A 57,671-nucleotide genomic window follows, 5' to 3' on the forward strand; every position below is an offset into this window, starting at 1 on the left:
CCAAGGCGGACAACCATGGCCTGGCTGGAACGGCGCGTTGCAACAAATGTGGGAGCGGGCTTGCCCCGCGAAGCGCCGCGCGGGCGGCGCTCGATTTCAAAAACGCTGCAAAACGCACGACAAGCACCTGCCACCCAACACGCCCCCCAAGCCAAATCACCCAAACCGCAACCGCCACTCCCCCGCAAAACTCAGCTCAACCCGCGATAACGGCAACACATCGATAAACCGATACGCCGACATCGGGCAACCCAGCACCTGCACCAGCACCGCACGAATCACCATCGGGTGGGTCACTGCCAACCACTCACCCGGTGCCTCGAACGCCGCCAGCCAAACCGCCATGCGCTGGCACAGCGCGGCGAATGATTCACCACCATGCGGCGCGCTGTGCGGGTCCTGCAGCCACTGCGCCAACGCCTCGGGTTGTTCCGCCTGCAGCGCTTTGAGTGCGCGCCCCTGCCAATGCCCAAGGTCACAATCGGCCAGCGCCGGCTCGACTTGCACCTGCGTCGAAAACCACGCCGCTGTCTCACCCCCACGCCGCTCAGGCGCTGTCAGCACGCGCACTTCGGGCAACAGGGGCAATGGCTGGGCGTCCAGCGCCAGGATGCCATCGTCAGGACGGTGCAGGCGCCCGACCTTCTGGGCCTGGGTCAGGGCATGGCAGATCAACGTGAGGCGTACGGCTTTCACCAGAAGGCTCTTTGCAAGGGCGGGGGCGACTGGTTTAGCACGCCCTGGTTTTTTTCCGCAACATTGTCGCTGCCGATGAGGAACACTGCGCTACGATCGCCACTCCAATTTAGGCGAAATGCCACCAGAGCCCCCCCCGATGCCAGCCAGTTCCTCCTCTCCTAGCCCGTTGCTGCTCGCCCTGCGCGAAGGCACCCGTGACTGCCACAAGGCGCTCGAAGCACGCCTGCCATTCTTCGAAGCCAGCTTCGACGTCGCCGCCTATAGCCGACTGATCCAGGCTTACTACGGGTTTCATGCGCCGCTTGAGGCCCGCCTGGGGGCTTACCAGGAGCCCATGCGGACCAAGACGCCAACGCTCACGCTGGACCTGCAGGCCCTGCGCTTGAGCGCTGCCGACATCGACGCCCTGCCCTTGTGCCAGGCGCTGCCCGCCATCAGCAGCGAGGCCAGCGCGCTGGGTGTGATGTACGTGCTCGAAGGCTCGACCCTGGGCGGCCAGGTACTGAAGCGGGCCATGGCCGAACGCCTGGGGCTCGGCCCTGCCAACGGCACGGGCTTTTTCGACGTGTACGGCGCTCAGACTGGCAACTACTGGCGCAGCTTCCTCGACCGGCTGGGCCAGGCGTCGGCTACCCCTGCAGCGCAGGCCGCGACCGTGCAGGCCGCCATCGAGACGTTCCAGTGCTTCGAAAACTGGCTTGGGCAACGCCACGTGCTGAACTGAAACGCCCCACTCAGGCAAACACCTGCAGCCCGCCCCACGCTGGCAGCAGGCCCACCAACGCCACCGCTATCCGTGGCCAGTAGGGCAACAGCATCACCAGCACCAACCCCGCCAACGACATCACCGCGAACCAGGCCACAGGCCCCATGGCCCAGCCCCAGGCCTGGGCGCAGAGCACCAGGCTGAGCACCAGCGCCAACCAGCCTGCAGCGCGCAGCACGCGACGCACAGCCGGCGGGCAAGCCCTGTTCCAGACCTGCTTGTAATGCCGCTCCAGCCCTTGGCACAACGCGAGCATTCCGGCGTAGGCGAACAGCACGCCACCTGCGAACAGCATCATCATGCCCCGGCCTCCACGCTGCGCCCGGCTCTGCCTTTGAGCGGCGCTGGCGCGGCATGCTGCACGCGCCACGCCACCATGCCGAGCAGTACGCCCAACACCCCGGCGCACGCCACCAGTCCCTGGCGCAACCCATCAGCCAGCCCGCCGAACACGCCAAGGCCGACGCACAGCAGCGCCGTCAGCCCCAACTGCTCGACCCATGCCCGGCGCGCCGGCCGGATACCGGCATGCAATAGCGCCAGCAGCCAGATCCCGAAGAACGCGCGCACCTCCCAACCTTCGCGGTGCGCGAGTTCCACCGGCAGCAAGCGGCTGGCCCACAGCAACCCCACACACGCCAGCAGCAATCCGGCGACGAAGCCGATGTTGCACACCTCGGCAACCCGGTACCACCGCCGCGCCGAGGCATCAGCGCTGGCAGTGGCATACTTGCGCCCACGCTTGACGCAGAACAGCACCAGGCCACTGGCGATCATCACGCAGCTGATCGCCCCGCAAATGAAGTACAGCCAGCGCATCGGGTACCCGCCAAACTGGGCGAAATGCAGGCCGACCATCACCCGCTGGGTCAAAGGTGCCGCGCGCCACTCGGTCACGTCGCTGAGCAGTTTGCCGCTGACACCGTCAAAGACCATCGCCTGCCCCTTGGACAGCGCGATGCGGTTGCCCAGTTCGGGGCGGATCTCGATACGGGCGCCAGCGGTGTTGGGGTTGCGAATGTTGAAGCCGGATATCGGCCCCAGCGCTCCCTCGGCCTGGGCCAGCAGCGGCACCACATCGGTCAGCTGGCCCGGTTGTTTTGCCTGCCCGCGCGGCTGCTCCAGGCGGCCGTTACCCTGGGCCTGGAAGTACGCACGGCTATCACCGGCGAACAGCGCATCCACACCTGCTGGAATGTAGATGAGCATGAAGATCACCAGGCCGGTGTAAGTGATCATCAGATGGAACGGCAGCAGCAGCACCGCGCTGGCGTTGTGAAAGTCCAGCCAGGAGCGCTGGCCCTTGTTTGGCCGGAAGGTGAAGAACTCCTTGAAGAGCTTCTTGTGGATGACGATGCCGGTGACCAGCGCCGCGAGCATCACCAGCGCCAGTGCCCCGACCACGAAGATGCCCCAGTTGCGCGGCAGGTCGAGGGTGAAGTGGAAGCGAAAGAAGAAGTTGCCGCCCACGCTGTCACGCACGTCGATGGCCTCGCCGCTGTGTGGGTCGAGGTGGACCGCTGTGCCATGGCGGCGGTCGCCGGTGGACACCCGCAGCCCGGGCGAGCGCTCGGTGGGCAGGCTGACGCCCCAGTTGCCGGCCTGCGCTTCGTGGGTTTGCAGGTAGCCGATGGCACGCCGTGCGGCATCGGCCTGGGACACGCTACTGGCCGGGATTTCCGGTTGCATCCAGTGGTTAAGTTCCTTGTCGAACACCGCCAAGGTGCCGGTCACGAAGATGGCGAACAGCAGCCAGCCGAAGATCAACCCGCCCCAGGTGTGCAGCCAGGCCATCGATTGGGTGAAGGTGTTTTTCATGCCAGCCACTCCAGCGCCTGCGGCCAGAAGCCAACCAGCGCCAAGGGCACGGCCGCGGCCAGCGGCGCCCAGGCGCGCCAGGCGTCACGGCTGGCGAAGGCCCAGAGGATGGCGGCGGTGTAGAAAACGAACGCCGGCAGTGTTGCGACGATGACGGCGTCGGCAGGGGCCAGCGGCAGGAGGCGGGCCAGGCAGGCGCTGGCGGCATAGCTGAGGGCGTAGCCACCCAGCAGTGCGGCGCTGCTGCGGGAGAGGATCTGCAACCAGGCGGGGGCGTGGATCATCGGGTAGTCCTTTGCAGGGGGCAGTGGCTTCTGGGGCTGCTGCGCAGCCCTTTCGCGACGCAAGGCCGCTGCTACAGGGGAGCGCGTAATGCCTGTAGGGGCGGCCTTGCGTCGCGAAAGGGCCGCAGAGCGGCCCCTTGCAATCAAAACGAGATATTCAGCGAAGCGAACACCGCCCTGCCCGGCTGGTTGTAGGTGTTGGCGCCGGAACTGCTGGCATTGCCCCCACGCAGGATCTGCTTGTCGAACACGTTGTTCACCCCCACCCGCACGTCATAGTTGGCGTTGAATTTGTACCCGGCGCTTACGTCCACCAGCCCGTACGCCTCGACATCTTCCTGTGCCTCGACGTCGTAGTCCTCCTGGGTGCGGTAGTTGTAGGTCGGCGACTTCTGCTTGCCGTAATAGGTACCCGCCACCTGGAACGACAGCTTGTCGGTGGCGCGCCAGTCCAGGGTGCTGTTGACCGTGTATTCGGGGATCACCGACAGCGGCTCGCCCGTCTCGCGGTTGTCGTTGTCGAGCATCCAGGTCAGGTTGGTGTTCCAGTCCAGCGTCGGCGTCAGTTCGACGAAGAAGTTGCCCTCGATGCCTTCCACGCGCGCTTCGCCCGCGTTCTCCCACTGGGTCACACGGCGGCCGCTGTTGATGGTGTAGAGCACATCGGTATCACCGATGATCTTGTTCTTGTAATCGTTGCGGAAGTAGGTCGCGCTGGTGCGCCAGGTGCCACGGTCGTACAGCAGGCCTATCTCCTTGTTGACGCTGATTTCCGGCTTGAGGTCGGCGTTGCCCTGCAGGTAGCAGCCACCCGAGTTGGACTGCTGCACGCTGCAGCCGTTGCCACGGCTGTAAAGCAGGTAGTTGGGGTTGGACTGGTACAGGTTCGGCACCTTGTAGGCCCGGGCGATACCACCTTTGACCGACAGCGCGTCAGTCAGCTTGTGCGACAGGTTGAGGCTCGGGCTGAAGTTGTCGCCGAAGGTTTCGTGGTGGTCGAAGCGCAGGCCCGGGGTGACCGTGGTGTTGCCGAGGATGATGTTGTCCTCGACGAACAGCGCATAGCTCTTGGCGGTCATCTTCGAGTTGCTGCGGTCGAAACCGCTGATCACATCGCTGCCACCGCCACTCGGGTCGAAGCTCTGCGGGCGGAACGAGCCTTGGTCGTTGAGCGATTCGTACAGGTACTCGCCGCCCAGGGTCAGCACGTGTTCGCTACTGCCCATGGCGAACGGCAGGTTCACCTCGCTGCTCAGGCGGGTGTTGCGCAGCCGCGACATGGCCGCGCCACTGTCGTTGATCGCACCCTCCGGCCCACCGGCCAGGCCTTCGTTGAGGCGCCAGTTGCGCACGTACTCGTAGGCCAGGCTGGTCTTGCTGGTGCCCCAGCTGAAATCGCCCAAGTGGGTCAGGTCGTAGGTGTTGCGCTGCATGACGTTGGTTTCATGGCCATACAGGCTGTTGATCAGGTCGAGGTTGCCACCCCCGTTGCTGTTCATGGTGTCGCCGGCGTAGATGTTGCCTTGGCGGCCATAACCAGCGCTGGCTTCGAGGCGGTGCTCGTCGTTGAGTTTCCAGCTCAGCAGGCCGTTGATGTCTTTATTGCGCACGCCTTCACGCCCGGCGACCAGCGCGCTGTTGGCGTGGTCGGCGTTGATGTCGAGGTCGTCGGCATCGGTCTTGGCCAGGCCGCCATACACGCGCAAACCGAGGTTGTCGGTAAGCCCGCCGCTGACATTGAAGTTGGCACGGCGGCTGACGCCCTCGGCGCTGTCTTCAGGCATCTGCGTGTAAAGGTTGAGGTTGCCCTTGAACTGTTCGGAGGGGCGCTTGGTGATGATGTTGACCACCCCGCCCATCGCCCCCGAACCGTAGCGCGCCGCAGCCGGCCCGCGAAGGATCTCGATGCGCTCGACCGCCTCGGCCGGCACCCAGTTGGTGTCGCCACGGGTATCACGGTCGCCGTTCCAGCCATAGCGCACGGCATTGCGCGCGCTGGACGGTTTGCCATCGATGAGGATCAGGGTGTTCTCCGGGCCCATGCCGCGCAGGTCGATCTGCCGGTTGTTGCCGCGCGCGCCACTGGCGCTGTTGCCGGTCAGGTTGACCCCAGGTTCGCGGCGGATGATGTCGGACAGGTCGTTGGCCGGTGGCCGGCGCTTGATGTCTTCTTCGGTGATGACCGACGAGCCCAGCGCCTGCCGGGCTTCGCGCTCTGCGGTGACCAGGGTGTCCTGGATCACCAGCGCATTGTCGGCGACCGGCACCTCCAGCACCTCACCGGCGCGCCGCTGCTCGGCTTCGGCTGCGGTCGCCATCATGGCCGGCGACGCCAGCGCGACGAAGGCCAGGGCCAGGCTGTTGGGTGAGGTTCTGGACTGCATTGCTACATCTCCTGCGGTGGGTGAGCGAATGGGCACATCCCTGCCAGGAAGCCGGGGGCCCACGCCCACCGGCCTCGCAAACACTGCTTGGGGGCCAACAGGGGTGGTAAATATAGTGATTCTCAATTGAGGTGGAATCTTATTTACGAAACTTACATGTTTGTAACGGAACTTTTCAAAAGCCGAGATGGCCCGTGTACAGTCACACCACCCATCCTCCCTGTGCCGAGACAGCGTGTTCATGCTCCCAGCCGCCCTGATTTTCCTGTTCACCCTGACCCTGGTCATCTGGCAACCCAAAGGCCTCGGCGTTGGCTGGAGCGCCACCCTCGGCGCCGTGCTGGCGCTGGTATTCGGTGTGGTGTCGTTGCATGACATTCCTGCGGTGTGGGCGATCATCTGGAACGCCACCGCCACGTTCATCGCCCTCATCATCATCAGCCTGCTGCTGGACGAAGCGGGGTTCTTCGAGTGGGCGGCGCTGCATGTGGCACGTTGGGCGCGCGGTGACGGGCGCCGCCTGTTCGCCTTCATGGTGCTGCTGGGCGCGGCAGTGTCGGCGCTGTTCGCCAATGACGGCGCGGCACTGATCCTGACCCCGATCGTGATGTCGATGCTGCTGGCGCTGCGCTTCTCCCCGGCGGCGACCTTGGCGTTTGTCATGGGCGCAGGGTTCATTGCCGACACCGCCAGCCTGCCGCTGGTGGTGTCCAACCTGGTGAACATCGTTTCGGCGGATTACTTCAAGCTGGGTTTCAACGCCTACGCCGCGGTAATGGTGCCGGTGAACCTGGTGGCCGTGGCGGCCACGCTGCTGGTGCTGTGGCTGTACTTTCGCCGCGACATCCCGCTGCGCTACGCCACCGATGAGCTCAAGCTGCCGGCCATGGCCGTGCGCGACCGGGCGACCTTCCGCGTCGGCTGGGTAGTGCTGCTGGCGCTGCTGGCCAGCCTGTTCGTGCTCGAACCCATGGGCATCCCGGTAAGCGCCGTGGCCGCAGCGTGCGCTGCGGTGCTGTTCGCCGTCGCCGCCCGTGGCCATGTAATTTCCACCCGCCGCGTGCTGCGTGAGGCGCCGTGGCAGATCGTGGTGTTTTCGCTGGGGATGTACCTGGTGGTCTACGGCTTGCGCAACGCCGGCCTGACCGACTCGCTCGTCACCGCACTCAACTGGCTGGCCGGGCAGGGGCTGTGGGCTGCGTCGCTGGGTACCGGGCTGATTGCGGCGTTGCTGTCGTCGGTGATGAACAACCTGCCCAGCGTGCTGATCGGTGCACTGTCGATTCACGCCAGCGATGCCCAGGGCGTGGTGCGCGAGGCGATGATCTACGCCAACGTCATTGGCTGCGACCTGGGGCCGAAAATCACCCCGATTGGCAGCCTGGCCACGCTGCTGTGGTTGCATGTGCTGGCGCGTAAAGGGGTGTTTATCGGCTGGGGGTATTACTTCAAGGTTGGGCTGCTGTTGACCGTGCCTGTGTTGCTGGTGACGTTGGCGGCGCTGGCGCTGCGGCTGAGCTTTTGACGGCCCCTGTAGGCGCTGGCTTGCCTGCGATGGGCTGCAAAGGAGCCCCGGACGGCCTCACCCCACCCATCCCATTTGCATCCTGCGCACAGGCTCCTACAGTTTCGAACGTAGCTACCCTGCCGAGGCGCCCATGCGCAGCGTCGAAAAAACCACGCAAATGGCCACTTCCAAGGCCCTGGCGAAAATCCCGCGCAGCGTCTGGGCGCTGGGGTTCGTGTCGATGTTCATGGACATTTCCTCGGAGATGATCCACGCCCTGCTGCCGCTGTACATGGTCACCGTGCTCGGCACCTCGGTGGTGGCGGTGGGCGTGATCGAGGGTATCGCCGAGGCCACCGCGTCGATCACCAAGGTGTTCTCTGGTGCACTCAGCGACCGGCTGGGCAAGCGCAAGCTGCTGACGGTGCTTGGCTATGGCCTGGGCGCGCTGACCAAGCCGGTGTTCCCCATGGCGTCGGGGCTGGACTGGCTGATGGGTGCGCGTTTCGTCGACCGTATCGGCAAGGGTATCCGCGGGGCGCCGCGGGATGCGCTGGTGGCCGACGTGACCCCGCCCGAGTTACGCGGCGCAGCGTTTGGCCTGCGCCAGGCACTGGACACGGTCGGCGCATTTCTTGGGCCGTTGCTGGCGATCATGCTGATGTGGCTGACGGCGAGCCATTTCCAGACGGTGTTCTGGGTGGCCGTGATTCCGGCGTTCATCGCCGTGTACATCCTGGTAGCCTTCGTCCGCGAGCCTGAAGCCTCGCCCACTGCGCGCCCCGTACGTGCGCCGCTGGCATTGCACGAGCTCGCGCGCCTGGGCTCGGGCTACTGGCGGCTGATCGGCTTGGCCATGGTCTTTACCTTGGCCCGCTTCAGCGAGGCCTTTCTGCTGCTGCGCGCGCAGGACATGGGCCTGGCGCCGTTGTGGGCGCCAGCCGTGCTGGTGCTGATGGCGCTGGCCTATTCGTTGTCGGCCTACCCCGCCGGCGCACTGTCGGACCGCGTGGGCCGGCGTGGCGTGCTGGTGACCGGGCTCGGGCTGCTGATTGCCGCCGACCTGCTGCTGGCGCTGATGCCGGGCTGGGCCGGGCTGGTGCTGGGGGTGGCGGCCTGGGGGCTGCACCTGGGCTTCACCCAGGGCATCTTCGCCGCGCTGATTGCCGACACTGCGCCGGCCAACCTGCGGGGCACGGCGTTCGGCCTGTTCAACCTGCTGACCGGGGTGGCGCTGCTGGTGGCCAGTGTGGTGGCAGGGCTGCTGTGGGATGGGGTCGGGTTTCAGGCCACGTTCCTGGTCGGTGCCGGTTTTGCCGGCGCTGCCCTGGCGGGGGTGGCGTTGGGGGCTTCATGAGTCGGTTTTCGTCAAAGGGGGGTACATGAATGTTTGAGATGCGGGCGCATGCCTGCAGGTAGTTGTCGCCATTGAGATCGAGCGCCGCCCGCGCGGCGCATCGCGGGCAAGCCCGCTCCTACCGTCTACCTCCGGCCAATTATGCCAGTGGCATCTTCACTGTCCGCCTTGTGTGCCCGACTCGATATCAAGCATGCACCAAGGCTGGCAGTGGAGATGTAACTGACTGCACTGGCCGCAGGTAGACCGTAGGAGCGGGCTTGCCCGCGATGCGCCGCGCGGGCGGCGCTCGATCTCATGAACAACAATCCAACAACGGCGAGCGCTTGAAGCTCATGCCGCATCCGAGAAGCCCGCGAAGCGGCCGGGGCCGTCGACCTAGACCTGCAGCTCTACCTCCGGCCGCTGCTCCAGCAACGCCCAGCCACCCTGCCCGTCCACTTCCAGCCGATGGGTATGAAACGCACCCAGCGTGCTGCGGTGCCCGACACTCACCAGCAAGGTCTGCGGCAGTTCATTGCGCAACAGCGAATACAGCGCATGCTCCAACCCTTCGTCCATCGCCGAGGTGGACTCGTCGAGAAACACCACCTGCGGTCGGCTGAACAGCACACGGGCAAAGGCCAGGCGCTGCTGCTCGCCCACCGACAGTATGTGCGACCAGTCGCAACTCACCGCCAGGCGCTCGGCCAGGTGGGCCAGGTTCACCTGGCGCAGCGCCTGCTGCATGCGGGCCTCATCCTCGAGCGTTCCGCCTGCCGGGTAGGCAATGGCGGTACGCAGATCGCCCAGGGGTAGGTACGGGCGTTGCGAGAGGAACAGCGCCTGGCTGCCGGTGGGCCGCCTGACCTCGCCCTCGGCATAGGGCCACAAGCCCGCCAGTGCGCGCAGCAAGGTAGTCTTGCCGCTGCCCGAAGGCCCTTTGATCAGCAGCGCCTGGCCGGTGTGAAGGCGCAAGTCGAGGTCAGCGATCAGCGCGTGGCCGTCGGGGCGCATCACCTGCAGGCCAGTGATATCCAGGGCCTGTGCCTGCTCTCGGGTGCTGACCCGGGGCAGCGCACTGGCCTGCTGGTTGGCATCGAGAAACCCGGTCAGACGGTCGAGGGTGGCGCGGTACTGGGCAAACGTGTCGTAGGACTCACGGAAGAACGACAGCGCATCCTGCACTTGGCCAAAAGCCTGGGAGGTCTGCATCACATCGCCAAGCTTGATGGCGCCACTGAAGAACCGCGGCGCCTGGAGAATGAACGGGAATACCACGGCAACCTGGCTGACACCCAGGTTGAAACCGCTAAACTTCAGGTTCCGGAACACCAACGCCCAGGCGTTGACGATCAGCGCGCCAAAGCGGCCCAGCAAGGTACCCCGCTCTACCTGCGCGCCCTGGTAGAACGCGATGTTCTCGGCGTTTTCACGCAGGCGCATCAACGCGTAACGGAAGTTGGCGGTGAGTTTTTCGTTGAGGAAATTCAAGCGGATCAACGGGCGCCCAAGGCGGAAGGCAATCCACGTGGCGATCAGTACATACACGTAAACGGCAAACACCATCGCCCGCGGGATCTCCACCCCCGCCACTGCCAGCGGCGCCGACAGCCCCCAGAGTATGCCGGTGAAAGCCACCAGCGACACCAGCGCGCTGACCGCGCCCAGGGCCAGCGACACCGAATTGGTCACATAGGCATTGACGTCCAGTTCGATACGCTGGTCCGGGTTGTCCACCGGCTCGGCGAGGAATTGCCCACGGTAGTAGGCATCGCCGTGCATCCAGTCGCGGGTCAAGCGTTCGGTCAGCCAGACGCGCCACTGGATGCTGAAGGCCTGGGTCACATAGAAGGTCAGCAATGCGCGCAGTACATGGAGGGTCGCCAGCACCGCGAACACCCCGAGCAGGTACCAGAACGCCGCCTGGTCAAGCGCTTGCAGGGCGCTGTAGAAGCCGTTGTACCAGAACGAGAACAGCACGTTCATGCGTACCGAGAACAGCGTCAGCACCAGCAGCACTGCAAATACCAGCAGTGGCCGCCAACTGCGCCTGAAGGTGAAATACGGGCCGGCGAGCTGCCAGAACTGGCTGCCCCAACGCGTGTAGCGTATGGCCAGGGTAGCGGCGGCGGTGAAGCCGATCAGGGTGATGAACGAGGCGATTGCAAGCCAGCTCAGGCTCTCTTGCAAGGCCTGGTGCCAGTTCATGTCCATGGTGGGTATCCGTGACGAGTGTTTCGGCGAGCGTAGCATTGCGCAGCGGCTGGCCTGGCATTCATGACGGACATTTCATGTTGGCTGTACCGGCCCTATCGCCGGCAAGCCGGCTCCCACAGGTACGGTCATTGTGCAATCCCTGTAGGAGCGGGCTTGCCCGCGATAGCGCCGGTACAGCCAATGGTTAACCCAAAGCCTCCACCACCTTGGGGTCCAACCCCTCCCCTGCATGGGCCGCCACCCACTCCCCCAACTGCCTGCGCATCGCCGGTGTCCAGAAGCTCTGCAAATGCTGGCGCACCCCTTTTACCGCCAGCGCATGGTCCGGCTCGCTGTCGAAATAATGGGCAATCTGGTTGGCCATCTTGACCAGGTTGTCGCTGCTCATCGGCGCACCTCGGCTTTCTCCGGTTTTTCGGCCGCACGGCGCTCCTTGAGCAGGCGCCGCTGTTCATCACTGAAGTCCTGGTAGCGCTTCTGCCATTCCGACGGGTGGAACACCTTCACCACCTCCACCGCCGTGACTTTGTACTCAGGGCAGTTGGTGGCCCAGTCGGAGTTGTCGGTGGTAATCACGTTGGCGCCGGACTCGGGGAAGTGGAACGTGGTGTACACCACCCCGGGTGCTACGCGGCCGCTGACCTTGGCGCGCAGTACCGTCTGCCCGGCGCGGCTGCCGATGCCGACCCAGTCGCCGTCGCGGATGCCACGGCTTTCGGCGTCGCTCGGGTGCAACTCGAGGCGGTCGGCGTCGTGCCAGGCGGTATTGCTGGTGCGGCGAGTCTGGGCGCCGACGTTGTACTGGCTGAGGATACGCCCGGTGGTCAGCAGCAGCGGGTAGCGGCTGTTGACCTTCTCGTCGGTGGGCACGTAACCGGTGAGCATGAAACGCCCCTTGCCGCGCACGAACTGGTCGATGTGCATGGTGGGCGTACCATCGGGCGCGGCGTCGTTGCACGGCCACTGCAGGCTGCCGTGACGGTCGAGCTCGGCGTAGCTGACGCGGTGGAAGCTGGGCGTCAGGCGGGCGATCTCGTCCATGATCTCGGACGGGTGGCGGTAGCTCATCGGGTAGCCCAGCGCGTTGGCCAACGCCATGGTGGCCTCCCAGTCGGCCTTGCCGGCCAACGGCTGCATCACCTTGCGCACCCGCGAGATGCGGCGCTCGGCGTTGGTGAAGGTGCCGTCCTTTTCCAGGAACGAGCTGCCCGGCAGGAACACGTGGGCGAACTTGGCGGTTTCGTTGAGGAAGATGTCCTGCACCACCACGCACTCCATGGCGCGCAGCGCAGCGGTGACGTGCTGGGTGTTGGGGTCGCTCTGGGCGATGTCCTCGCCCTGGCAGTACAGCGCCTTGAAGCTGCCGTCCAGCGCGGCCTCGAACATGTTGGGGATGCGCAGGCCCGGGTCCGCCTGCAAAGTCACGCCCCAGGCTTGCTCGAACTCGGCGCGCACGCCCTCATTGGAAATATGCCGGTAGCCTGGCAGTTCATGCGGGAACGAACCCATGTCGCACGAGCCTTGCACGTTGTTCTGCCCACGCAGCGGGTTCACCCCTACCCCTTCGCGGCCGATGTTGCCGGTGGCCATGGCCAGGTTGGCGATGCCCATGACCGCGGTGCTGCCCTGGCTGTGTTCGGTTACGCCCAGGCCATAGTAGATCGCCGCGTTACCGCCGGTGGCATACAGCCGGGCGGCGGCGCGGATCTGCTCGGCGGGCACGCCGCACACGGGCCCCAGTACTTCTGGGGCGTTTTCCGGCTGGCTGACGAAGTCGCGCCAGCGGGCGAAGTCTTCGGTTTCGCAGCGGGCGTCGATGAAGCGCTGGGCCAGCAGGCCCTCGTTGACGATCACATGGGCCAATGCGTTGAGCATGGCCACGTTGGTGCCGGGGCGCAGCTGCAGGTGTAGATCGGCGCGGGCATGCGGCGAATCGACCAGGTCGATGCGCCGGGGGTCGATAACGACCAACCGCGCGCCCTGGCGCAGGCGGCGCTTGAGCTGCGAGCCGAACACCGGGTGGGCATCGGTGGGGTTGGCGCCGATCACCAGGACCACGTCGGCCTGCATCACCGAATCGAAACTCTGGGTGCCGGCCGACTCGCCGAGGGTCTGCTTGAGGCCATAGCCGGTGGGCGAATGGCACACCCGCGCGCAGGTGTCGACGTTGTTGTTGCCAAACGCCGTGCGCACCAGCTTTTGCACCAGGTAGGCTTCTTCGTTGGTGCAGCGGCTGGAGGTGATGCCACCAATCGAGTCACGCCCGTACTTGAGCTGAATGCGCCGGAATTCGCTGGCCGCGTAGGTGACGGCTTCGTCCCAGCTGACCTCCTGCCACGGGTCTTCGAGGCGCTTGCGGATCATCGGTTTGGTGATGCGGTCGGGGTGGGTGGCGTAGCCCCAGGCGAAGCGGCCTTTGACGCAAGCGTGGCCGTGGTTGGCGCCGCCGTTCTTGTCCGGGACCATGCGCACCAGCTGGTCGCCCTTCATTTCGGCACGGAACGAGCAACCGACGCCGCAATAAGCGCACGTGGTAATCACCGAGCGCTCGGGCTGGCCGATCTGCACCAGGCTTTTTTCGGTCAGGGTTGCGGTCGGGCAGGCCTGCACGCAGGCGCCGCACGACACACATTCGGAAGACAGGAAATCGTCGCCACCTGCGGCCGCTACACGCGACTCGAAACCGCGCCCGGTGATGGTCAGGGCGAAGGTACCCTGGATGTCTTCGCAGGCGCGCACGCAGCGGCTGCAGACGATGCACTTGCTGGGTTCGTAGTCGAAGTACGGGTTGGAAACGTCTTTTTTCTCGGCCAGGTGGTTGGCGCCGTCATACCCGTAGCGCACCTCACGCAGGCCGACCTGCCCGGCGACGGTCTGCAGCTCGCAGTTGCCGTTGGCCGAACAGGTCAGGCAGTCCAGCGGGTGGTCGGAGATGTACAGCTCCATCACGTTGCGGCGCAGGTCGGCCAGGCGTGGGGTTTGCGTGCGCACCACCATGCCTTCGCTCACCGGGGTGGTGCACGAGGCCGGGTAGCCGCGCATGCCGTCGATCTCGACCATGCACATGCGGCACGAGCCGAACGCTTCCAGGCTGTCGGTCGCGCAGAGCTTGGGGATATTGGTGCCGAGCATCGCGGCGGCGCGCATCACCGAAGTGCCCGCGGGCACACTGATGCTGCGGCCGTCGATGTCGAGTTTGACCTGCACATCGCTCTGGCGTGCCGGGGTACCGAGATCGGTCTCGGGGTCGAAGTAATTGATCACTGCGCGGCCTCCGTGGTGGTCAGCCCGAAATCGGCGGGGAAGTACTTGAGGGCGCTGGCCACCGGGTAGGCAGTCATGCCGCCCATGGCGCACAGCGAGCCATACTGCATGGTGTCGCACAGGTCGCGCAGCAGCAGCGCCTGGTCGTGGCGTTCGGTGAAGTCCTGGGTGGCGATCAGGCGGTCGACCACCTCCATGCCGCGGGTCGAGCCGATGCGGCATGGCGTGCATTTGCCGCACGACTCCTCAGCGCAGAACTGCAACGCGAAGCGCGCCATGCTGGCCATGTTCAGGGTGTCGTCGGCCACCACCACGCCGCCGTGCCCCAGCATCGCGCCCATGGCGGCGAAGGCCTCGTAGTCCAATGGCGTGTCGAAGTGGCTGGGCGGTACCCAGGCGCCGAGCGGGCCACCGACCTGCGCGGCCTTCAGTGGCCGGCCGCTGGCGGTGCCGCCGCCGTAGCCTTCCAACAGCTCGCGCAAGGTCAGGCCAAAGGCACGCTCCACCAGGCCACCGTGGCGAATGTTGCCGGCCAGCTGGAACGGCATGGTGCCCAGCGAACGGCCCATACCGAAATCGCGATAGAACGCCGCGCCCCTGGCCAGGATGATCGGCACCGACGCCAGGGTGAGCACGTTGTGCACCAGCGTCGGCAGGCCGAACAGGCCCTGCAGCGCCGGCAGCGGCGGTTTTGCGCGGACGATGCCGCGCTTGCCTTCGATGGATTCGAGCAGCGCGGTTTCCTCGCCGCAGATATAAGCGCCAGCACCGACCCGTACTTCCAGGTCGAAGGCATGGCCGCTGCCGGCCACGTCGTTACCCAGGTAGCCGGCAGCTCGGGCGATGGCGAAGGCTTGCTCGAGCACGCGGATCGCGTCGGGGTACTCCGAGCGCACGTAGATGTAGCCTTTGTCGGCACCCACGGCGAGCCCGGCGATGATCATGCCTTCGATCAGCAGGAACGGGTCGCCTTCCATCAGCATACGGTCGGCAAAGGTGCCCGAGTCGCCTTCGTCGGCGTTGCACACCACGTACTTCTGCCCTGCCCCGGCGTCGCGCACGGTGCGCCACTTGATGCCCGCCGGGAACGCTGCGCCGCCACGGCCGCGCAGGCCGGAGTCGAGCACGGCGGCGACCACTGCTGCGCCGCCCAGCGCAACAGCGCTTTCCAGGCCTTTGAAGCCGCCGTGCGCACGGTAATCCTCCAGCGAAAGCGGCCGGGTGACACCCGCGCGGGCGAATAGCAGGCGCTGCTGGGTTTTCAGATAAGGGATTGCCTCCACGGGCCCCAACGCCAGCGGATGGCCAGCGGGTTGCCCGGCCAACGCGTCCAGCAATGACGGCGCGTCTTCAGGGGTGACCGGGCCGAAGCCTTGGCGGCCTTCTGCGCTTTCGCACTCCACCAGCGGCTCGAGCCAATACAGCCCACGTGCACTGGTACGCTGGATATCCAGCGGCAACTGGCGGCGTTCGGCCTCGCGCTGCAAGGCCTGGACGACCTGGTCGGCACCCACGGCACGGGCCACCGAATCGCAGGGGATAAACAGCTTCAACATGCTGTGTCCTCCAGGCAACCGTTCACCAACGACCGCAGCCGCTCGGGGGTGAGGCGCGCATGCAGCTGGCCGTCCAGCTCCAGGGCCGGCGAGCAGGCGCAGGCCCCCAGGCAATACACCGGGCGCAGGCTGATAGCACCGTCGGCGCTGGTGCCATGGTCGTCCAGCGCCAGCTGTTCACGCAGTTGCGCGGCCAGGGCTTCGCTGCCACGGCTCTGGCACGACTCGGCGCGGCACAGGCGCAGGGTGTGCCGGGCGGGCGGCGAGGTACGGAAATCGTGGTAGAAGCTGATCACCCCGCGCACCTCGGCCAGGCTGAGGTTGAGGGCATGGGCAATGTCAGGCACGGCGGCATCGGGGATGAAACCGACGCTTTGCTGAACGGCATGCAGGATCGGCAACAATGCGCCGGGAGTACCCTGGTGGCGGTTCAGGATGCTGTGGATCACGGGCAGGTGGAGCAATTCATCAGGCATACAGCGGACCTCGGCATCACGGCCCCCGCCTGTTGTTGTCAGTGGGCAGGTAACCGGCGTGTTCTGCTGCGGCACACCGCCCACGTCACGGTAGCGTGGTTGTCGGTAGCCTCCTTGCCGATGGCCGTGCGTCTGCGCGCACTGGGCTCAAGGGCATCCCACAAGCATGGCACTTGTGGCGCCGAAGGGATGCGCGCGAACGACCAGGCGCATCCTGAAACCGACCAGAGGGCGAGTCAGCCCTGCACCACATGCGGCTCGCGGTCAGCTGTATTTGCGCATGCCCATGTGCGCATCGTCCATCAGTGCCTTGGCCATTTCGCACAGGTAATGCGAGGCCCAGACCAGCGCGGGCTCGTTGTCCATCACACCTATGAAGGATGCGCGCCGCGAGCAGTCCATCAATATCGAGGCCTGCTCGATGGCATGGGTACTACAGTTGCCGGGCTCTACGCGAAACAGTCGCTTTCCTTTGACCACGCCTTCCATGCAGTTTGCCGAGCCCACGGTGAAGCCCAGCCTGCCGATGCCCTCTGGGAGTGCCTCGTCCATTTTCAATCCTCTTGATCTGTTGGGGCTGTGCGGGCCGCTTCGCGGGGTAAACCCCGCCCCCACAGGCCTGCGCTGTACCTGTAGGAGCGGGTTTACCCGCGAAGAGGCCCGCATAGACGATGAAGTGGCCAGGCTAGTGCAACGTGCGCACCTGCCGCCTGCCCTTCAACTGCACCTGGGCAATCGCCGACTCCAACAATGTGCGCACCGCTTCCATTTCGTGCATCACGGTCATGGTCATGATGGTGGCGGGAGATTTGGGCAACGTGGTGACGGCTTGATGGGCCACGGCCAGGCCGCATAGCAGGTATTCGGTGGCTTCGATCAGGGTGTCTTCGAGGTAGTGGGATGAATCGGGGGAATAAGGGGGATCGGGGACTATTTTGATCATGGCAACTCCAAACAAAATGAGTGGGGCCGTCGCCATATCACTTGCAGATGATTGGGTGGCGGCTGCGCGCGGGCCTGCAAGACCGGACTTGGAGGCCTTTTATCCGGCTGGTCCGAAAACCACCCGCACGCAGCCACCATTGAAAATCAACAGTAACTGAGGCCAAAACCAAGTTCGGGCTTGCAGACCCGGCCGCTGTTTTTTCCAGCGACCCGGCGAGACTAGAGGGCTCAAGTTTCCATCGCAATGGCTCAAAGGCGCGAAGAGGATGATTCAGAAAAGGACTACAAGCCAGAGGGAAATTCTGATTCGGCTTGTGTAGGACGCCTCCAAAACCCCATTCCGCTGCAAAGAACGGTTAAGAATTTTTACATATGTCGTTCACGCTATTTTCACACCCTCCCCACTAGCGTCACTGCCTCTCCGGCAGCCCACCTATTTGGCTGCCGCCATGGTCTAAGAGGCACACGTGGCAAACACCGCATCCCCATCCACCGCAAAGCGTGTGGACTGGGCCGGCCTGGGCTGGCTCCTGCTGTTTTTCTGGTATTTCTCAGGCGTCACCCAGGTGCTGTTGATGTTCAGCGGCACCACCGGTTTCGCCGGTTTTCGCAACGCATTGTTCCTCAGCACCTTGTGGCTGGTACCCGTACTGCTGTGGCCCCGTGCAACCCGTGCCACCGCTGCCGTCATCGGCCTGGTGCTGTGGGCAGCCTCGCTGGTTGGCCTGAGCTACTTCGGCATCTATGGCCAGGAATTCTCGCAAAGCGTGATTTTCGTGATGTTCGAGTCGAACACCGCTGAAGCAGGCGAGTACTTCAGCCAGTACTTCAACATCTGGCTGATGCTGGGGCTGCTGCTGTACACCGTTGGGGCGGTGCTGCTGTGGAAGCGCCTGCGCCCGGTCACCCTGCCCCTGCGCAGCCGCCTGCCGATTGCCGTACTGCTGCTGGCTGCCAACCTGGTTTTGCCGTTCTACAAGCAAATGGTCACCCAGGAGCGCAATTTCGCCGATGCCGCAGAGAAGGTGCAGCAACGCATGGAGCCTGCCGTGCCGTGGCAGCTGGTGGTCGGCTACCGGCAATATCGCCAGCAGCTCGACAACATGCAGACCCTGCTGGCCCAGAACGCCTCCCTGCCGCCGCTGCAGAACCTGCAGGACAGCAGCGGTGACGCGCCGCGCACCTTGGTGCTGGTGCTGGGCGAGTCCACCACCCGCGAGCACATGCACCTGTACGGCTACAACCGCGACACCACACCCAACCTCGATGCATTGGCCGCCAGCGACAAGAGCCTGACCGTGTTCCGCGACGTGGTGTCGCCGCGCCCCTACACCATCGAAGTGATGCAGCAGATCCTCACCTTCGGTAACGAGCAGCACCCGGACCGCTTCCTCACCGACCCGTCGCTGATCAACCTGATGAAGCAGGCCGGCTACAAGACCTTCTGGATCACCAACCAGCAGACCATGACCAAACGCAACACCATGCTCACCACCTTCTCGCAGCAGACCGACGCGCCGGTGTACCTGAACAACCAGCGCAGCCAGAATGCCAGCCAGTATGACGACGTGGTGCTGGCACCGTTCGACAAGGCCCTGCTGGACCCGGCGCAAAAGAAGTTGATCATCGTGCACCTGCTGGGCACGCATATGGATTACCGCTACCGGTACCCGGACAACTACCAGCATTTCACCGACCGCCAGGGCGTGCCGACGGCACTGAATGACGAGCAGGTGAAAACCTACAACTTCTACGACAACGCGGTGCGCTACAACGACTACGTGGTGTCGAGCCTGATCAAGCGCTATTCGGCGACCACGCCCAACGGCTTTTTGCTGTACCTGTCCGACCATGGCGAAGACGTCTACAGCTCCGGCAAGCACGACCGCCTGGGCCGCAACGAAGGCGCCCCGACCCGGCCGATGTACACCATCCCGTTCCTGTTGTGGACCTCACCCAGCTGGCAAGCCGCCCACCCTCGCGACCTGCAGGCCATGGCCAACCGGCCCTACAGCAGCTCGCACCTGATCCACACGCTGTCGGACCTGGCTGGGCTCAGTTATGACCGCTACGAGCCGGCGAAAAGCCTGGTGAACCCACTGTTCGTGGTGGCGCCGCGCTGGATCGGTGACCCGTATCGCCAGGATGGGCTGCATGAGTTTGATTTGCTGCCGATGGACAAGGCGCAGCGGGTGCAGGAGACCGCCTCTAACGGCAAGGGCGTACCAAGCAAGATGTGACCCAGCTAGTATGTCGGCCCCTGCGCGATGGGCGGGCGGACGCCGGCCACTGTTGGTAGACCAGGGCAACTTTTCTGAAGGCCGATCCGGGCGGGGCACTGTAGAGTTGGATCTTGGCCGGGTCTATCAATCGCCGCAGACGTGCCAAATGGAGGTCAACCAACCGACATCACCACAAGTGATGGTCACGTTCAACGCAAACGTCCACTCGTGAGGTGCAACTCCCAGAGGGGTCATGGGCCCTAGCGATAGATCACTGCGACTGCGGCACCTCATTAAGTTGCTTTACCTCACTTTTCGCAAACGGGATGCACTGACCAGTGAGCTGATCAAGCTCCTTCTCCGTTTTCCCCGCAAGGTGAGACGGGCACAGGAGGACAATTGAACCGTAGCGATAAAGTGCAAAGCCCTCTATGAGGTACTTGCGCTCCATCCCACGTGACAGCGACCAGAGCTCCACATTCAGGTTCTCGGCGGGATACTCAGCATTGGTAATTAGATACCGATTGATCTGCCGGTCACTGATGCCGAGAAACTTAACCGCAAACACCGACGGGAAAGTCAACAAGGCCGGAACCATCAGCATCAGCACAGCCAGGAACACAACGAGCCCCCCGAGAGCCCCTCTGATCTGAGCCACTCTGCCTTTGGATGCCAATTGGTAGTAACCCACGGTTGGAGCCAGAGAAAAGACCATGGCGATGAGACAGGAAGCTGCGGCTTCTGCAACGCCCCCTACTATTCCACGCTCTTGATAGAACTTAGTCACGAACCAGGCGGGATAGATGCCGGAGAGTGCAGCAAAGCCGACGACCAAGGTAAAGGCCATACAAGCCCAAAGCCATTGCCAGCGCTTGATCACGCGACCTAATGATTCAGCCTTATCAATATTCCCAGCGATGAAAAACCACGAGCACAGTGCTGGGATTACAAATACCAGGAGTGCCCACCAAGCACTAGCCATCTCACCGTTATAAGCCTGATAGCCTACCGGAAGTATGACCACGAACATTGAAGCTGCGGTGATTATTGTCAAAACGCGAGCAATTGATGCGGCCGCCGGGGGCTTCGGGCGAAGCTCGCTCAGGCCGAAGGACAGAAACAATGAAGAGATCAACATGCTACCGATTAGCAAAACGAAAAATAGGATGTAGGCCAGCCAAAGCAAAATCAGTCCTGGCCCGAGCTCAAGCGAGGGCATGAAAACATCCGGGCGACCAATGTAGTGGGCATAGGTCGCGAGATTGACAATGCCTGCGATCGGGGCCAGCGCGGCGACGATCCCGGAAATCCAGCCCCAGTGCTCTTTCAGCAGCTCCAGCATCCAAGAAAAGGATCCGGCTGGCTGGGCTGGTGACGTCTTTGCTAACAGCATATTGTGCTTCCGAATTTAAAGAGGGGCCAACAATACAGCCATCATCGATTGAGCGTTCTAAAGTCGACTCGGTTAGATGGCCGACACCGGCTGCTCGAGCAGCTCAGGGGTGTTGAGCAGACGGCTGTCACCAAACTGCGCCTCGCTCCAGGCTTCGTAGTTGGCTCGCCCTGTCACTTGGATCAGCCCACGACCACGATATAACTGGCCATCGCCGTCGGCCTCAGGCGTGTTGCCAATGCGCTGCGCCAGGCGACCGGTGTCGTGCTTCGAGAGGCAGGCATCGCTGCCGAGTTCGCGCAGGCACAGGAAGTAACCAGACTCATGCCCGACCTGGGCGAGAAACGCGGCCATGCGTAGCCGCGTGATGATGGCGTACTTGCCCATGGTGGCGTTGAGGCCGGGAACAAAAACGCCGGCTTTGGGTCGGCGTTGGGAAGGATCTGCTGTAGCTGTTTTTCAGTGATTGGCATCATCTGTCTCCTGTGGGGCTCACGCTTGCGATACATCCACCGTGCGTAGTGGCTTGGTTTGTTTGGTCTTTTTGCCCTTAGCCTTCCCCTTGCCTTTCTTGCCGCCGTTGCACTCGACCGTGGTCGACCAGAGCAATTGCGCGCCCAATGGTGCACGCCTTGCCTCACTTTGACGACTGTACGTGAGCACTACTTCTCCCACATCGGTACTGACCGCCGCTTCAGGGAGCTGATCAATAAAGGCCGGATCAAGCTGAGCCTCAAAAAGCTGCACAACTCAGCAAAAGCACAACACGTGATCTACCTCCACGACCTCGCTGACTACCTCGACAGCCAGGCGGAAGAAGCGAAGCAGACGGCTTAAACCAGACGGCCCCGGTCTACAGGGGCAATCAGCTCGCCTTTGACCTCTCACTTACACCGATGGCAGGCAGTTCGGAGCACAGCACATGCAACCCTACCAATACGCACTCAGCGCGGGGATCGTCCTACTCTTCGTCTTGGCGAATCCTGCCCTACTTGCTAGCTGCAGCGCGTCGCAGGGCACATGAAGCAAGCAAGGAAATTGGCTTGGCGGAGCGCGACGCCACACATACCCAGCGCATCAGAACGCTGAACGAAGAACTAGCAGAACTCACCGCACAACGCGAAGCCGACCCGCGCAAACACCTCAAAACCATCGCAAACCTCAAGCTCACCATCAGCGAACTTGAGGAGCGAATCATGTCCTACACCGGCATGCCGGTGACCAGGGCCGATTACGAGCTGCTGACAAAGGTGGGCGAAACACTGCAGCTCGCTCATAGCACCATGAAAGCCTTGAAGTCGAATCAGCAGGCGAGCCTGGCTACAGCAGAGGCGCGCTGTGTTGGTTCGCTCGCCAAGCGCGTCCACGCCCAACTGCGCAGCACCCCAGCCACGGCATCGACCGCGGAGGCTGCAGCATGACCACAGTTGCCCAACGAAGCTGCCTCGTTGATGGCCGCATAACCACGCACAATGTCTCCAAACAGTGGCCCCTTACGACGGTGGTTATCACATCTGCAAGAAGTGCAAACTCGGCTCTCAAGGCGAGCGCCTTGCGACACCTTGCCCCGTATCCGACGCCGAGGATCACGCCGTCGCTTTGCTCGGCCAGCCCGGGCTGTACCGCACTCGGTTTGATGCCGTGCGCAATTTCGAGCAGTCCGTCACGCCGGTCTCCGCCGACGAGCTGTTCAACCTTGCCAGCAAGCAGGTGCTCGACCAACTAAATGAGGGCCGGCAATCCGCTCGACCAAGCAGCGCAGAACCGATTTCGCATGAGCAGGAGGGCCATGCATGAACACAACCTCTGTTTTGATGGCGCAGTACAACGGCATAGCGATTATCTCGCTCGAACAGGTATGCGCTGACTACTTCACGCACCTCACGCCGCTCGTATTCCAGCGCAAGGCGCTGGCCGGGGAGATCAAGCTGCCAATCACTCGACTTGAATCGAGTCAGAAGAGCGCCCGAGGCATACACATAGCCGATCTGGCTCTGTACTTGGACCAGCAGCGGGACCCTGCGCCCAAAGAGTGTGCGCAATTGAATAAGAGGTAACTGGCAGGCGGATAGGAAGATTACACCTACTTGATCAGCATCAGCCTACGCACTGAATATCTGGGTGCAACCCAACTTTCTACTCAGTCGAACTCGCCTCAGCCACCTTCCATCGATAGCCGCGTACAGTCGGCAGCTATCGCCCCGCCTTCTCAAATCACCTGGGCCTGAAATAAGGGAAATGCGCAAATCCATTACGCCCAAAGCGAAAGCGCAAAGGTTTCCTTCGAAGTTTCCAATGCTGCTTTCCCGCGCTTAGCCCCCCCGGGGCAACCGCCTACGTTTCATGTCCCGATAGCTTGCCAAGCGATTCAAAAAGCTTATATGGTTAGGAGCCAGTAGCGACCCTTGACCCCCAAATCACCAGTAGTTCCGACCTTTCCATTGAGATTGCAGGGATGTAAAAATGAAAATAAAATCATTGTCAATTGAAAACTTTCGAGGAATAAGCAAGGTTGAGATCGACAATCTTGGGGACACCATAATTATTGCAGGCCAAAATGGGTCAGGTAAATCCTGTATATTTGACGCAATAAGACTTCTCAAAAGCTGCTATGGTGGATACCAACAAAATGAATGGCAACATTTCTTTGGGGAATTTGCAATTCAACTTCATGGAGGCTCAAGAAATCTTAATGGTTTGTTCAATGATACATCCAAGCCTTTAAAGATAAAATGTGAATTTATCCTCAGAGACAATGAAAAAGAATACATTTCCAGCAACGCCGAAAGCCTTTTAGAACAAACAATATGGCAAACATTACTACCTGAAGCCTTTCAATATGGCGGTCACCACAAGGCGCTATTTTCCGCTCAATTCAGAGAGCGACAACCTGAGGTTACTAACAGGGTATCTCAGGAACTCCCACTACTAATGGAGGCTCTTTCGAAAAACAGCACACTTGGAATTGTAACAATTGATCCTCAAGGCCACATTCACGTGGAAGACTCCCGCCTTCTTACGGTTGCATTTACCAATTACAAGCCTCGAGACATTGGCGTCATAGACTTTCATGGCGCACAGAGACACTATGGCCGAGAAACAGTTCAAGGCATCAACCTTAACCTCGAGCAAACCAATCAGCAATACAGCCAACACACCCTGTACAATTACAACAACAAATACAATAACGTAAAAAGCGAAATGGCTGGCAATTTCATCAAGGAAATTCTTGCAGAGAAAGCGTTGCCCTCCGGAGGTGACCAATCTTCTTCGCTGACGTCGACACTTAAAGAGCTTTTCGAATCATTCTTTCCGGAAAAAAAGTTTCTGGGCCCTCAACCCACGCCAGAAGGTAGCCTTTCATTTCCAGTCATCACCCCCAACGGAACTGTACATGACTTGGATGAACTTAGCTCCGGCGAGAAAGAAATTCTATACGGCTATCTTCGCATCAGAAGCTCAGCACCACGTGACTCGATTATCCTCTTAGATGAACCTGAGCTACACCTAAACCCCAGGCTAATCCGAGGACTTCCAGAGTTTTATAGAAAGCACCTTGGCGAGGCACTTAAAAATCAGTTGTGGCTGGTGACGCATTCTGACGCCTTGATTAGAGAGGCAGTAGGGAAACCGGGCTTCAATGTTTTCCATATGAGTCCATGTGGCTCAGAACAACCGGGATCATCCCAGCTGAAGGCCTTAACCGTCGGCAAAGATCTCGAGATGGCCACTGCGGACTTAGTGGGGGACTTAGCAGCATATAGGCCGGGCGGCAAAGGATTGATTTTTGAAGGTGGGGGTGACTCTGATTTTGACAAGTCCATCGCCGCCTCTCTTTTCCCCGAAGAGCTTCGAGGAATAAACTTAATTTCAGGTACAAATAAAAACCGGGTTAAGGCATTACATGAAATCCTTGCTCGCGCCTATGAACGCGGCCACCAGCCTACTAAATATTACGCAATAGTAGATCGCGACTCAGAAACAAGCCCAGATTCGGGCGGAGGGGTAAACCGATTTGAATGGGATGTATACCACATCGAAAACTACCTACTTCACCCAGAGATTATCTCCGAGGTCATTAACACCCTCAACATGGGAGAGACGCAGTGCAACAAAGACTCTGTGAGGGATAAGCTAAATCAAGCCGCACGCAAAGTAGTGCCGCAAATGATCATACGAAAAATGCGCTCACACGCCAACTCTAAGATCGTACAATCCATTGATCTAGGCTTTTCCCCAGAGACTTCTAATGTCTCTGAAGATTTACATAAAGCCATTACCCGCTCAATGGAGAGGATCAAAACTCAAGCAAACACATCTCTTCTTGAGTCAGAACTCAAAACCTTAGAGAATGATATTCGCACCGAAATGGATGAAAGCTTTACCAACGGGGCTTGGCTGCAAAACATTCCGGGACGAGACATTCTAAAACAATATATATCTATTGAAGGGATCTCCATAAACTACGAGATCTTCAGAAATCTGATCGTAGCTAAGATGGTAGAGAAAGGCTACAAGCCTGAAGGGATGAGCCGAATAATAAATCAAATAGCTAGCGACTAGCTCACACATATGAGCCATGAGATACACGGCCAACCTTACGCATCTGACGCGAAGTGAGCCATGACATTCTGGGGAGTGCGCCTCTAAACGAAACCACATTCCGTTTAGGCGAGCCAATTGCGGGTCGAGAATGGCCACTCCTGAAAAACCCATTGGACCGAGGCGTCTGAATGCTTGTAGCAGATAATGCCGACTCGTGCCGATCAAACCATACAATGCACTGACGAGATCAGGCCCAACTGGCTAATCAATGCAGGTACATGTTATGGTCAAATTTGCGCCCCCAATCAACTACTCAACCCGGGCGCCTAAGGTTACTGAGGCCTCGATAATCCGCTCTAACCAACTCCATTCCATATATCGATCGCCACGCCCCTCAGATGGGTATAACGCCGCAGCGAGTTCCAGTCACGATGGCCGGAAACACTCGGTACGCGCGGGATATCCCAATCCATTTCGAACAACCGGTCGTGGCGCAGATCGTGAAAGTGCAGATCGTCTATACCACCCATCTTGCATGCCCTAGACCAAGCCGTACCGATTGAGTCGGTATTGTAAGGAAGGATCTCAGTGCACAGGCGCGGCATGCTCTGCACAATGTAAGCGCTCCATAAACCCCACCGGTCTTAATATGGCTGGCGCGGTCAGCTAGGCGATGCGGGTGAGCAGTGCCACGGCAGCAAGGCCTTGTAATCTTCAACCGATGTCGCCGTTGGCAGGCGTTCCAGTGCGTGGCGCAGCCACGCATAGGGCTTTTGGCCGTTGGCTTTGGCAGTCTCGACCAGGCTGTAAAGTTGAGCACTGGCCGCCGCGCCCTTGGGCGTGTCGCTAAACAGCCAGTTCTTTCTTCCGATCACGAAGGGGCGAATCGCGCGTTCAGCGGCATTGTTGTCGATCGGCAGGTAACCTTCCTCGTAAGCGCTTCACCTGTTCGCTGACTTCATCGCCGATGGCATGTTTGCGGCAGCCACAAGCGCAGGTCAGTTCATGCTCAGGCAGTTCGTGGACAACTTCGATACGCGGCAAATCAGCCGGCAGCGGCTTGCGCTTGCCACGGCGTTTGGTCGGCGCAAAAACTTCCTCGTCGCCAGCCTCATCCAAGGACTCGGCAAGGCTTTCCGCTTCGTCGAAGAGTGGCAATTGTGGTGTCGCCGCATCGCCTGTTTGCTCGGTCTTGCGCCCGAACAAGCGCTGGCGCAGCAGCGCAAATTCCTCTTCGAGATGAACGATCTTGCCTTGTCGGACGCGCGCTCGTTGATCATCTGCTCAAGCAGTTGCTTGAGCAGAACAGGATCGTCAGGGAGGTTTTCGGGCATGGGAATCATGCCGTGGATTTTACCGAATCAGGCGACGTATCGAGGCGTCAAAACCTGATGGGGACGGTTGCGCCAGAGATCGAAGCCATCGAGCAGCCAGTTCAGTTACTGAACGGTCAGGACAATGGCGACGTCTGTCGGATCGGGTGAGGTTTTGAACCGCTCGGAGTACAGGCGCTTGAGCCAGAGGCAGAAGCCGTTGCGCTCCCAATACAGGATCTTCACGCGGTTGCGCGGCTTGTTGAGGAAGACGAAAAGCACCGGGTCGAACACCGCCACCTTGATATCGAGTTCGACCAGTGCGGCCAGGCCATCGATGGATTTTCGAAAGTCGACAGGCTTGGGGTAGAGGTACACTTTTTCGACTTTGGCGTCAGGTCGCATCATGTGGACGAGCTCCAGAAAAAATCGGGAGCACAGCATCAGGGATTAAGTAGGCGCTTTGAATGTGGGGTTCATGGAGCGCTTACAGCTCGCCTGCCCCTCGCATCGATCGAGACCGCCTGCAGCCCCGCGAACTGCCTGATAGCGCAGGCTAACGCCCACGGGGTATGTCTCTGCTTGGACATAGGTCATGTGATTGCTCGTTCCGATCGAGTGAGTAGAGATTCTGTTCGACAACACCGCCACTCAGCGAATGGCCGAGCTTGCTGACGGCACTCTACTCAAGTGACCTCAAACTGACCTGCTGAAAATGAATTGGGATCTCAAGGGTTATCTGTCACCTCGTATAGATTAATTGAATCCCTTAATAAATCATAAAGTGGTGGCGAATCGATAACTGCCCACCTCAAAAAAGCGGAATACTCCTGCTTCACATCCATTAACGCTTTCAAATGTTCGACTGCTAGCTCGCGCGCCGCAGGCAACTGATCATCATCGATATAAACATTAATATGCTCGACAACCTTGGCAAACCTCTTATAAACACGCTTTCGCAAATGCGTGCTAACAATTGCTTTATTCCCCGTATCATCCTCGTTAAAAATCCGTGTAAGAAGCTCAGCAGTACGCACAGCCTTTGGCTCATCCCCCACCGCTTGAATTGATATTTTTGCATACGGCGTCAAGGGAGGGGTGTGCCTAACAAGCATCAGGACGTTACAACTTAAATCAGCACAATCCAATATATCATCATAAAGATGGCGCTTAAAATTATTGCAGCGACCGCACGAATAGTAGAGATTAGCCCAATCAAATCTCTTTAAACTGCAACCTTGATGAGCTTGAAAATGTTCAACGTTGAGGGAAAGCGGCTCTTTTGTCTCACAGATATAACATTTACCGTGAAACGTCTTATCTAAAGCCTCAAGCACATCCGGGTCAGAGTAGCTTCTCTGGGCAAGCAATGACTCAGGGATAGCCTTTGATCTAACCACGTTAAACATCAGAACCTCCCTTCTTCCGAACCAGATATTTATTTTTTGATATCTCGTAAAACATTCTTGATTCATCGTCAAACGTATCAACATGAGGCGCTAGTTCTACCAGCAAGCTCTCCAGCGATTCAAGATTATCTTCTGTGGAGGCACTAAGACCGACAAGCTCAGCTATTTTTTCTTGCATCTTCTGCGAAATGGGCGGCACGCCGAGTATCGCTTCAACTATGTGCTCTAGGGAAAACAAGGAAAGGTCTTCGCACATCTTTCCAGTGGATAGATCATAAATTAATGAGTCGTCAGTAGAGCTAATAACAAATGGCGAGTGGGTCGATACAATGAACTGTACTTTCGGGAACGACCGAGTAAGAAAAGGCAAAATCTTTCGCTGAATGGATATGTGGAGATGCGCATCAATTTCATCAATCAGGACAACGCCTGAAATATCGACAGGAAGAATATTGAAATATTCCGCCCTAACTAGCAAGTCCGCATAAATATCAAAAATCGCTAAATAGCCAGAGGAAAGCGATTGAAAAGAGTATGGCGGACGGCCATCTTGCACCAAAGAAAACGACAACCCCTCATCATTAAACTCCAACCTAAGCGAGCCATCTTCAAAGAGATACCGCAGATCATCTTCAAATCGCGCAAACCATTCGTCTATTTTCGCATTTTTTGCTTTGTCGTCACGCAGCAGCGCCAGCGCCATGTTGACCTTTAAATTGACTAAGTGCTGCTCTAGATCCACACCTAAATTAGATTGGGTTGCCTGCAGCATTCTATCGGTCTTAAGTGGGGTGGCCGCTTGAACTTTTGAAATTGAAATCCTTCGCGTTGCCTCATAAAAGCGAATAATCGCATGACCGCTTTTATAATCCTGTATTAATTTAAGGCCATCGACATACGATACATCCAGCGGATAGGTGTTAGAATTGATAAAATTTCGATATTGATCTATCGTATTAATCAAACCGGGATCTTCAGCAAGTCGCACTTCAGTAACTGCTAAAGCCTGCCTATATCCAGGCAGATGCAATAGCTGCTCGCTAATAATATTTAAAGTCAACACCTTATAAAGAGACGTTAAAAAAGACGTCTTACCCGAGCCATTACGACCTATTAAGACCACATTCTTCGAAGAGAACGCAATATTTACGCTTTTACTGGTTGTAACTATTTCACCCTTGATGTTCGTAATGAAGCCTTTGGAATTCATATTGCCTCCCTTCTCTGCCATTTTCAGGCACTTCTAATTATCGCTTCGGCACCGCCGATTCACTTCAGTTTGGCTCGGCTTTAACCACATCACAATGACTGCATGACGGCCAGTGTACTGGCATTCCTAACCTTAATGTTAATCCTGAGCGGAAGCGGCGATCAGATCAGAACAAACCGTCGAGCGATGAGGGTTCCAAATTCGTGATCACCAGATCGCGAGTCACCTTCGCCCTGCCCTGCCGCTGATTAGTGTTGGTATAGCGGATATCCATGCGTTAGAAGTGGAAGCCGCGGAAGACGCGCCGGATTATTGGGGCTGCTTCGCAGCCCATCGCAGGCAAGCCAGCTCCTACAGGTGCGGCGTAGCGTTTGAAATTTAGGCTGCCGACACTGGTGCTGGCGCTGGCGCTGGTTGCCAATGATGGACTGTAGTGTGGAAAGGCATCGGGGGTTCGTTGGCCGAACTTGGGCTGGGGGTTGCCCGATCTCCCGCAGGAGGATGACTAATGATGCTGAATAGTCACGTGGGCCGGTATCCGTGAGGCGCTCTACATATTGTGTCCATGGCTTACCGAGGCTGAGGGTATAGGGCCTCATGTCGCGGCATCAGCATTCGAAGGACGTGTTTCCGGACGAACCGCGATCTCTCTTGGTAAACTAGCTGCCTTCTCTCCTCAAGCGAACAGGGCCTGTGAAGCAGGCTTAACAATCTGCCCTGCGTGCGCTGCTCGTTGCCACGGGCATTTGCTACACGCTGCACCCCGGTTACTAGATCGCAGCCTTCGCTTGCTGAAATCACCCTGAAAACCCCCAAAATTGGTACAAAACACGTTGAACGAAATGACTGCAAAATCAGGCTCAAAGCCACAAACCACGCGCCCTGAGCCGTCACGCCGCTTCAGCGTTGCACCGATGATGGACTGGACCGACCGCCACTGTCGCTTCTTCCTGCGCCTGCTTTCCAAACACACGCTGCTCTACACCGAAATGGTCACCACCGGCGCCCTGCTGCACAACGACGCCCACCGTTTCCTGCGCCATGACGTCTCCGAGCACCCGCTGGCGCTGCAACTGGGGGGCAGCGTGCCGGCCGACCTGGCCGCGTGTGCGCGCCTGGCGGAGGATGCGGGCTACGACGAGGTCAACCTGAATGTCGGCTGCCCGAGCGACCGCGTGCAGAACAACATGATCGGCGCCTGCCTGATGGCCCACCCGGCGTTGGTTGCCGATTGCGTCAAATCCATGCGTGACGCCGTGTCGACGCCGATCACCGTGAAGCACCGCATCGGCATCAATGGCCGTGACAGCTATGCCGAGTTGTGTGATTTCGTGGGTACGGTGCGCGAGGCGGGCTGCCGCAGCTTTACCGTGCATGCGCGGATCGCGATTCTTGAAGGGCTGTCGCCGAAGGAAAACCGTGAGATTCCGCCGCTGCGTTACGACGTGGCCGCGCAATTGAAAGCGGACTTCCCGGACCTGGAGATTGTACTCAACGGCGGCATCAAGACCTTGGCCGAGTGCCAGGCGCACCTTCAGACGTTCGATGGGGTGATGATGGGGCGCGAGGCGTACCACAACTCGTATGTGCTGGCTGAGGTGGATCAGCTGCTGTTTGGCAGTGATGCGCCGGTGGTCAGCCGTAGCGAGGCGATGGCGCAGTTGCGGCCTTATATCGTGGCGCATATGGAAAGTGGCGGTGCGATGCATCACGTCACCCGGCACATTCTGGGGTTGGGCCAGGGCTTCAAGGGGGCGCGGCGGTTCCGGCAGTTGCTGTCGGCAGATATTCACAAGGCGCCGGAGCCGCTGGTGGTGTTTGACCAAGCGGCGGAGTTGTTGCAGGGGCGGTAAGGTGGCCCGGCGGGCCCTATCGTCGGCAAGCCGGCTGCCACAGGGACCGCGCTGAACCTGCTCCTACCGGGATGTGTTGAAGCTTTCAAGGGCGGTGGGGAACCTCGTGCTGGCTGGTGACTCGAATCATCACCTTCGACAATTCGCCACCGCCCCAATGGCCCCTTGAGCGGCCGTCGGGGCTCGGGTAATGTCGAGACATCGCACAGGACAGAGCACGCCATGACTTCCAAGCTGGAACAACTCAAGCAGTTCACCACCGTTGTCGCCGACACCGGGGACCTGGACGCCATCACCCGCCTCAAGCCGGTGGATGCCACCACCAACCCGTCGCTGTTGCTCAAGGCTGCCGCCATCCCGGGCTATGCCGAGCTGCTCAAGCAGGTCAAAGGCGACGCCAAGGGCAATGTCGACCTGGCCTGCGACAAGTTCGCCGTGGCCGTGGGCGCGGGTATTCTCAAGGCGATCCCGGGGCGTATCTCCACGGAAGTGGATGCTCGCCTGTCGTTCGATGAGCCGGCACTGCTGAACAAGGCCCGCCAGCTGATCGGGCTGTATGAAGCGGCTGGGGTGCCCAAAGATCGCGTGCTGATCAAGCTGGCCTCCACCTGGGAAGGCATCCGTGCTGCCGAGAAGCTTGAGAAGGAAGGCATCCAGACCAACCTGACCCTGCTGTTCTCGTTCGCCCAGGCACAAGCCTGCGCCGATGCCGGGGTGTTCCTGATTTCGCCGTTCGTGGGCCGTATCTACGACTGGTACAAGAAAAGCACCGGCCAGGAGTATGTCGGTGCCGAGGACCCGGGCGTGCAGTCCGTCACGCGCATCTACAACTATTACAAGGCCAACGGTTACGACACCGTGGTCATGGGCGCCAGCTTCCGCAATATCGGCCAGATCGAGCAACTGGCCGGCTGCGATCGCCTGACCATCAGCCCGGAGCTGCTGCAGCAACTGAGCGATGACCAGGGCGAGTTGCCGCGCGCACTCAAGCCGGGCAATGCCGGCGAGGCCAAGCAGGTGCTGAGCGAAAGCCAGTTCCGCTGGGCCATGAACGAAGATGCCATGGGCACCGAGAAGCTGGCCGAGGGCATTCGCCAGTTTGCGCGCGACCAGGAGAAGCTGGAAAAGCTGATGGCTGACAAAGCCTGACACAAATCTGGTTTGCCAGGCGGGCGGGAAATGTTCAGCATTTTCCGCCCGTTTTGTTTCACTCCCGCCGAAACGGGCCTTTCAGACACCAGAGCTGTTGATGACCCTCACCTCCTTGCCCCTCGTTCTCGCCGGCCCGGTACTGCGCCGCCTGGAGCCACAGCGCCTGGCCATCTGGCTAGTCGGCAGCCAACCGTTGCAACCCGAGTTCATCATGGATAGCGCGGCCAAGATGGGGTGCCAGGTCATCCCGATCGGCCAGCATGCTTTTATTCACCTGCTGGACATCCATTTCGCCCAACCCCTGCCCTGTAACGTCGCCATCGAATACGACCTGCTGGTCAACGGCCAAGGCATCGCCGACTGGGCGCCACACCTGCTCTACCCTGGCAGCCAGCGGCCGAGCCTGGTGCTGCGCGGTCGCCTGGAGCAGCTACTGCACGGCTCGTGCCGCAAACCCCATCACCCAGCCGCCGATGGCCTGCTGTGCGCCGACCGCTTGCTGGCAGCCTGCGAGCCTGAAGCGCGCCCTGCTGTGCTGCTGATGACCGGCGACCAGGTTTATGCCGATGACGTTGCCGGCCCGATGTTGCGGGCCATTCATTCGCTGATCGAGTGCCTCGGCCTGTTCGATGAGCAGCTGCAAGGCGCCGTGGTCGCCGACAGCCAGTCGCTCTACCAACACCCTGCCAGCTATTACCACCGCGCCGACCTGCTGCCCGCCCAGGAACGCAACGAAACATTGCGCGAGCGCTTCTTTGGCGGCAAGCGCAAACCGATATTCTCGTCCAGCAATGCCGACAACCACCTGGTGACGTTCGCCGAGGTCATGGCCATGTACCTGCTGGTGTGGTCGCCCGTGCCCTGGCAACTGGTCAGCCTGCAGATGCCCGCAGGCCTCGCCGCGCCGCACCAGGCGCGCTACCGCGCAGAACTGCCGTTGATCGAGGCGTTTGCCGCCAACTTGGGCCAGGTAGCGCGGGTAATGGCGCACCTGCCCTGCCTGATGATTTTCGACGATCACGACATCACCGACGATTGGAACCTCTCGGCGCAGTGGGAAGAAACCGCCTATGGCCACCCCTTCTCGCGGCGGATCATCGGTAATGCCCTGCTCGGTTACCTGCTGTGCCAGGCCTGGGGCAACGACCCGGATAGCTGCACGGCCCTGGCCGAGCAATACCAGGCGCTCGCCCGCCCGCACCTGGACCGCCAGGCGCAAGACCAACTGATCGGTGACCTGCTGCGTTTCCAGGGCTGGCAGTTCAGCCTGCCCAGCAACCCGCCGCTGCTGGTGCTGGACACGCGCACGCGCCGCTGGCGCAGCGAGAGCGACCTGGCCAAACCCTCCGGCCTGCTCGACTGGGAGGCGCTGAGCGAACTGCAGCAAGCGTTGCTCGACCACCCTTCGGCGATCATCGTGTCACCGGCGCCGATCTTCGGGGTCAAGCTGATCGAAACGGTACAGAAGCTGTTCAGCTGGCTGGGCTACCCGCTACTGGTGGATGCCGAAAACTGGATGGCCCACCGCGGCGCCGCCCAGGTGATCCTGAACATCTTCCGCCATTCGCGCACGCCTGGGCATTACGTGGTGCTGTCGGGCGATGTGCACTACTCGTTCGTCTACGAGGTTTTGATTCGCCATCGCCAGCGTAGCCCGCACTTGTGGCAGGTCACCAGCAGCGGGATCAAAAATGAATTTCCGCGACGGCTGCTGGATGTGCTCGACCGGCTCAACCGCTGGCTGTATTCGCCGCGCTCACCGCTCAACTGGTTTACTCGGCGACGGGAAATGGAGGTGGTACCGCGTACACCTAGCCATAGCAAGGCCGGGGAGCGGTTGTGGAACAGTGCGGGGTTGGGGCAGGTGTTCTTTGATGAACAGGGGCGGCCGGCACGGGTGTTTCAGCTGAATGCTGATGGCGCCGAGGCGACGGAGTTTGCGCGGCGGGAGTGATTGGGCGGGGGTACTTTATAGGGCTTGCCGGCCTCTTCGCGGGGCAAGCCCGCTCCCACAAACTGGACTGCCCCCCACGGGTTGGATTGGTGTCCAACTTCTTGGGGGAAGTCCAAACCCAAGGCTCCTGTGGGAGCGGGCTTGCCCCGCGAAGAGGCCCTTGCGGACGAACAATCAGGACCGCTCTAGCGCACTCACCAGGTCGTGGAAGGCTTCACGGTTGGAGTCATTCAAGCCCATGAGAATCTTGTGCGCCTCCAGCACCTTGGAACGCACCACGTCTTCGTTCTGATCTTGCGAAGGCAGATCGGTCAGGCACTCCGGGCATGGCACTGGGCGGTCGACGATGTTGAACACCTGATCGAACCCCATGGATTGCAGCAGCCGCGAAATATCCGGGTTGGTGGTGACCACGGTCGGCAGCAAGCCGACTTTCTGGCGCGACAGGATCGACAGCTTCGCCAGCAGGCCCAGCGTGGTGCTGTCGATGCTCTCGGTTTCCGTCAGGTCGATGACGATGGCCGAGAAATTCAACGCGGTGAAGATTTTCTCGATCGTCGCATCCAGCGCCGAACACAGCGTCAGGCGCACTTCACCGACGAACTTCAGAACGAAGGTACCACTCTGCTCGGCGAACTGGATTCTACCGGTACTCATTGAAGGTTCCTGCTCAACACCATTAGGGCGATATCATCCGGCATCTCCCCAAGCGTAGCCAATCCAAATCGTTGGCGCAGCCCATCCAGGCTGCCACCCGCTGCCTTGACGATTTCCGGCAAGGCGGCCTCTTTATCTTTGAGCGTGTCACCTGGCAAAAGGTCCAGGATGCCATCGGACATCAGGCTCAGGCTGAATTGCGGTGGCAGCTCCATCACAAGGTCCTGATAGGTGGCTTCGTCGAACAAACCCACCGGCAGGCCACGGCCTTCCAGGTAGCGGGCCTGGCCCGGGGTATACAGCACCGGCAGCGGCAGGTGGCCGCCAACGGCGTAGGTCAGCAGGCCGGTATCTTCGTCGATCACCCCGCCAACCATGGTCACGTGCTTGCCCAGCTTGGAGTTGATCAAGCCACGGTTGATGTGGCTGAGCACTTCCGAGGGTTTGAATTCGCGCAATTTGCTGTTGCGCTTGAATTCGAACATCAGCCGGGTGGTCATGAATTTCAGCAACACGGTGACGAATGCCGATGACGCGCCATGCCCGGAAACATCGGCCAGATAAAACGCAATGCGCCGATCATCCACACGGAAATAGTCGGTGAAGTCGCCAGACAGGTACAGCGACGGGATGATCTGATGCTCGAAGGCGAACTCCCCGACAGCCCAGGGGCTCTCCGGCAGCATGTTCATCTGCACCTGCCGACCGGCGGTCTGGTCCTCCTGCAACAGGTGCAGGCTGGCCTCCAGTTCGCGGTTGGCCGCTTCGAGCTTGTCGCGGTAACGCTGGTTTTCCACCACCAGGCGCGAACGGTCGAGCGCTCGGCGCACCGAGTGCTCGAGCACGGCAAGGTCTTCCAGCGGCTTGATCAGGTAGTCCGCCGCGCCAAGGCGCAAGGCCTCGACCGCGTCGCTCATCACGCCGGCACCCGATACCACGATCACCGGCAACTGCGGGGCACGCTCGCTGACCTGGCGGATCAGTTCGAGGCCGCCCATCTGCGGCATGCGCAGATCGCAGATCACGAGGTCGGGCTGGTGTTCTTCAAAGACCTGGAGCCCCTGCTGGCCATTACTGGCCTGGAGGACGCTGAAGCCACTGTCTTCCAGATAGGCGGCGAGGCTCGCACGGACCACGTCGTCATCATCGATGATCAGCAGCGTTGCACTGATTTTCTGCATGTGGGCGAACGGCGCCGATTTGGGTTGGTGCAGGGGCGTCTGCAAGGCTGACATCCGGCTGCTGGAATACTCTGTGGTAACACTCTACTTGAGTTGTAGGCCAAGAAGGCGGCCCAGGCAACCGTCAGAGGTACCTTGTAAGGCGCAGACGGTACTCCCATCCGCCAGGCGTTTCAAGCATGCGTGGGTCGAGTTCGATGCTCTTTGCAGGCGAAATCACCGGGAGTTATAAGAAAGGTGACTTGTGTAACCCAATGAGCAGGATGTCGCACGCCGGCGAAGCCCTTAAATCGATGAGAAACGCGGCTTCATCCGCATGCGCATCCTCGCCATGCATTGATCTGTTACGAAAAAGGCGACCCGAAGGTCGCCTTTTCAGCACAGGCCTGACTCAGAAATCGTCTTCGACCTCGCCATCCTTCACCTTGAACTCACGGTTCTGCAGGTAGGCGTTGCGAATGAAGATGTATTTGTCACCCTGAATCAGCTTTTCTGCCGACAGCAGGCTGGCGCGTGTATCAACGATATCCAGGGCGAAGATCGAGTTGCGGGTCGGCACGTGGTCGATGTAGCGGTACGGCTTGGTGTAGCTGTCCGGGTACTTGGCCAGGCCGTCACGCACGGTGCTTGGGCCAAGCAGAGGGATGACCACATACGGGCCGCTGGGTACGCCCCAATAGCCGAGGGTCTGGCCGAAGTCTTCGTCGCTGCGCTGCAGGCCCATCTTGGTGCCCACGTCGAAGAAACCGCCGAGGCCGAAGGTGGTGTTGACGATCAGCCGCGCCGTGTCCACGCCCGCAGCATGCGGTTTGAGCTGCAGCACGTTGTTGGCCAGGTTGGTGACATCGCCCAGGTTGCGGAAGACGTTGTGAATGCCATCCTCGAGGAACTGGGGAGTTACTGCCTGGTAGCCCTGCGCCAATGGCTTGAGGGCATAGGTGTCGAGGACATCATTGAAACGGAAGATCGGCCGGTTGACCGTCTCCCAGGGATCCTCCTCGGTGGCTGCCTGAGTGGCTGCCACGGGTGCCAGCAGCAAGCTGGCACAGACACAGGCCTGGGTGACTCGCTCGATCACACCGGCACCGATCCTACGCATAGATGTTTCTCCATCGAATTTCTCGGCCGCAAGCGCAACAGGTGCGCCGCTGGTAAGGCGGCAGTATAGAGGCTTGCGGGCTGATAAACAGCTTTACACGTTTTTGCTCAATATTTTGTGAACATGGGTTGAGCGTCATAGGCCCGTAACAATGACCGCATAGCCTGCGAAATATTTCAGGGAAGTTGCCATGCACGATGCGCCCGCCTTTACCGCTGTGCTGTTCGGCCTGCGCGGTTGCCTGGTCCAGGCCGCCAGCGGCAGCCCCCTGCCTGCCCCCGGGGCCCTCGACACCCTCGCCGGCCTGCGCCGCCAGCAGGTGCCGTGCATCTGGCTCGACGACCTGAGCAGCACCCAGGGCAAACGCCTGGCCAGCGTGCTACCCGACTGGTTGCCGGGGCACGTGGCCAATGGCGTGCGCTGGCCGGCGCCCAACGCCTGCTGGCAGGCACTGATGGCAATCGACAGCCGATGCCTGGACGGCTGCGTACTGGTCAGCGGTGAACCGCGCCTGCTGCAGTCGGGCCTGAACGCGGGTTTGTGGACCATTGGCCTGGCTGCCTGCAGCCCATCCTGCGACCTAGGCTCGCAGGCGTGGCAAGGCATGAGCCAACAGGAACAAGAGCTGGCCCGCGGCAAGGCCACGCTGGAGCTGTTCCGCTTGGGCGTGCACTCGGTGATCGACCACCTCGAAGCGCTGGACACCTGCCTGACCGACATCGCCTTGCGCCGGCGCAAAGGTGAAAAACCCTGACACAGCACCCTTGATACGGATCATGCAAAGCACCGGCGAGTGGATTACGCTGAAGACAGGCACGAACCTTTGCCGCTTCGCTGAGGTCCATGCCTTGCCAAGCCATTGATGGAGAACAACCAATGCCTGCCCGCGAATTGCAAGAGCGCCTGAACAGCTTGCGCGAGCAACTGGATCGAAACGTTCCGCTTACCGATGAAGAACTGGCCGCGCTACACGAGGAAGCCAGGCAGATCGAGGCGCAACTGAAGCTTGAAGAAGCCACGCCGGACAATAACGTGGTGGACGGTGTCAACCTGGCCATAGAGCGCTTCGAGGCCGACCACCCGGACCTGACCGCGACCCTGCGCAGCATTGTCAACTCGCTGCACAGCATGGGCATCTGACAAACGCTGGGGCCGCTTCGCGGCCCTTTCGCGACACAAGGCCGCTCCCACAGGCTATTCGCTGCGCGGTGTACCTGTAGGAGCGGGCTTGCCCCGCGAATGGGCCGAAAAACGGCTCCAGTCATGTCAGAACTACTGCCGAACCAACCGCACATTCTCCGGGGTGATTGCCGCTGTGCTGCGGTACGGGTTGATGTCCAGCCCACCCCGGCGCACATACCGCGCGTATACGGTCAGATGCTCAGGCTGCAGCAGGTTTTTCAAGTCCAGGTAGATCCGCTCCACGCACTGCTCGTGGAAGTCGGCATGCTGGCGGAAGCTGATCAGGTAAGTCAGCAGGCTGGCAGGGTCCAGCGCCCGGCCCTTGTACTCGACCACCACGCTGCCCCAGTCTGGCTGGCCCGTCACCGGGCAGTTGGACTTGAGCAGGTGGCTGTGCAGGGTTTCTTCCACTACCCGTTCCGGGTCGCAGCGCAGCAGCTCTGGCTGTGGCTGTTCGTAGTTGCTGATGGCCACGTCCAGCGCATCGATGCACTGCCCTGGCAACGCCACAACACCCTGCGCCTCCACCTCTGCCAACGTACGCACCTTCACACCCACCGGCTTGCCGGCAGCGGCCGACAAATCCTTTTCAAGGCAGGCCTGCAGCTCAGCGATGGAAGCGAATGCGGTCTGGTTCAGCGAGTTCAGGTAGAGCTTGAATGACTTCGACTCGATGATGTTCGGCGAATCGGCAGGGATGGCGAACTCACCGATCGCCACCACCGGCTTGCCCGACGGCAGCAGCCAGGACAGTTCGAAGCAGTTCCAGTAATCCACGCCTTGCCACGGCAGAGTCTGGGCGGTAACCCCCAGCTCGGCCCACTTGGCCGTGCGCGGGATCGGGAACAGCAGCGAGGGCGTGTAGGTGGCGATGTACTCGCTGGACTTGCCCAGCGGGGAATGTTCGGCGGCGGGATGCATGCAAACTGACCTGAAGGTTTGGAAATGCCCTTAGTCTACCGTTTTTACACCCCGCCTTGCAGCGCAAGTCACTCGATGGTCAGCGGCCCGACCATGCCAGCTTGGTAATGCCCCGGTACGTTGCAGGCGAACTCGATGGGCGCCGACTGGCGGAAAGTCCAGGTCAGCTCGGCACGCTGGCCCGGCTGCACCAGCACGGTGTTGCCAGCGTGATGGCCGTGATCACCGTGATTCATCTGGCCGTGGTCCATGCCATCGTGGTTCATGCCGGCAGTGAACAGCTTGCCCTGCATGGCGACCATTTCTTTCTGGTGCTCGGCGTGCATGGCCTTGTCGCCCAGGTTGAATTCGTGGGGCAGCTGGCCTTTGTTGATCAGGACAAAGCGCACAGTCTCACCCGCCTTGACCTTGAGGCTCTGGGGCTCGAAGGCGATGTCCTTCAACACCACCTCGACCGTGCGGGTGGCCTTCGCCGCCGGGGCGGGCTCGCCAAAGGCGAAGCTTTTGCCACCGTCTGCGAGGCTGGGCAGGCTGACCAGGGCAAGGGCGGCGGCGATGAACAGGTGTTTCATGATGACTCCAGAACTTACAGCAGGGATAGGCCACTTTAGAAAGCGCTGACTGGCAGCTGGCTGACGGGAAGATTACAACTTTGTCAGCTTGGCCGGCGGCTGGGATAGTCACGTATCATTTCAGACATCACACCTGTACCTGTGGGCACTGCATGAAACTGCTGATCGTCGAAGACCAGGCCCGCACCGGCCAGTACCTGAGCCAGGGCCTCAGTGAAGCGGGCTTTGCCACCGAACTGGCTGCCGACGGCGAAACCGGCCAGCACCTGGCCCTGAGCGGCGATCACGACCTGCTGATCCTCGACGTGATGCTGCCAGGCCGTGATGGCTGGCAGATCCTCCAGGCCGTGCGCCAGGCCGGCCTGGACACGCCGGTGCTGTTCCTCACCGCGCGCGACGCCGTCGAGGACCGCGTGCACGGCCTGGAGCTGGGCGCCGACGACTACCTGGTCAAACCGTTTGCCTTTTCCGAATTGCTGGCCCGGGTCCGCAGCCTGCTGCGCCGCGGTGCCAGCCCCAGCCAAGACACCACCCTCGCCCTGGCCGACATGCGCCTGGACCTGATCCGCCGCCGCGCCGAGCGCGCAGGCCAGCGCATCGACCTCACCGCCAAAGAGTTCGCCCTGCTCGAATTGCTGCTGCGCCGCCAGGGCGAAGTCCTGCCCAAGTCGCTGATCGCCTCCCAGGTGTGGGACATGAATTTCGACAGCGACACCAACGTCATCGAGGTCGCCATCCGCCGCTTGCGCTTGAAGATCGATGACCCGCACCCCAACAAGTTGATCCACACCGTGCGCGGCATGGGTTACGTACTCGAAGAGCGCAACGACTGATGCGCAGGCTTTCCCTCGGCAGCCGCCTGGCATTGCTGTTCGCCGCCTGTACCGCAGCCGTTTCACTAGGTGCCGGGCTACTGTTCAACCGCGCCAGCGAACAGCACTTCATTGAACTCGACCAGCAATTGCTCGAATCGCGTCTGTCGCTGCTGCGTGGTCAACTCTCGGGGCTGGAACGCCCCAGCGACCTGCAAGCCCTGCTGCCAGCCTTGCGCAACGAGCTCAGCCACCAGGCCGACCTGGCCTTGCGCATCACTGGCAACGATGGCCGCGCATGGTACGCCAGCCGCAACGCATTGCCCGATGCCCCCACCGCCTCGGGCCTGTCGACCTTGCATGCGGGCGGCGTCGACTACCGCAGCCTGGCCGTGCGGCTGAACCCTGAGGCCCGGCTGACCCTGTTTCTCGATATCACCCACCATCAGCATTTCCTGCAGGGCATGCAGCGCCTGATTTGGTTGACGGTGGGCCTGTCGGCACTGGCCACGGCGCTGCTCGGTGCCTGGGCCGCACGCCGCGGGCTGCAGCCGTTGCGGCAGATGGGCCAGGTGGCTGCCAGCGTTTCGGCGCGCTCGCTGACCACACGCCTGCCCGTCGCACAGATGCCCGAAGAGCTGGCAGCGCTGGCCAGCACGGTGAATGCGATGCTGCAGCGCTTGGAAGACGCCTTTCAGCGCCTTTCGGCGTTTTCCGCCGACATCGCCCATGAACTGCGCACGCCGCTGTCCAACCTGCTGACCCACACCCAGGTCACCCTCACCCGCCCGCGCAGCCTGGAAGACTACCGCGAGGCCCTGCATGGCAACTTGGAAGAACTGCAAGGGATGGCGCAGATGATCAACGACATGTTGTTCCTGGCCAAGGCCGACCATGGCCTGCTGGTGCCAGGGCAGGCGGCGCTGGCGTTGCACGACGAGGTTGATGCATTGCTCGAGTACTACGCACCGCTGGCCGAAGAGGGCGCGGTAACGCTGGTGCGCGAAGGTGAAGCGACCCTGCAGGGCGACCGGCACATGCTGCGCAGGGCGTTGTCCAACCTGCTGGACAATGCCTTGCGGTTTACCCCGGAGGGCGGGGAAATACGCGTGACGCTGGCGCCTGGGTCAAGCATCTGCGTGGCCAATACCGGCATGCCGATTGAGCCTGCTGCATTGCCTCGGCTGTTTGATCGGTTTTACCGGGTGGACCCGTCGCGGCGGGAAGGCTGCAGCGAACATGCGGGGCTCGGGTTGGCGATTACCCGCTCGATCATCCAGGCCCATGGTGGGAGTATCCGGGCGGAGTGTGGGGGTGGCTGGACGCGGTTCTTGATCGAGTTCAGCGAAAATCATTAGATCGCGGGGCTGCCCTGCAGCCCATCGCCGGCAAGCCAGCTCCTACAGGTACAGCAGCGTCATCAAGTGCTGCACTGACCGCGGGGCTGCTTTGCAGCCCATTGCCGGCATGCCGGCGCCTACAGGTACAACAGCGTCATCAAGTGCTGCACTGTACCTGTGGGAGCCGGCTTGCCGGCGATAGGCCGTCAATGACGCTTCAGACCGCCAGCCCGATCGCCGGCTGCACCTGCGAAGCCCGATACGCAGGATAAATGGTCGCCAGGAAGCTCATCACCAAACCCGCCGTACAGATGATCGCCACATCCCCCCACTGCAGCTCGGACGGCAGACTGCTGATGAAGTACACATCCGACGTGAAGATGTGCTGCCCGCTCACCCGCTCCAGCCAGCCGACAATCTGGCTGACATTGAACGCGGCGATCACCCCCAGCACACCACCAATCAAGGTACCGACAATGCCGATCAGGCTGCCCTGAACCATGAAGGTGGCCATGATCTGTGCCGGCGTGGCCCCCAGGGTGCGCAGGATGGCGATGTCCGGCCCCTTGTCGTTCACCACCATCACCAGGGTGGCGATGATGTTGAATGCCGCCACGGCGATGATCATCATCAGCAACAGGCCGATCATGGTCTTTTCCATCTTCATGGCGCTGAACAGGCTGCCCTGGGTGTGCGACCAGTCATCGGCGCGGTAGGCATCGCCCAGGCCGGCCGCGATGGCCTTGGAAACCTGTGGCGCGGCATACAGATCATGCAGTTTCAGGCGCACGCCCTGCACCTGGCCCGGTGCCCAGCGCTGCATCTCGCCGGCGTCGGCCACATGCATGTACGCCTGCGAGCCATCCAGCTCGGCGCCTACCTTGAAGATACCGACCACCGTCAGGCGCTGCATGCGCGGGGTGATGCCGCCCGGCTCCTTGCTGATTTCCGGCACGATCAGGGTCAGCTTGTCACCGGTATTGAGGCGGAAACGCCGCGCGGTCAGCTCGCCGATGACCACACCGTATTCACCCGGCTGCAAGGCCTGCAGGCGGCCCTGGACGATGTGCTGGCCAACGATCGAGACGTTGCCCTCCTCGGCCGGGTCGATGCCGCTGACCTGGATCGGCTGCATGGCGCCCTTGTAGGAGAGCATGCCCTCCATCTCGGTGATCGGCGCGGCGGCCACAACCGCGGGGTTCTGCAGGGCAGCGTCAGCGGCCTTGCGCCAGTCGTCCAGCGGCTGCACGCCGAGGATGCTGGCATGCGGCACCAGGCCGAGGATGCGCGAGCTCATTTCGCGCTGGAAGCCGTTCATCACCGACAGCACCACGATCATCGCCAGCACGCCCAGCGACAGGCCGATCATCGAGGTCATCGAGATGAACGAGATGAAATGGTTGCGGCGCTTGGCACGGGTGTAGCGCGCACCGATGAACAAGGGCAAGGGTCTGAACATGTAAAACACCCAATGAAAAAGTTGCGGGGCGGCTCAGGCCACCCCGTGCAAGCGGCTCAGATCGCCACCAGGTGACCGTCGTCGAGTTTCAGCACGCGGTCCATCTGGCGCGCCAGGTTGAGGTCATGGGTCACCACCAGGAACGCCGTGCGCGAAGAGCTGGAAAGCTCCTGCATCAGCTCCTGGATGCCCTGGGCGGTGTGGTGGTCCAGGTTGCCGGTCGGCTCGTCGAGCATCACCAGGCCCGGGCGGTTGACCAGCGCACGGGCAATCGCCACGCGCTGGCGCTCACCGCCGGACAGCTCGGCAGGCTTGTGATGCAGGCGGTGGCCCAGGCCCACACGCTCCAGCAGTGCTTGCGCGCGCTCGCGGGCTTCGGGGATGGCGGTGCGGCCGATCAGCAGCGGCATGCACACGTTCTCCATCGCGGTGAACTCGGGCAGCAGGTGGTGGAACTGGTAAACGAAGCCCAGCTCACGGTTGCGCAGCAGGCCGCGCGCGCGCTCGCCCAGCGCCGACAGCTCTTCGCCGGCCAGCCAGACGCTGCCCTGGGTCGGCCGGTCGAGGCCGCCCAGCAGGTTGAGCAAGGTACTCTTGCCCGAGCCCGAACTGCCAACGATGGCCACCCGCTCACCGGCGTGCAGCTCAAGGTTGAGCCCGGACAGCACCTTCACCGACTCCGGGCCCTCGTCGTAGGACTTGCCCAGGTTGCGGCAGCTCAGAACGGCTTTATCACTCATGCGCGACTCACTCATAACGTAGCGCCTCTGCAGGCTGGGTGCGCGCCGCACGCCAGGCCGGGTACAGGGTGGCGAAGAAACTCAGGACCAGCGCCGCACCGCAGACCATGTACACGTCCTGGGACTGGATCTGCGACGGCAGGTAATCGATGAAATACACGTCGGCGTTGAGGAATTTGTGCCCGATCAGCTTCTCGATGCCGGCGATCGCTGCGCTGACATTGAGCGCGGCGACGATGCCGACCACAGCGCCGATCAGTGTGCCAATCACCCCGATCACCGTCCCCTGGACCATGAAGATGGCCATGATCTGCCCAGGTGTGGCGCCCAGGGTTCGCAGGATGGCGATGTCACCGCGCTTGTCGTTGACCACCATCACCAGGGTGGAAATGATGTTGAACGCCGCCACCGCGACGATCAGCAACAGCAGCAGGCCGATCATGGCCTTCTCCATGCGGATCGCCTGGTACAGGTTGCCGTGGGTACGGGTCCAGTCGCGGCTGTAGTACTCCTGTTCGCCCAGCTGCTGGGCGATGCTCCAGGCCACACGTGGCGCCTGGAACAGGTCGTCGAACTTCAGGCGCAGGCCCTGCACCTGGTCCGGCTTCCAGCGGTGCAGGCGGGACAGGTCGGCGATGTTGGTCAGGCCCAGGTAGCCGTCGATTTCGCCAGCACCGACGTGGAATGTGCCCACCACGGTGAAGCGCTTCATGCGCGGGAACATGCCGGCCGGCGTGACGCTGACTTCCGGGGCGACGAAGGTCAGCTTGTCGCCGATGGCCACCCCCAGCTTGGCGGCGGCCTTGTCGCCGATCATGATGCCCCACTCGCCCGGCGCCAGCTGGTCAAGGCGGCCTTGCTGGATGAAGTTGTCGATGATCGACACCTCACGTTCGCGGGCCGGGTCGATGCCGTTGAGCAGCACCTTCTGCACCTTGCCGTCATGGGTCAGCAGGCCCTGCATCTGGGTGTAGGGCGCTACCGCCAGCACCTGCGGATTCTGCTTTACTTGTTGAGCAAGGGCGGGCCAGTCGTTGATCGGCTGGCCGCTCTCGAGCGTGGCGTGAGGGACCATGCCGAGCACGCGGGTACGCATCTCGTGGTCGAAACCGTTCATCACCGAGAGCACCACGATCATCACCACCACGCCCAGGGCGAGGCCGATCATCGAGGTCAGGGATATGAACGAGACGAAGTGGTTACGGCGCTTGGCACGGGTGTAACGCGTACCGATGAATGCGAAAAGAGGTCTGAACATGTCGGGGCTTGTTCGGATGAAAGGGAACGTCCTTGTGGCGAGGCGCCTGTGGCGGCTTTACACTCGGACCACCGCCGCTACCATGGGTTCGCCATGACGACATTAGACGAAGAAGATCGCCGCGAATACTACCGCATCGAAGATCGGATCGCACTGGAAATCAGCCCCTTGAGCGCGGCCGAAGCCCTTGAGCCAGAACTGTTGCAGGATGATTCGCCGTTGTTCAACCTGCTCAGCGAGCTGCACCTGTCCGACTTCGAGTCGCAGCACCTGCTGCGCCAGCTGAGCGACAAGGACCGCACACTGGCTGCCTTTCTGCGGGCACAGAGCAAGCGCCTGGACCTGCTCAGCGCAGTGGTCGCGCAAACCTTGCTCGGCGAGATCGGCCAGCCGCAACGGGTGATTATCTCCGAAGGCGGCATCGAGTTCGCGCAGCGTCAGCAGATCGCCCCCGGCACCCGGGTCAGGGTGAAGATGGTGCTGATGCCCCGCGCCCACGGTTTGCTGCTGCGCGGCAAGGTCACCCACTGCGACCCGCAGCCCGACGGCAGTTTCGAACTGGGCACCGAATTCACCGACATGACCGACGCCCAGCGCCAGTTGCTGGCCCGCTACATCCTGCAGCGCCAACAGCAGCAACGGCGCCAGCAGTTGGAACAGAGCGACCCCGCCCCCTGAGCCTTTTCATTCTTGACCTGAAGGAACGAACGTGACCCTTATCTACGGCCACCGCGGCGCCAAGGGCGAAGCGCCCGAGAACACCCTGCACAGCTTCCGCCAGTGCCTGTCCCACGGCGTCAACCGCTGCGAACTGGACCTGCACCTGTCGGCCGACAACGAGCTGATGGTCATTCACGACCCTAGCCTCAAACGCACCACCGGAAGGCGTGGCAAGGTCGTCGAACACCCGGCTGCCGACCTGGTCACCTACGACGCACGCAAGGGCGGCCCGGGCCATATGCAGCCCTGCCCTATCCCACGGCTGGAAGAACTGTTCGAAAAATGCGCCTTCGAGCACTGGCAGCTGGAGGTCAAGAGCGCCTCGCGCACCCGCGCCGCCACCACCGTGTTGGCCATCCGCGAACTGGCCCAGCAGTACGGCCTGTTGGACAAAGTGACCATCACCTCGAGTTCACGGGAAGTACTGGGCGCCGCGCTGGAGCTGGTGCCGGACGTGAAGCGCGGGCTGGTCGCCGAGTACGCCTGGCTCGACCCGCTGAAGGTCGCGCAGAACTATGGCTGCGAGCTGCTGGCATTGAACTGGACACTGTGCACCCCCGAGCGCCTGCTCAAAGCGCAGGGCCAGGGTTTGCATGTGTCGGTATGGACGGTCAACGAACCGGCACTGATGCGCCGGCTTGCTGATTTTGGCGTGGACAGCCTGATTACAGACTTTCCCGGTTTGGCCAAGACCACCCTCGGGTAGGGCTGAAATCGGTCTCCCCGACCGGCTCAGGCCACCGGCCGGAGCCGCTTAAAAAAGCCGGTTCAGGCCGTCGTAGGCAGCTACCCGATAGGCTTCGGCCATGGTCGGGTAGTTGAACGTGGTGTTGACGAAATACTTCAGGTTATTCAGCTCGCCCGGCTGGTTCATGATCGCCTGGCCGATGTGGACGATTTCCGAAGCCTGGTAGCCGAAGCAGTGCACGCCAAGGATTTCCAGGGTTTCGCGGTGGAACAGGATTTTCAGCATGCCTTGCGGCTCGCCGGCGATCTGCGCACGCGCCATGCTCTTGAAGAACGCCTTGCCCACTTCGTACGGCACCTTGGCCTGGGTCAGCTCCTGCTCGTTCTTGCCGATCGAGCTGATCTCCGGAATCGTGTAGATACCGGTCGGCACGTCGTTGACGAAGCGCCAGCTGCCGTTGTCGACAATGCTGCCGGCCGCCGAACGGCCCTGGTCGTGGGCAGCGCTGGCCAGGCTTGGCCAGCCGATCACGTCACCGGCGCCGTAGATATTCGGCACGGCGGTGCGGTACGCCTCGTCGACTTCGATCTGGCCACGGCTGTTGACCTTGATACCGATGTTTTCCAGGCCCAGCTTGTCGGTGTTGCCGGTACGGCCGTTGCACCACAGCAAGGCGTCGGCCTTGATCTTCTTGCCCGACTTCAGGTGCAGGATCACACCGTTGTCCAGGCCTTCGACCCGCTCGTACTCCTCGTTGTGGCGCACGGTGATGTTGTTGTTGCTGAAGTGGTAGCTCAGCGCCTGGGAAATTTCCGAGTCGAGGAAGCTCAGCAACTGGCCACGGTTGTCGACCAGCTCGACCAGCACACCCAGGCCGCTGAAGATCGAGGCGTATTCGCAACCGATCACCCCGGCGCCGTAAACGATCAGCTTGCGCGGGGTATGGCTCAGGCTGAGGATGGTGTCGCTGTCGTAGACGCGCGGGTGGTGGAAGTCGATGTCGGCCGGGCGATAAGGGCGCGAGCCGGTAGCGATGATGATGTGCTTGGCGTTGAGCTTTTCTACCACACCATTGGGGCACACCACTTCGATGGTCTGCTCGTCGGCAAAGCTGCCAGTGCCGAAGAACAGGTCGACGCGGTTACGGGCGTAGTAGCCGGTACGCGAAGCGACCTGCTTGGAGATCACCTTCTCGGCGCTTTTGAGCACGTCCGGGAAGGAGAACCAGCGCGGCTCACCGATGGCACGGAACATCGGGTTGGTGTTGAACTGCATGATCTGCCGCACCGAGTGACGCAGTGCCTTGGACGGGATGGTGCCCAAGTGGGTGCAGTTGCCACCGACCTGGCGACGGCTGTCGACCATCGCCACCTTGCGCCCTGCTTTGGCGGCGTTCATTGCCGCGCCTTCTCCGGCCGGGCCGGAACCCAACACCACTACGTCGTAGTTGTAGACAGCCATGCGTACTCCTTCAGAACTGGCCCGCTGGCCACGGTCGCCGCGGGACTCGATCATGCCGCCGGGGCGCCATGAGAAAATTCGGGTGCAGTCTAATCAAGCGTGAACGGCGCGCACATTAACCCTTGGTCGCGTCGTAGGCCAATTTTGCCTGCACTACATGTGCATTCACCCATTCCCTGGCCTTGATCTTCCCTGCTTGCGCTTTCACTCGCCTTTCAGCGCCCGTTCGAATGCGGGCGTCGCTCGGGAGACGAAACCACCCTCTGCCCGAGTCACCAATACCGCTGCCAGGTCGTGGGCGATGGCGAAGTCCCAGCCGCGCTCAGGCCCAAGGATCAGCAGCAGGGTCGAATAGCCGTCGGCCTGCAGCGCCGAGGCATCGAGCACGGTGACGGCGGCCAGGTCGTGATCGACCGGGCGCCCGAGGCGGGCATCGAAGGTGTGCGAATAGCGCCGGCCATTCTGCTCGAAATAGTGCCGATAGTCACCCGAGGTCGACACACCCAGCCCATTTACCGGGATTACCTGGCGGGCAATCTGGCGGTCTTCGCGGGGCAATTCCAGGGCGATGCGCCACGGGCTGCCATCGGGTTTGCGGCCAACGGCCTTGAGCTCGCCGGTGGCTTCGGCGATGAAGTTGGCAATGCCCATGGCGCTCAGGCGCGCGGCAATCAGGTCGACGGCATGCCCGGCGGCCATGCTGTTGAAGTCCAGCTGCACCGCAGCGTCCTTGCACAGCGCCTGCCCTTCGATGCGCAGGTGCCGGTAGCCGACGCGCTGGCGGGCCTGGGCCAGGGCCTGCGGGTCAGGCACCTGCTCATGCCGAGCCTGGGGGCCGAAACCCCAGAGGTCAAGCAGCGGCTCGACGGTGAGGTCGAAGGCGCCATCGCTCTGCCTGGCCAGGTGCTGGCCGAGGCTGACCAGTTCGAGCATGTCGGGCGGCAGGGCCAGGCACTGGTTGGCGGGCAGCTGGTTGAACTGGCTGACGGTGGAGTCGCCGCGGTAGGTCGAGTAGTGCTGGTCGATGTCGTGAAGGATGGTTTCGACGGCGGCCTGCACCTGGACAGGTGCGGGGCCGCCGGGCTCGCGGACGTACTGGATGCTGTAGCTGCTGCCCATGGTCGGGCCGCCCAGGCGCTCCAGGGTCGGGCCTTGGTTGCAGGCGGTGAGGAGCATCAGGATGAACAGGAGGGCTGTGCGCAAAATTTCAGTTCTCGGTTGCCAGTGCCGGCCCCTTCGCGGGGCAAGCCCGCTCCCACAGGGTCACCTCGACCCAGCGGATGTCACTCACTTTGTGGGAGCGGGCTTGCCCCGCGAAGAGGCCGGTACAGACACCATAAATACAGGCAAAAAAAACGGGAACCCGAAGGTTCCCGTTTTTTCATTGCCTTACAAGCGAATCAGCGTGGAAACGCTGGCGGGTTCACACCGGCCATGTCTTCCATCACGCGAACCACCTGGCAGCTGTAACCGAACTCGTTGTCGTACCAGACGTACAGAACAACGCGGTTATCGTTGGCGATGGTCGCTTCGGCATCAACCACACCGGCGTGGCGCGAGCCCACGAAGTCGGTCGAAACCACTTCCTGGGAGCTGACGTAGTCGATCTGCTTGTGCAGTTCCGAGTGCATGGCCGTCTGGCGCAGGTACTCGTTGATTTCATCGCGGTTCGTGGCTTTCTCAAGGTTCAGGTTGAGGATGGCCATCGAAACGTTCGGCGTCGGTACGCGAATGGCGTTGCCAGTCAGCTTGCCCTTGAGCACTGGCAGTGCCTTGGCGGCTGCAGTGGCTGCACCGGTCTCGGTGATGACCATGTTCAGCGGCGCGGCGCGGCCACGGCGGCTGCCCTTGTGGAAGTTGTCGATCAGGTTCTGGTCGTTGGTGAACGAGTGAACGGTTTCGACGTGGCCGTTGACGATGCCGTACTTGTCGTTGACAGCCTTCAGCACCGGCACGATGGCGTTGGTGGTGCAGGAAGCGGCCGAGATGATCTTGTCATCGGCGGCGATGTCACCGTGGTTGATGCCGTGCACGATGTTCTTCAGCGCGCCCTTGCCCGGTGCGGTGAGGATCACGCGGGCAGCGCCCGGGCAGGCCAGGTGCTGGCCCAGGCCGTCGGCGTCACGCCATACACCGGTGTTGTCGACGATCAGCGCGTTCTCGATGCCGTACTGGGTGTAGTCGACTTCGCTCGGGTTCTTGGCGTAGATGATCTGGATCAGGTTGCCGTTGGCGGTCAGGGTGTTGTTGGCTTCATCGATGGTGATGGTGCCATCGAACGGGCCGTGCACCGAGTCACGACGCAGCAGGCTGGCGCGCTTGACCAGGTCGTTTTCAGCACCCTTGCGCACAACGATGGCGCGCAGACGCAGGCCGTCGCCACCACCGGTCTTCTCGATCAGGATGCGCGCCAGCAGGCGGCCGATGCGGCCGAAGCCGTACAGGACGACGTCGGTGCCTTTGCGCGCCGAAGCGTTCTGCTGGCCAACTACGTCAGCCAGTTCTTCACGGACGAACTGCTCGGCAGTCTTGCCGTTGCCTTCCTGCTTGAACTTGTTGGCCAGCTTGCCCAGGTCGACCGAAGCGGCGCCCAGTTTCAGCTCGCTCATGGCCTTGAGCAGGGGGAATGTCTCGTGGACGGACAGCTCGGTTTCGTCGGTTTGGCGGTGACGCGCAAAGCGGTGCGCCTTGAGAATCGAGATAACCGAACGGTTGATCAGGCTGCGGCCATAGATCGAGCTCACCACGTTGTTATTGCGGTAGAGCTGACCGATAAGCGGGATCATCGCTTCAGCAAGTGCTTCACGATCGATCCACTCACCAAGACACTGGTCGGGCTTCTGAGTCACGGGAACCTTCCACATGTAGGGGGAGAAAAAAGGGGCTACATTATGACGCCCCAACGCGTAACCGGCAATGAGCGCCTGTCGTGGTAGCCGAAGCCTGAGTTCACGCCCCTTCTCGAGCCTGACATCACGCACCGGCACCGGTACAATCGGTCTCTTTGCCGCAACGCTTGGAGTGCAATCTCCCGTGTCAGTTCTGCGCCTACCGCAAATGTCGGCCACGGCCGGCAAACAAACCTGGGGCAACCTGCCAGGTGCCGCCCTCAGCCTTGCCATCGCCGAGGCCGCCAGCAGTGCTGGCCGCTTCACGCTGCTGCTGACCGCCGACAGCCAGGCTGCCGACCGTCTGGAACAGGAGCTGCGCTTCTTTGCCCCAGACCTGCCGGTGCTGCCGTTCCCCGATTGGGAAACCCTGCCCTACGACCTGTTCTCGCCGCACCAGGACATCATCTCCCAGCGCATCGCCAGCCTTTATCGGCTGCCGGAGCTGAGCCATGGCATCCTCGTCGTGCCGATCACCACTGCCCTGCACCGCCTGGCGCCGACGCGCTTCCTGCTCGGCAGCAGCCTGGTGCTGGACGTGGGCCAGACCATCGACGTCGAACAGATGCGCTCGCGCCTGGAAGCCAGCGGCTATCGCTGCGTCGACACGGTCTACGAGCACGGCGAATTCGCTGTGCGTGGCGCGCTGATCGACCTGTTCCCGATGGGCAGCAAACTGCCCTACCGCATCGACCTGTTCGACGACGAAATCGAAACACTGCGCACCTTCGACCCGGAGACCCAGCGCTCGATCGACAAGGTCGACTCGATCCGCCTGCTGCCGGCGCGCGAATTCCCCATGCAGAAGGAAGAAGTGACGCGCTTCAAGGCCCGCTTCCGCGAACGCTTCGACGTCGACTTCCGCCGCAGCGCGATCTTCCAGGACCTGGCCAGCGGCATCATCCCCGCCGGTATCGAGTACTACCTGCCGCTGTTCTTCGAAGAAACCTCGACCCTGTTCGACTACCTGCCGAGCGACACCCAGGTGTTCTCCCTGCCAGGCGTCGAACAGGCCGCCGAGCACTTCTGGAACGATGTGCGCGGGCGCTATGAAGACCGCCGCGGCGACCTCAGCCGCCCACTGCTGCCACCGGCCGAGCTGTTCCTGCCGGTGGAAGACTGCTTAGCCCGGCTGAAACAGTGGCCGCGGGTAGTGGTCAGCGCCGACGACGTCGAGGCCGGCAGCGGCCGGGAACGCTTCCCAGCTCGCGCCCTGCCCAACCTGGCCATCGAGGCCAAAGCCAACCAGCCGCTGGCGGCGCTGTCCGAATTCCTCGACCAGTTCAACGGCCGGGTGCTGTTCACCGCCGAATCGGCGGGCCGGCGTGAAGTGCTTCTGGAGCTGCTTGAGCGCCTCAAGCTGAGGCCGCAGACGGTCGAAGGCTGGGCCGACTTCATCACCGGCAACGCGCGCCTGGCGATCACCATCGCCCCGCTCGACGATGGCCTGGTGCTCGAAGACCCAGGCCTGGCCCTGGTCGCCGAAAGCCCGCTGTTCGGCCAGCGCGTGATGCAGCGCCGGCGCCGCGACAAGCGCGGCGAGGCGGCCAACGACGCCGTCATCAAGAACCTTACCGAGCTGCGCGAAGGCGCGCCGGTGGTGCACATCGACCACGGCGTGGGCCGCTACCTGGGCCTGGCCACACTGGAAATCGACGGCCAGGCCGCCGAGTTCCTGACCCTGGAGTACGCCGAGAACGCCAAGCTCTACGTGCCCGTGGCCAACCTGCACCTGATTGCCCGCTACACCGGCAGCGACGACGCCCTGGCCCCGCTGCACCGGCTGGGTTCGGAAGCCTGGCAGAAGGCCAAGCGCAAGGCCGCCGAGCAAGTGCGCGACGTTGCCGCCGAACTGCTCGACATCTATGCCCGCCGCGCCGCGCGTAAAGGCTATGCCTTCGCCGACCCGGCCGCCGACTATGCCACCTTCAGTGCCGGCTTCCCGTTCGAGGAAACCCCCGACCAGCAGAACGCCATCGAAGCGGTGCGTGCCGACATGCTCGCCGCCAAGCCGATGGACCGCCTGGTGTGCGGCGACGTGGGCTTCGGCAAAACCGAGGTGGCCATGCGCGCAGCGTTCATCGCCGTGCACAGTGGCCGCCAGGTAGCGGTGCTGGTGCCCACTACCCTACTGGCCCAGCAGCACTACAACAGCTTCCGCGACCGCTTCGCCGACTGGCCGGTGACGGTTGAAGTGATGAGCCGTTTCAAATCGGCCAAGGAAGTGGCCAGCGCTGCCGCAGACCTTGCCGAAGGCAAGATCGACATCCTCATCGGCACCCACAAGCTGTTGCAGGACGATGTGCGCTTCAAGGACCTGGGCCTGGTGGTGATCGACGAGGAGCACCGTTTTGGCGTACGTCAGAAGGAACAGCTCAAGGCCCTGCGCAGCGAGGTGGACATCCTCACCCTGACCGCCACGCCGATCCCGCGCACCCTGAACATGGCCGTGGCCGGCATGCGAGACCTGTCGATCATCGCTACCCCGCCAGCCCGGCGCCTGTCGGTGCGCACCTTTGTCATGGAGCAGAACAACAGCACGGTCAAAGAAGCCCTGCTGCGTGAACTGCTGCGCGGCGGCCAGGTGTATTACCTGCACAACGATGTGAAAACCATCGAGAAATGCGCCGCCGACCTCGCCGAACTGGTGCCGGAAGCGCGCATCGGCATCGGCCACGGGCAGATGCGCGAGCGTGAACTGGAACAGGTGATGAGCGACTTCTACCACAAGCGCTTCAACGTGCTGATCGCCTCGACCATCATCGAGACCGGCATCGACGTGCCCAGCGCCAACACCATCGTCATCGAGCGCGCCGACAAGTTCGGCCTGGCCCAGTTGCACCAGCTGCGCGGCCGGGTCGGCCGTAGCCACCACCAGGCCTACGCCTACCTGCTCACCCCGGCACGGCAAAAGGTCAGCAGCGACGCCGAGAAACGCCTGGAGGCCATCGCCAACACCCAGGACCTGGGCGCAGGCTTCGTGCTGGCCACCAACGACCTGGAAATCCGCGGTGCCGGCGAGCTGTTGGGCGAAGGCCAGAGCGGGCAGATCCAGGCCGTGGGCTTTACCCTGTACATGGAAATGCTCGAACGCGCGGTCAAGGCCATCCGCAAGGGCACCCAGCCGAACCTTGAGCAACCGCTTGGCGGCGGCCCGGAGATCAACCTGCGCCTGCCGGCGCTGATCCCCGAGGATTACCTGCCTGACGTGCATGCGCGGCTGATCCTCTACAAACGCATCGCCTCGGCGGCCGACGAAGAAGGCCTCAAGGACCTGCAAGTGGAGATGATCGACCGCTTCGGCCTGCTGCCCGAGCCGACCAAAAACCTGATGCGCCTGACCCAGCTCAAGCTGCAGGCAGAAAAGCTCGGCATCAAGAAAGTCGACGCCGGCCCCAATGGCGGCAAGCTCGAGTTCGAGGCCGAAACCCCGGTCGACCCGCTGACCCTGATCAAGCTGATCCAGGGCCAGCCCAAACGCTACAAGTTCGAAGGCGCCACGCAGTTCCGCTTCCTGGTCCCCATGGAACGCCCCGACGAACGCTTCAACACTCTGGAGGCGCTGTTCGAGCGCCTGACCCCACAGACAGCCTAAGGAAGATCCATGCGTGCCATCCGTTGCCTGACCTTGTTGCTTGCGCTGTTCGCGCCGGCGGCCTTCGCCGAAGGCCTGTATCAGGTAGAAATGATCCTTGTGCGGCAGAACAGCGTGCCCGCCTTCACCAGCCCGTTCGCGCCCGAAGACTGGAGCGCTGGCGCGCCGCGCCTGGACAAAGGCGCCGAGCGCCCGTTGGCGCTGGAAGATGAAGCCACACGGCTGCAGGCGACGGCAGACTACACCGTGCTGCTGCACAAGGCCTGGCAGCAGCCAGTGGTCGACGGCGCGAGCCGCATTGCCCTGAGCGCTGGCGAGGAGCAATTCGGCCACTTCCCGATCGAAGGCAACCTGAGCATCACCAACGGCCGCTTCATCGCCGTGGACGCCAATGTCTGGGTCAACCAGCTCGACGGCAACGGCAACGTGCTGCAAAGCGAGCAGTTCCGGCAGAGCAACAGCAACATGAAAGGCGGCCAGCTGACCTTCCTCGACGGGGGCCACCTGGCGGTACTGCTGAAGGTCACGCCACCGGGCACACGCAAGATGCCGCAGATGGACCCGGAAATGATGGAGCAGTGATGTGAGCGCGGCCGATGCGCAGCACTTGTTGATGGCTTACCCGCACTGGGTCGATTTTATTGAACCCGGCGCGTTGGCCCGGGGGCGGAATTACGCTGCGCAGGAGCGCACCCGCATCGTCTCGTCGAATGACGGAACCATCGAAGCGACCTGCGAGGGGTCGGCGGACCAGAGATACCACCAGACCATCAACTTGGTGATCAACGGCCCCGACCTGCGCGTTTTCGGGCGCTGTACCTGCCCAGTGGGGCTCAACTGCAAGCACTGCGTTGCCGCACTCCTGCATGTGCAGAGCGGCGGGGGCTGCCTGGCGCCGCCTATGCCCCAAGAGCAGGCCGCCTTGGTGCTGCCACCGGATCTAAACCTGTGGGTCCAGGCGCTCGAGTCGCCCGCGCCGCGCACTGCAACCGGCGAGCCTGTGCGCAAGGGCCCGGCAATCTACTATCGCATCCAGATGGACCGCGAGCATTGGCAACTGGAGGCGATCAAGGGCACCCGGCAAGCCGATGGCACCTTGAAAATCGGCCGAATCACGTCGATGCCCGAATTGATCTACTACACCCCGCGCTACGTTACCGAGGAAGATGCGCGGTTGCTTCGGCTGATCGACGCCCGCAGCAAAACCATTGCGCCAGTGGTGGAGCTGGAGGGTAAGCAAGGCGCAGAACTGTTTGGTTATGCCCTGGCGACAGGGCGCCTGCTCTGCGAAGAAGACCCCGCACCAATGGCGGCCGGGCCTGAGCGGCATGCGGAATTTCGCTGGGTCAGGCTGGACAACGGCAGTTACCGGGGGGCCTGGTACCTCGATGATCAGGTCCAGCTGCAGGCCTTGCCCATCGACCCTATGTACTACGTGGACAAACAGAGGCATCAGGCCGGCAAGCTACGCCACGACCTCGACCCCTTCATCGCCAGCCAGCTTGCACGCGCGCCCACTGTCCCCGAACACCTGGTTGTCCCCTTGAGCCACCGATTGAACGCCTTGAACCGCCAAGTCCCCACGCCTACCGCGGTGAACACCCAGCAGGTCGATGACATCCCGCCCAAAGGCCGGCTGACGCTCGGTAGCCTCGAATTCAGCGCCTACATGCCCAAGACCGGCCGCATGCAGCGCCAGATGCAGCACCGCGCCGCGCTGGCGTTCGACTACGATGGCCTGCGCGCCAGCGGCAGTGACGACAAGCCGCTGACCCGGCTTGTGGACGCCACCAGCCAACGCATCCGCCGCCAGCCAGCGGCCGAGCAGGCACTGCGCAAAACCCTGCGCGACCTGGGCTTCAAGCCCGCCACCCGGCAAAGCAAAGCCCTGCCAGACAGCGCCGGCGAAATGCTCCAGCTGCCCGACGACGAAGCCTGGCTGCGCTTCGCCCGCGATGGCCTGCCACGCCTGCGCGACGCCGGCTGGGAAGTCGACATCTACCGCGACTTCGCCTTCAACCTGCAGGACGTGGACGACTGGTACGCCAGTATCGAAGAAGCGCCGGGCCATGAATGGTTCGACCTGGAGCTGGGCATCGTCGTCGAAGGCCAGCGCCACAGCCTGCTGCCAATCGTGCTGCAGTTGCTGCGCAGCAACCCCGAGCTGCTGCGCCCCAGCGAGCTGGCCCGGCGCAGCGACGATGAGCACCTGCTGATAGACCTCAACCGCGGCCGGCTGGACAGCCCCGCGCTGCGCGTCGCCCTGCCCTACGGGCGAATCAAGGCGGTGATGGGCACCCTCGGCGAGCTGTACCTGCACGAGGGCAGTGCGGGCCCCGCATTGCGCATGGACCGCGCCGACGCGGCACGCCTGAACGAGATCGAACACCTGCCACTGCACTGGGAGGGTGGCGCCCATGTGCGTGACCTCGGCCGGCGCCTGCGCGATGCACGCGACCTGCAGGTGGCCCCACCCGCCGCACTCAACGCCACCCTGCGCCCCTACCAGCAGCAGGGCCTCAACTGGCTGCAGGCGCTGCGCGAAATGGGCACCGGTGGCATCCTGGGCGACGACATGGGCCTGGGCAAGACCTTGCAGGCCCTGGCCCACCTGCTGCTGGAAAAACAGCACGGGCGCCTGGCCCACCCCGCCCTGGCTGTAATGCCGACCAGCCTGGTGCCCAACTGGCTCGACGAGGCCAAGCGCTTTGCGCCAGGCCTGCGTGTGCTTGCCCTGCAGGGGCCCGGCCGCAGCAAGCATTTCGCCAAATTGCACGAATACGACCTGGTGC

The 57,671-nt window shown here is 61.9% G+C and carries 48 protein-coding genes and 4 pseudogenes (1 of these 52 running past the window's edge); 21 read left to right on the forward strand and 31 right to left on the reverse strand.

Translation table 11 applies throughout. The features are described 5' to 3' along the window. Positions 1-156 precede the first annotated feature (156 nt). Positions 157-696, reverse strand: a complete 540-nt coding sequence (locus tag ACFY68_RS17285; protein ID WP_387529644.1) for a histidine phosphatase family protein — start codon at positions 694-696, stop codon at positions 157-159. Between the two features lie 139 nt (positions 697-835). Between ACFY68_RS17285 and ACFY68_RS17290 the strand changes: the two genes are divergently transcribed. Then, complete coding sequence (locus ACFY68_RS17290) at positions 836-1,423, forward strand: biliverdin-producing heme oxygenase (protein ID WP_387529647.1); 588 nt, start codon at positions 836-838, stop codon at positions 1,421-1,423. A 10-nt stretch (positions 1,424-1,433) separates the two neighbouring features. Here ACFY68_RS17290 and ACFY68_RS17295 read toward each other — a convergent pair whose 3' ends face one another. The 4 genes from ACFY68_RS17295 to ACFY68_RS17310 form a co-directional block, all read right to left on the reverse strand. Further along, positions 1,434-1,766 (reverse strand): DUF3325 domain-containing protein, encoded by a 333-nt coding sequence (locus tag ACFY68_RS17295; protein WP_387529650.1) that lies wholly within the window; start codon positions 1,764-1,766, stop codon positions 1,434-1,436. After that, positions 1,763-3,283 (reverse strand): PepSY-associated TM helix domain-containing protein, encoded by a 1,521-nt coding sequence (locus ACFY68_RS17300; RefSeq protein WP_387529653.1) that lies wholly within the window; start codon positions 3,281-3,283, stop codon positions 1,763-1,765. Before ACFY68_RS17300 ends, ACFY68_RS17295 begins: the two co-directional genes overlap by 4 nt. Further along, the gene (locus tag ACFY68_RS17305) at positions 3,280-3,567 is read right to left on the reverse strand and encodes an iron transporter (protein WP_387529656.1); all 288 of its coding nucleotides are present in this window, start codon (positions 3,565-3,567) and stop codon (positions 3,280-3,282) included. The genes ACFY68_RS17300 and ACFY68_RS17305 overlap by 4 nt, the downstream gene beginning before the upstream one ends. 143 nt (positions 3,568-3,710) lie before the next feature. Beyond that, positions 3,711-5,951, reverse strand: coding sequence for a TonB-dependent siderophore receptor (locus tag ACFY68_RS17310; RefSeq protein WP_387529659.1), 2,241 nt, complete (start codon positions 5,949-5,951; stop codon positions 3,711-3,713). A gap of 241 nt (positions 5,952-6,192) precedes the next feature. Between ACFY68_RS17310 and ACFY68_RS17315 the strand changes: the two genes are divergently transcribed. Further along, complete coding sequence (locus ACFY68_RS17315) at positions 6,193-7,476, forward strand: arsenic transporter (protein WP_387529662.1); 1,284 nt, start codon at positions 6,193-6,195, stop codon at positions 7,474-7,476. Positions 7,477-7,609: 133 nt separating this feature from the next. Further along, positions 7,610-8,815, forward strand: a complete 1,206-nt coding sequence (locus ACFY68_RS17320) for an MFS transporter (RefSeq protein WP_387529665.1) — start codon at positions 7,610-7,612, stop codon at positions 8,813-8,815. A 378-nt stretch (positions 8,816-9,193) separates the two neighbouring features. Here ACFY68_RS17320 and ACFY68_RS17325 read toward each other — a convergent pair whose 3' ends face one another. The 7 genes from ACFY68_RS17325 to ACFY68_RS17355 all read right to left on the reverse strand — a co-directional run bounded on the left by ACFY68_RS17325 (position 9,194) and on the right by ACFY68_RS17355 (position 17,253). After that, a complete protein-coding gene (locus ACFY68_RS17325; protein ID WP_387529668.1) occupies positions 9,194-11,011 on the reverse strand; it encodes an ABC transporter ATP-binding protein/permease in 1,818 nt (605 codons plus the stop codon). A gap of 187 nt (positions 11,012-11,198) precedes the next feature. After that, a complete protein-coding gene (locus ACFY68_RS17330) occupies positions 11,199-11,402 on the reverse strand; it encodes a formate dehydrogenase subunit delta (protein WP_346615809.1) in 204 nt (67 codons plus the stop codon). Beyond that, the gene (gene fdhF / locus ACFY68_RS17335; protein WP_387529671.1) at positions 11,399-14,278 is read right to left on the reverse strand and encodes a formate dehydrogenase subunit alpha; all 2,880 of its coding nucleotides are present in this window, start codon (positions 14,276-14,278) and stop codon (positions 11,399-11,401) included. Before fdhF ends, ACFY68_RS17330 begins: the two co-directional genes overlap by 4 nt. Then, on the reverse strand, positions 14,275-15,834 hold the full coding sequence (locus ACFY68_RS17340) for a formate dehydrogenase beta subunit (protein ID WP_387529674.1): 1,560 nt from the start codon (positions 15,832-15,834) through the stop codon (positions 14,275-14,277). Before ACFY68_RS17340 ends, fdhF begins: the two co-directional genes overlap by 4 nt. Beyond that, a complete protein-coding gene (locus tag ACFY68_RS17345) occupies positions 15,828-16,310 on the reverse strand; it encodes a formate dehydrogenase subunit gamma (protein ID WP_346615812.1) in 483 nt (160 codons plus the stop codon). Before ACFY68_RS17345 ends, ACFY68_RS17340 begins: the two co-directional genes overlap by 7 nt. A gap of 264 nt (positions 16,311-16,574) precedes the next feature. Further along, entirely contained in the window at positions 16,575-16,862 is a 288-nt protein-coding gene (locus ACFY68_RS17350) for a DUF3077 domain-containing protein (RefSeq protein ID WP_387529677.1), read from the reverse strand. A 133-nt stretch (positions 16,863-16,995) separates the two neighbouring features. Beyond that, entirely contained in the window at positions 16,996-17,253 is a 258-nt protein-coding gene (locus ACFY68_RS17355; RefSeq protein WP_387529680.1) for a hypothetical protein, read from the reverse strand. A 469-nt stretch (positions 17,254-17,722) separates the two neighbouring features. Here ACFY68_RS17355 and ACFY68_RS17360 point away from each other — a divergent pair, with 469 nt between their 5' ends. Beyond that, positions 17,723-19,495, forward strand: a complete 1,773-nt coding sequence (locus ACFY68_RS17360; RefSeq protein ID WP_387529683.1) for a phosphoethanolamine transferase CptA — start codon at positions 17,723-17,725, stop codon at positions 19,493-19,495. A 253-nt stretch (positions 19,496-19,748) separates the two neighbouring features. Here ACFY68_RS17360 and ACFY68_RS17365 read toward each other — a convergent pair whose 3' ends face one another. Beyond that, positions 19,749-20,819, reverse strand: a complete 1,071-nt coding sequence (locus ACFY68_RS17365) for a hypothetical protein (protein ID WP_387529686.1) — start codon at positions 20,817-20,819, stop codon at positions 19,749-19,751. A gap of 129 nt (positions 20,820-20,948) precedes the next feature. Beyond that, positions 20,949-21,343 (reverse strand): annotated as a pseudogene (locus ACFY68_RS17370) (glycoside hydrolase family 19 protein); the annotation flags it as partial. Positions 21,344-21,479: 136 nt separating this feature from the next. Between ACFY68_RS17370 and ACFY68_RS17375 the strand changes: the two are divergent. From ACFY68_RS17375 to ACFY68_RS17395, 5 genes are all read left to right on the forward strand, one after another. Beyond that, the gene (locus ACFY68_RS17375) at positions 21,480-21,707 is read left to right on the forward strand and encodes a pyocin activator PrtN family protein (protein WP_387529951.1); all 228 of its coding nucleotides are present in this window, start codon (positions 21,480-21,482) and stop codon (positions 21,705-21,707) included. A gap of 206 nt (positions 21,708-21,913) precedes the next feature. After that, positions 21,914-22,291, forward strand: coding sequence for a hypothetical protein (locus ACFY68_RS17380; RefSeq protein WP_387529689.1), 378 nt, complete (start codon positions 21,914-21,916; stop codon positions 22,289-22,291). A 64-nt stretch (positions 22,292-22,355) separates the two neighbouring features. Then, positions 22,356-22,667, forward strand: a complete 312-nt coding sequence (locus tag ACFY68_RS17385; RefSeq protein ID WP_387529692.1) for a hypothetical protein — start codon at positions 22,356-22,358, stop codon at positions 22,665-22,667. Then, positions 22,664-22,927 carry a pyocin activator PrtN family protein gene (locus ACFY68_RS17390; RefSeq protein ID WP_387529695.1) on the forward strand — a complete coding sequence of 88 codons (264 nt, stop codon included), beginning with the start codon at positions 22,664-22,666 and terminating at the stop codon, positions 22,925-22,927. Before ACFY68_RS17385 ends, ACFY68_RS17390 begins: the two co-directional genes overlap by 4 nt. Before the next feature lie 406 nt (positions 22,928-23,333). Beyond that, complete coding sequence (locus ACFY68_RS17395) at positions 23,334-25,433, forward strand: AAA family ATPase (RefSeq protein ID WP_387529697.1); 2,100 nt, start codon at positions 23,334-23,336, stop codon at positions 25,431-25,433. Positions 25,434-25,724: 291 nt separating this feature from the next. Here the strand turns inward: ACFY68_RS17395 and ACFY68_RS17400 are convergent. The 6 genes and pseudogenes from ACFY68_RS17400 to ACFY68_RS17425 form a co-directional block, all read right to left on the reverse strand. Next, positions 25,725-26,032, reverse strand: a pseudogene (locus tag ACFY68_RS17400) (tyrosine-type recombinase/integrase); the annotation flags it as partial. Positions 26,033-26,077: 45 nt separating this feature from the next. Continuing rightward, positions 26,078-26,758 (reverse strand): annotated as a pseudogene (locus ACFY68_RS17405) (transposase domain-containing protein). A gap of 96 nt (positions 26,759-26,854) precedes the next feature. Beyond that, on the reverse strand, positions 26,855-27,136 hold the full coding sequence (gene tnpB, locus ACFY68_RS17410) for an IS66 family insertion sequence element accessory protein TnpB (protein WP_387529700.1): 282 nt from the start codon (positions 27,134-27,136) through the stop codon (positions 26,855-26,857). Between the two features lie 320 nt (positions 27,137-27,456). After that, positions 27,457-28,137 carry a hypothetical protein gene (locus ACFY68_RS17415; protein ID WP_387529703.1) on the reverse strand — a complete coding sequence of 227 codons (681 nt, stop codon included), beginning with the start codon at positions 28,135-28,137 and terminating at the stop codon, positions 27,457-27,459. Next, complete coding sequence (locus ACFY68_RS17420) at positions 28,130-29,347, reverse strand: AAA family ATPase (protein ID WP_387529706.1); 1,218 nt, start codon at positions 29,345-29,347, stop codon at positions 28,130-28,132. The genes ACFY68_RS17415 and ACFY68_RS17420 overlap by 8 nt, the downstream gene beginning before the upstream one ends. 166 nt (positions 29,348-29,513) lie before the next feature. Continuing rightward, positions 29,514-29,663, reverse strand: a pseudogene (locus tag ACFY68_RS17425) (DNA adenine methylase); the annotation flags it as partial. Between the two features lie 526 nt (positions 29,664-30,189). Here ACFY68_RS17425 and dusA point away from each other — a divergent pair. From dusA to ACFY68_RS17440, 3 genes are all read left to right on the forward strand, one after another. Further along, positions 30,190-31,200: a tRNA dihydrouridine(20/20a) synthase DusA gene (gene dusA, locus ACFY68_RS17430; protein ID WP_387529709.1), complete on the forward strand. Its 1,011-nt coding sequence runs from the start codon at positions 30,190-30,192 to the stop codon at positions 31,198-31,200. Positions 31,201-31,422: 222 nt separating this feature from the next. Beyond that, on the forward strand, positions 31,423-32,349 hold the full coding sequence (gene tal / locus ACFY68_RS17435; RefSeq protein ID WP_387529712.1) for a transaldolase: 927 nt from the start codon (positions 31,423-31,425) through the stop codon (positions 32,347-32,349). Between the two features lie 100 nt (positions 32,350-32,449). Then, entirely contained in the window at positions 32,450-34,306 is a 1,857-nt protein-coding gene (locus ACFY68_RS17440; RefSeq protein WP_387529715.1) for an alkaline phosphatase D family protein, read from the forward strand. 174 nt (positions 34,307-34,480) lie between these two features. Here ACFY68_RS17440 and rssC read toward each other — a convergent pair whose 3' ends face one another. The 3 genes from rssC to ACFY68_RS17455 all read right to left on the reverse strand — a co-directional run bounded on the left by rssC (position 34,481) and on the right by ACFY68_RS17455 (position 37,243). Continuing rightward, on the reverse strand, positions 34,481-34,963 hold the full coding sequence (rssC, locus tag ACFY68_RS17445; protein WP_186555062.1) for an anti-sigma factor antagonist RssC: 483 nt from the start codon (positions 34,961-34,963) through the stop codon (positions 34,481-34,483). Beyond that, complete coding sequence (gene rssB / locus ACFY68_RS17450; protein WP_346615824.1) at positions 34,960-36,144, reverse strand: two-component system response regulator RssB; 1,185 nt, start codon at positions 36,142-36,144, stop codon at positions 34,960-34,962. Before rssB ends, rssC begins: the two co-directional genes overlap by 4 nt. Before the next feature lie 391 nt (positions 36,145-36,535). Then, positions 36,536-37,243 carry a VacJ family lipoprotein gene (locus ACFY68_RS17455; RefSeq protein WP_387529718.1) on the reverse strand — a complete coding sequence of 236 codons (708 nt, stop codon included), beginning with the start codon at positions 37,241-37,243 and terminating at the stop codon, positions 36,536-36,538. Positions 37,244-37,433: 190 nt separating this feature from the next. On the opposite strand from ACFY68_RS17455, the gene ACFY68_RS17460 reads away from it, so the two are divergent. Together ACFY68_RS17460 and ACFY68_RS17465 are read left to right on the forward strand one after the other, a co-directional pair. Next, positions 37,434-37,997 carry a phosphonoacetaldehyde phosphonohydrolase-related protein gene (locus tag ACFY68_RS17460; RefSeq protein ID WP_387529721.1) on the forward strand — a complete coding sequence of 188 codons (564 nt, stop codon included), beginning with the start codon at positions 37,434-37,436 and terminating at the stop codon, positions 37,995-37,997. A gap of 122 nt (positions 37,998-38,119) precedes the next feature. Next, complete coding sequence (locus ACFY68_RS17465) at positions 38,120-38,383, forward strand: DUF4404 family protein (protein ID WP_346613863.1); 264 nt, start codon at positions 38,120-38,122, stop codon at positions 38,381-38,383. 132 nt (positions 38,384-38,515) lie between these two features. On the opposite strand, the gene queF is transcribed toward ACFY68_RS17465, so the two are convergent. Continuing rightward, positions 38,516-39,346 (reverse strand): NADPH-dependent 7-cyano-7-deazaguanine reductase QueF, encoded by an 831-nt coding sequence (gene queF, locus ACFY68_RS17470; RefSeq protein ID WP_387529724.1) that lies wholly within the window; start codon positions 39,344-39,346, stop codon positions 38,516-38,518. 68 nt (positions 39,347-39,414) lie between these two features. Next, a complete protein-coding gene (locus ACFY68_RS17475; protein ID WP_387529727.1) occupies positions 39,415-39,918 on the reverse strand; it encodes a plastocyanin/azurin family copper-binding protein in 504 nt (167 codons plus the stop codon). 152 nt (positions 39,919-40,070) lie between these two features. Between ACFY68_RS17475 and cinR the strand changes: the two genes are divergently transcribed. Both cinR and ACFY68_RS17485 read left to right on the forward strand, forming a co-directional pair. Beyond that, complete coding sequence (gene cinR, locus ACFY68_RS17480; RefSeq protein WP_387529730.1) at positions 40,071-40,751, forward strand: two-component system response regulator CinR; 681 nt, start codon at positions 40,071-40,073, stop codon at positions 40,749-40,751. Beyond that, a complete protein-coding gene (locus ACFY68_RS17485) occupies positions 40,751-42,088 on the forward strand; it encodes a heavy metal sensor histidine kinase (protein WP_387529732.1) in 1,338 nt (445 codons plus the stop codon). Before cinR ends, ACFY68_RS17485 begins: the two co-directional genes overlap by 1 nt. A gap of 199 nt (positions 42,089-42,287) precedes the next feature. Here the strand turns inward: ACFY68_RS17485 and ACFY68_RS17490 are convergent, their stop codons facing one another. The 3 genes from ACFY68_RS17490 to ACFY68_RS17500 are packed head-to-tail and all read right to left on the reverse strand — an operon-like array spanning position 42,288 to position 45,527. Beyond that, the gene (locus ACFY68_RS17490) at positions 42,288-43,529 is read right to left on the reverse strand and encodes a lipoprotein-releasing ABC transporter permease subunit (protein ID WP_387529735.1); all 1,242 of its coding nucleotides are present in this window, start codon (positions 43,527-43,529) and stop codon (positions 42,288-42,290) included. A gap of 56 nt (positions 43,530-43,585) precedes the next feature. Then, positions 43,586-44,269 (reverse strand): lipoprotein-releasing ABC transporter ATP-binding protein LolD, encoded by a 684-nt coding sequence (gene lolD, locus ACFY68_RS17495; protein ID WP_346613858.1) that lies wholly within the window; start codon positions 44,267-44,269, stop codon positions 43,586-43,588. A gap of 7 nt (positions 44,270-44,276) precedes the next feature. Further along, on the reverse strand, positions 44,277-45,527 hold the full coding sequence (locus ACFY68_RS17500) for a lipoprotein-releasing ABC transporter permease subunit (protein WP_346613857.1): 1,251 nt from the start codon (positions 45,525-45,527) through the stop codon (positions 44,277-44,279). A gap of 93 nt (positions 45,528-45,620) precedes the next feature. Between ACFY68_RS17500 and ACFY68_RS17505 the strand changes: the two genes are divergently transcribed. Further along, positions 45,621-46,205, forward strand: a complete 585-nt coding sequence (locus ACFY68_RS17505; RefSeq protein WP_387529738.1) for a PilZ domain-containing protein — start codon at positions 45,621-45,623, stop codon at positions 46,203-46,205. A 31-nt stretch (positions 46,206-46,236) separates the two neighbouring features. Continuing rightward, on the forward strand, positions 46,237-46,953 hold the full coding sequence (locus ACFY68_RS17510) for a glycerophosphodiester phosphodiesterase (protein WP_387529741.1): 717 nt from the start codon (positions 46,237-46,239) through the stop codon (positions 46,951-46,953). A 48-nt stretch (positions 46,954-47,001) separates the two neighbouring features. Here ACFY68_RS17510 and sthA read toward each other — a convergent pair whose 3' ends face one another. The 3 genes from sthA to ACFY68_RS17525 all read right to left on the reverse strand — a co-directional run bounded on the left by sthA (position 47,002) and on the right by ACFY68_RS17525 (position 51,260). Continuing rightward, complete coding sequence (gene sthA, locus ACFY68_RS17515; protein ID WP_346613853.1) at positions 47,002-48,396, reverse strand: Si-specific NAD(P)(+) transhydrogenase; 1,395 nt, start codon at positions 48,394-48,396, stop codon at positions 47,002-47,004. Between the two features lie 204 nt (positions 48,397-48,600). Further along, positions 48,601-49,599, reverse strand: a complete 999-nt coding sequence (locus tag ACFY68_RS17520) for an FAD:protein FMN transferase (RefSeq protein WP_387529744.1) — start codon at positions 49,597-49,599, stop codon at positions 48,601-48,603. 197 nt (positions 49,600-49,796) lie between these two features. After that, the gene (locus ACFY68_RS17525; protein WP_346613851.1) at positions 49,797-51,260 is read right to left on the reverse strand and encodes a glyceraldehyde-3-phosphate dehydrogenase; all 1,464 of its coding nucleotides are present in this window, start codon (positions 51,258-51,260) and stop codon (positions 49,797-49,799) included. A gap of 169 nt (positions 51,261-51,429) precedes the next feature. Between ACFY68_RS17525 and mfd the strand changes: the two genes are divergently transcribed. The 3 genes in view from mfd to ACFY68_RS17540 are tightly spaced (at most 31 nt apart) and all read left to right on the forward strand, a layout consistent with a single transcriptional unit that may run on beyond the window. Next, the gene (gene mfd, locus ACFY68_RS17530) at positions 51,430-54,879 is read left to right on the forward strand and encodes a transcription-repair coupling factor (protein WP_387529748.1); all 3,450 of its coding nucleotides are present in this window, start codon (positions 51,430-51,432) and stop codon (positions 54,877-54,879) included. A gap of 9 nt (positions 54,880-54,888) precedes the next feature. Further along, positions 54,889-55,461: a CsiV family protein gene (locus ACFY68_RS17535; RefSeq protein WP_387529751.1), complete on the forward strand. Its 573-nt coding sequence runs from the start codon at positions 54,889-54,891 to the stop codon at positions 55,459-55,461. A 31-nt stretch (positions 55,462-55,492) separates the two neighbouring features. After that, positions 55,493-57,671 carry the 5' portion of an SNF2-related protein gene (locus ACFY68_RS17540; protein WP_387529954.1) on the forward strand. 1,118 nt of this gene lie beyond the right edge of the window, so the window shows 2,179 of its 3,297 coding nt (coding positions 1-2,179); the start codon lies at positions 55,493-55,495; its stop codon lies off the right edge, out of view.

It is taken from the genome of Pseudomonas sp. NPDC012596, assembly GCF_042902325.1.
In the GTDB taxonomy this organism is placed as follows: domain Bacteria; phylum Pseudomonadota; class Gammaproteobacteria; order Pseudomonadales; family Pseudomonadaceae; genus Aquipseudomonas.

What these genes read in the sequence shown, in the direction of transcription:
- dusA (WP_387529709.1), top strand. Translation starts at nt 30,190, where the DNA reads ATGACTGCAAAATCAGGCTCAAAGCCACAAACCACGCGCCCTGAGCCG.
- ACFY68_RS17290 (WP_387529647.1), top strand. Translation starts at nt 836, where the DNA reads ATGCCAGCCAGTTCCTCCTCTCCTAGCCCGTTGCTGCTCGCCCTGCGC.
- tal (WP_387529712.1), top strand. Translation starts at nt 31,423, where the DNA reads ATGACTTCCAAGCTGGAACAACTCAAGCAGTTCACCACCGTTGTCGCC.
- ACFY68_RS17365 (WP_387529686.1), bottom strand. Translation starts at nt 20,819, where the DNA reads ATGCTGGAGCTGCTGAAAGAGCACTGGGGCTGGATTTCCGGGATCGTC.
- ACFY68_RS17390 (WP_387529695.1), top strand. Translation starts at nt 22,664, where the DNA reads ATGAACACAACCTCTGTTTTGATGGCGCAGTACAACGGCATAGCGATT.
- ACFY68_RS17345 (WP_346615812.1), bottom strand. Translation starts at nt 16,310, where the DNA reads ATGCCTGATGAATTGCTCCACCTGCCCGTGATCCACAGCATCCTGAAC.
- ACFY68_RS17535 (WP_387529751.1), top strand. Translation starts at nt 54,889, where the DNA reads ATGCGTGCCATCCGTTGCCTGACCTTGTTGCTTGCGCTGTTCGCGCCG.
- rssC (WP_186555062.1), bottom strand. Translation starts at nt 34,963, where the DNA reads ATGAGTACCGGTAGAATCCAGTTCGCCGAGCAGAGTGGTACCTTCGTT.
- ACFY68_RS17330 (WP_346615809.1), bottom strand. Translation starts at nt 11,402, where the DNA reads ATGAGCAGCGACAACCTGGTCAAGATGGCCAACCAGATTGCCCATTAT.
- sthA (WP_346613853.1), bottom strand. Translation starts at nt 48,396, where the DNA reads ATGGCTGTCTACAACTACGACGTAGTGGTGTTGGGTTCCGGCCCGGCC.
- ACFY68_RS17395 (WP_387529697.1), top strand. Translation starts at nt 23,334, where the DNA reads ATGAAAATAAAATCATTGTCAATTGAAAACTTTCGAGGAATAAGCAAG.
- ACFY68_RS17310 (WP_387529659.1), bottom strand. Translation starts at nt 5,951, where the DNA reads ATGCAGTCCAGAACCTCACCCAACAGCCTGGCCCTGGCCTTCGTCGCG.
- rssB (WP_346615824.1), bottom strand. Translation starts at nt 36,144, where the DNA reads ATGCAGAAAATCAGTGCAACGCTGCTGATCATCGATGATGACGACGTG.
- ACFY68_RS17460 (WP_387529721.1), top strand. Translation starts at nt 37,434, where the DNA reads ATGCACGATGCGCCCGCCTTTACCGCTGTGCTGTTCGGCCTGCGCGGT.
- ACFY68_RS17490 (WP_387529735.1), bottom strand. Translation starts at nt 43,529, where the DNA reads ATGTTCAGACCCTTGCCCTTGTTCATCGGTGCGCGCTACACCCGTGCC.
- ACFY68_RS17500 (WP_346613857.1), bottom strand. Translation starts at nt 45,527, where the DNA reads ATGTTCAGACCTCTTTTCGCATTCATCGGTACGCGTTACACCCGTGCC.
- tnpB (WP_387529700.1), bottom strand. Translation starts at nt 27,136, where the DNA reads ATGATGCGACCTGACGCCAAAGTCGAAAAAGTGTACCTCTACCCCAAG.
- ACFY68_RS17325 (WP_387529668.1), bottom strand. Translation starts at nt 11,011, where the DNA reads ATGGACATGAACTGGCACCAGGCCTTGCAAGAGAGCCTGAGCTGGCTT.
- ACFY68_RS17305 (WP_387529656.1), bottom strand. Translation starts at nt 3,567, where the DNA reads ATGATCCACGCCCCCGCCTGGTTGCAGATCCTCTCCCGCAGCAGCGCC.
- ACFY68_RS17340 (WP_387529674.1), bottom strand. Translation starts at nt 15,834, where the DNA reads ATGTTGAAGCTGTTTATCCCCTGCGATTCGGTGGCCCGTGCCGTGGGT.
- ACFY68_RS17315 (WP_387529662.1), top strand. Translation starts at nt 6,193, where the DNA reads ATGCTCCCAGCCGCCCTGATTTTCCTGTTCACCCTGACCCTGGTCATC.
- ACFY68_RS17455 (WP_387529718.1), bottom strand. Translation starts at nt 37,243, where the DNA reads ATGCGTAGGATCGGTGCCGGTGTGATCGAGCGAGTCACCCAGGCCTGT.
- ACFY68_RS17295 (WP_387529650.1), bottom strand. Translation starts at nt 1,766, where the DNA reads ATGATGATGCTGTTCGCAGGTGGCGTGCTGTTCGCCTACGCCGGAATG.
- ACFY68_RS17475 (WP_387529727.1), bottom strand. Translation starts at nt 39,918, where the DNA reads ATGAAACACCTGTTCATCGCCGCCGCCCTTGCCCTGGTCAGCCTGCCC.
- cinR (WP_387529730.1), top strand. Translation starts at nt 40,071, where the DNA reads ATGAAACTGCTGATCGTCGAAGACCAGGCCCGCACCGGCCAGTACCTG.
- ACFY68_RS17525 (WP_346613851.1), bottom strand. Translation starts at nt 51,260, where the DNA reads ATGTGGAAGGTTCCCGTGACTCAGAAGCCCGACCAGTGTCTTGGTGAG.
- ACFY68_RS17320 (WP_387529665.1), top strand. Translation starts at nt 7,610, where the DNA reads ATGCGCAGCGTCGAAAAAACCACGCAAATGGCCACTTCCAAGGCCCTG.
- lolD (WP_346613858.1), bottom strand. Translation starts at nt 44,269, where the DNA reads ATGAGTGATAAAGCCGTTCTGAGCTGCCGCAACCTGGGCAAGTCCTAC.
- ACFY68_RS17485 (WP_387529732.1), top strand. Translation starts at nt 40,751, where the DNA reads ATGCGCAGGCTTTCCCTCGGCAGCCGCCTGGCATTGCTGTTCGCCGCC.
- ACFY68_RS17415 (WP_387529703.1), bottom strand. Translation starts at nt 28,137, where the DNA reads ATGTTTAACGTGGTTAGATCAAAGGCTATCCCTGAGTCATTGCTTGCC.
- ACFY68_RS17440 (WP_387529715.1), top strand. Translation starts at nt 32,450, where the DNA reads ATGACCCTCACCTCCTTGCCCCTCGTTCTCGCCGGCCCGGTACTGCGC.
- ACFY68_RS17350 (WP_387529677.1), bottom strand. Translation starts at nt 16,862, where the DNA reads ATGGACGAGGCACTCCCAGAGGGCATCGGCAGGCTGGGCTTCACCGTG.
- ACFY68_RS17420 (WP_387529706.1), bottom strand. Translation starts at nt 29,347, where the DNA reads ATGAATTCCAAAGGCTTCATTACGAACATCAAGGGTGAAATAGTTACA.
- ACFY68_RS17355 (WP_387529680.1), bottom strand. Translation starts at nt 17,253, where the DNA reads ATGATCAAAATAGTCCCCGATCCCCCTTATTCCCCCGATTCATCCCAC.
- queF (WP_387529724.1), bottom strand. Translation starts at nt 39,346, where the DNA reads ATGCATCCCGCCGCCGAACATTCCCCGCTGGGCAAGTCCAGCGAGTAC.
- ACFY68_RS17505 (WP_387529738.1), top strand. Translation starts at nt 45,621, where the DNA reads ATGACGACATTAGACGAAGAAGATCGCCGCGAATACTACCGCATCGAA.
- ACFY68_RS17465 (WP_346613863.1), top strand. Translation starts at nt 38,120, where the DNA reads ATGCCTGCCCGCGAATTGCAAGAGCGCCTGAACAGCTTGCGCGAGCAA.
- ACFY68_RS17300 (WP_387529653.1), bottom strand. Translation starts at nt 3,283, where the DNA reads ATGAAAAACACCTTCACCCAATCGATGGCCTGGCTGCACACCTGGGGC.